The sequence below is a fragment of the Streptomyces sp. NPDC056835 genome (assembly GCF_042789485.1).
GTDB lineage: Bacteria > Actinomycetota > Actinomycetes > Streptomycetales > Streptomycetaceae > Streptomyces.
Genome location: NZ_JBHUBB010000018.1, coordinates 1 through 56044 on the forward strand (window position 1 = coordinate 1; position 56044 = coordinate 56044).

Here is a 56044-nt window from a genome sequence, read left to right on the forward strand (position 1 = left end):
GAGCGGGGCGAGGGGCAAGCCCGGCAAGGCGGAGGAGGAAGGCAACGCGGAGCGTCGGCGCCCGACGACAACGCCGCCGGGCGCCGCCCATCGGCACGCGACGCCGCCCCACCAATCCGCGCGGCCTCTAAGCCGGAACGGGCCCCGGTGGTAAGCCGGGGCCCGTCCGGTGGGACCGCTCGGGCGGTCCCCGCGTGGGATATCAGCCGGTCACGGCGTCAGCGCACGCGGCGTGCGTCGAACTGGCCCACCCAGTACTTCGTACGGTCGAGATAGACGGTCTCCGCCTCGGCCCCGGTCTTCCCGTACGCGCCGGAGAAGGTCTCGTAGCCGAAACCGGCGGGCGGGTTGGCTGCGGCGGGCTCGATCGAACTGCCCTCGTGCCACTCGTTGAAGGAGGTGACGGAGACCCAGGTGGGCGATCCGCCGATGGCCGGGTCGAGTGCGTTGTTCCACTCCTTGTCGTAGGTGGCGCCGTTGTCCCGGCCGAGTGTGGGTGTGGTGTTGCCCGGCACCGCGCGGTCGTCGATATAGCCGGGTGCCACCGAGGGCGCCCAGATCAGACCGTTGGCCTTGGCGTAGTCGCCGGCCTGCTTCCAGCCGGGGGCGGTGGCGCCCGCGATGCCGTCGTAGGTGTAGAGCCCCGAGAAGTGCGCGATCTTGGAGGTGTCGGTGGTCTGAGCCAGGACCGTGTTGTTCTGGGTGACCTGGTCGAGGGCGGCCCAGTCCGTGATCCTCAGGCTCTCGAAGATGTAGAAGGCCGGGCGGTTGTTGTGTTCGGCGTCGCGGTAGTAGGCGGGGTGGCTGCCGTAGGTGGAGTTGAGGTACTGGATGTCGGAGACGACGGAGGCCGCGGTGCGCCCCGCGTACGGCTCGATGTGCCAGGCCACCTTGACGCCCTGCTGCTGGGCGGCGTCCAGCACGCCCTTGGCGAGGGTGTCCTCGTAACCGCCCCTCCCCCACCAGCTGTAGACGATGACACCGGCGCCCGACTGCTTGACCCACCGCATGTGCTGGGCGACGGCTCCGGCGAAGTCACCGGAGTCGTAGGCCCCCAGCTTCGGGTAGAGGTCGGCGCCGATGTCCTGCGGCGGGGTGCGGCCGCCCTGCTGCCAGTGGCGGTAGCTGCCGTTCTTCACCGGACTGCCGTACCACGGGTAGTAGAAGAGATGCACATTGGACGACAGGGCGGCGGTCACCGCCTGCTTCTCCAGGGTGAAGGTGTCGATGTCGAAGAGGGAGCCGGCCCCGCCGGTGAAGGTGAGGAAGACCGGGCCTGTCGGGGTGCCGGTCAGCGCGGTGGAGACGGTACGGAAGTTCTCCCAGCCTCCGGTGTTCGGTACGGCCAGTGAGCCGAGCACTGGTCCGGTGGCTGATCCGGAGCGTACCTGGATGGTGCCGCCCGAACCGCCCGAGGAGACCTTCGCGGTGAACGTCCTGGTCCCGGCGAGCGAGGCCTGTGAGTAGCCGGCCCAGTCGCCGTTCTCGATATAGCCGAGGGTCCTGCCGCCGCTGGCGGAGGCATGGTCGGCGGGCTGCACCCCGGAGGACGAGGTGTACGACTCGCCCTCGAAGGTCGACGGTGTCGTGCCGGTGCCGCCGAGTTCCTTGATCCGGATGTTGCGGAAGGACACGTCGTCGCCGGTGCCGTGGTTCTGGATGCCGATGTAGCCCTGTGCCAGCGACCGGGCGGGGTCGGTGTTGGTGAAGTCATTGATCTTCACACCGTTGAGGAAGACCTGGAGCCGCTCCCCCTCCACCCGGATCTCGTATCCGTTCCACTCCCCCGGCGGGTTGAGCGCGGCGTCCCGGGCGGCGATGTCGGCCGACTTGAAGCCGTAGACCGCGCCCGTGGTCTTGTCGGCGGCGTCGGTGGCGTCGATCTGGATCTCGTACCCCTGGTTCACCGCCGAGTTGGGGTCGTCGGAGGCGGGGAAGCCCACGAAGACACCAGAGTTGTCGTCTCCCTGCATCTTCCAGTCGAGCTTGAGGGAGTACCCGTTGTACTCCTTCGCGCGGTACCAGAAGAGCCCCATGCCGCCCTGCGAGGTGAGGGTGGCGTCGGTGTTGGTGAAGCTGCCGGGGCCGGCCTGCGACCAGCCGGTGGTCGAGCCGTTGTAGATCGGGGTGTAGCCGCTCTCCGCCCGGCAGTCGGCCTTGGCGAAGCCCGCCGCGTACCGGATTCCGCCGAGGAGCAGGGAGCGGAAGGCCGGGTCGGTGTACGACTCGGCGGTGTGGCCGAGACCGGTGTAGAACGACCGGCCGCTGCCCTGGGCGTGGCACCAGGTGATGGGGTGGTCGCCGCTCATCTCCCCGCCGCTGTAGCTGCTTTCGTCGAGACTCTGCAGCACGCGCACGTTGGACCGCGGATTGGTCCGGTAGTTGTACCACTCGTCGGTCCTGGACCAGGTCTGGCCGAGGTGGGCCGTGGCCGGGTTGGCCCGGTCCTCGGTCTTCAGCGTGGCCTGCTGGATCGCCGGGTGGCTCTTGAACCAGGCGCCGACGAGCTGTTCGTACTGGGGCCAGTCGTACTCGGTGTCGGCCGCCGCGTGGATGCCGAAGTAGCCGCCGCCTCCGTCGACATACGCCTGGAGGGCGGACTGCTGGGTGGCGTTGAGTACGTCGCCGGTGGTGGAGAGGAACACCACCGCCTTGAAGCCGGCCAGATTGGCCGGGGTGAAGGCGGCGCCGTCCTCGGTGGCCGTGACCGTGAAGTTGTTGGCCGCGCCGATATCACGGATGGCCTGGGTACCGGCCGGGATGGAGTCATGGCGGAAGCCCGCCGTCTTGGAGAAGACGAGCACCTTGTAGGCGGGGTCGGCGGCCTGCGCGGTGACGGCCGGTGTCAGGAACGCCCCGATGAGGGCGAGGGCGGCCACGAGGGCCGAGGCCAGAGCCGACGGTATTCGGCGTCGGCCGGCGGACGGTCGGTGTGGGGGCTGATGGAACATCACGGTCCCTTTCCCGCTCTTCACTTGGTGAGGGTGAGGGTGTCGATGTCGAACAGGGAGCCCGCGCCGCCGGTGAAGGAGAGGAACAGCGCTCCGGAGGCGGCGGTGCCGGTCAGGGCGGTGGAGACGGTGGTGAAGGTCTCCCAGCCGCCCGTGGGCTGGACGGCGACGGAGCCGAGCAGTGCGCCGGTCGCCGATCCTGAGCGGATCTGGATGGTGCCGCCCGCGCCGGCCGAGGAGACCTTCGCGCTGAAGGTCTTGGTCCCGGCCGTGGGCACGGACGCGTATCCCGCCCAGTCGCCGTTCTCGATGAAGCCGAGCGTCTTGCCGCCGCTGGCCGAGGCGTGGTCGGCGATCTGGACACCCTGGGACGAGGTGTACGACTCCCCTTCCACCGTCTGGCCGGTGGCACCGCTGCCGGTGGTGAAGGTGAAGGCGTCCACGTCGAAGAGGTTGCCCTGTCCCGTGACGCCCTTGAAGACGAGGAACAACTCCGTCGAGGCGGCGGGTGCGTTGGTGAGGTTGGCGGAGACGTCGGTGAAGGTCTCCCAGCCGCCGGTCGTCGGTACGGTCATCGTGCCGAGCAGGGTGCCGGTGGCCGATCCCGTACGCACCTCGATCGTGCCGCCGGGGCCGCCGGAGGAGACCCGGGCCGTGATCTTGTTGGCGTTGCCCACCGCGTAGGGCTTGAAGGAGATCCAGTCGCCGTTGTCGGTGAAGCCGACCGTGTTGCCGCCCTCGGCGGAGCCGTGAGCGGCCACCTGGATGCCGGACTGGGCCGAGAAGTGTTCGGCCTGCCGGTGGCGGGGCTGGAGAATACGGATGCTGTGCGAGGTCAGTCCGGCGCCGTCGGTGTACTCGGCGTCGAAGACACCGTAGAGGTTGGCGGCGCTGTCGTGCTCACCGTCGGTGGGCACGGCGATCGTGCCGGTGCAGCCGTTCTTCGAGGTGATCGCGTGACGGTGCTCGTCATGGCCCAGGAGATAGGTGACCTTCACCTTGGCGCAGTCGATGGCCCCGTCCTCGGGGTCGCTGACGGTGACCGAGAAGGGCACGGTGTCACCGAAGGAGAACAGCTCACCGTCCTTGGGGGCGGTGAGATTGACGGTCGGCGCCGTGTTGCCCGCCGTCACCACCAGGCTCGCTGTGCCGGTGAGCCCCTCCGGGTCCCTGACCGTCAGGGTCGGGCGGAAGGTCCCCGTGGTGGTGTAGGTGTGCGAGGGGTTGGCCGCGGTGGACGTGGAGCCGTCGCCGAAGTCCCAGGAGTAGGTGAGGGCTTTGCCCTCGGGGTCGGCGCTGCCCGCCGAGGAGAACGCGACGGTGAGCGGGGTCGGTCCCGAGGTCTTGTCCGCCGCCGCGACGGCGACCGGATTGCGGTTGCTGCCGCCCAGGTACTCGACGCGGTAGAGGGCCTGGTTATTGGCACCGGTGCCGTAGTCGAGGACGTACAGCGCGCCGTCCGGGCCGAACGCCTGGTCCATGACCTGGGTGCCGGTCCATGGGAAGGCCTCGATGACGCCGGGGGTGCCGTCGGCCTTCACCTCGATGGCCTTGATCCACTTCCGGCCGTACTCACCGGCGAAGAAGCGGCCGTCGAGGGACTGCGGGAACTTCACATTCGAGTTCAGGTTCGCGTCGTAGCGGTAGACGGGTCCGCCCATGGGCGATTCGGAGCCGCCGCCGAACTCGGGCGGGGATCCGGCGTCGCCGCCGTACCTGATCCAGCTCGGCTTGGCCGGGGGCAGCGTGGCCTGACCGGTGTTGCGGAAGGAGTTGTTGGCCGGGCCGCCGGCGCAGTTGTACTTCGCCCCGGTTGGCCCGCTCGGGAAGGTGTACTCGCCGTAGGTCTCGGCAGCGGTGTTCGTGCCGGTGCAGTACGGCCAGCCGTAGTTGCCGGGTCCGGTGATGCGGTTGAACTCGACCTGGCCTGCGGGTCCGCGCCCGCCCCCGTCGGTGCCCCCGGCGTCGGGTCCGTAGTCGCCGAGGTAGACGATGCCGGTGGCCTTGTCGACCGACATCCGGAAGGGGTTGCGGAAGCCCATCGCGTAGATCTCGGGGCGGGTCTGCGCCGTACCGGGGGCGAAGAGGTTCCCGGCCGGGACGGTGTAGCCGCCGGCGGCCGTGGGCTTGATCCTGAGGACCTTGCCGCGCAGGTCGTTGGTGTTGCCGGAGGAGCGCTGGGCGTCGAACTGCGGGTTGCGGTCGGTCCGTTCGTCGATCGGCGAGTAGCCGCTCGACTCGAACGGGTTGGTGTCGTCACCGGTGGTCAGATAGAGGTTCCCGGCGGCGTCGAAGTCGATGTCCCCGCCGACGTGGCAGCACTGGCCTCGGTCGTTGGGCACTTCGAGGACGACCTTCTCGCTGGCCATGTCGAGGGTGCCATCGGTCTTCAGGGTGAACCGGGAGAGATTGAGATGGCCCTTCCACGGCTCGAAGGAGGCGGCGGAGCCGGTGACCGGGGCGTCGCCCCCCGGGGTGTTCAGCTTGGGTGAGTAGTACAGGTAGAGATAGCGGTTGGAGGCGAAGCCGGGGTCGGCCGCTATGCCCTGGAGCCCTTCCTCGTCATGGGTGTAGACGTCGAGCTTCCCGGCCGTCTTGGTGTTGCCCGCGGCGTCGGTGAAACGGACCGTGCCGTCGCGGGCGGTATGTACGACCGCGCGGTCCGGCAGCACCGCGAGCGACATCGCCTCGCCCAACTCGGATGCCCCGAGGGCCAGTTGTACCTGCTGGTAGTCGGCAGCCGGAATGGCCGCGGGGGCGGCGGGCGCGGCGGGCGCCACCGCGGCGGATTCGGGGGCGGGGGCACCTGCCGCGGGGCCGGTGACGGCACCGCCCGCGACGATCAGCGCGAGAACGGAGAGCCATCTCGACCATGTCCGCCTCCGTTTCGGCGGCCCTGACAGTGCTGACGGTCCAGACATCGAGCTTCCTTCCTGACCTGGTGGGGGGCGTGAGCCAGGCATGCGGGCACGCGAAAGCACGCTGCCGTCTCACTGGTGGCGAAGCCTGCGTACACGGGTGATGTCCCGTCACCCGTGGCGCAGTGGAACCGTTTTGGCGGAGTGTTTCGATGCGGCATCAACGGATTGCGAAATCTCGCGAGAGTTTTGCATGCTGGCAACGGCGCCATAATTTGTCAAGGCCGTGTCAAAATTCCGGTCGCGCCCCTCGGCGCCCGTTCGGGCACGCCCCCGGGCGCCCCCCGTCGGCGCACGGCGTGAAGTGGCTGATCCACTCATCCTTTGGGAGGAAGCACCTGGTGTCCCCACTCCCCCCGGCGTCCGGACACCGGCGGCTGCGCTTGTATGAGATGAATGGACCACATCACTTTTCTTGTGACAGTGGTGATCTTGACCGCCCTGGCGTTCGACTTCACCAACGGATTCCATGACACCGCGAACGCGATGGCGACCTCGATCGCCACCGGGGCGCTGCGTCCCAAGATCGCCGTACTGATCAGCGGTGTACTGAATCTCGCGGGCGCGTTTCTCTCCACCGAGGTCGCCAGAACGATCTCCGGCGGCATCGTGAACGACGCTCTGGTCACCCCGGGCATGGTCTTCGCCGGGCTGATCGGTGCCATTCTGTGGAATCTGACGACCTGGCTGCTCGGTCTGCCCTCCAGCTCCTCGCACGCGCTGTTCGGGGGCCTGATCGGCGCCGTGTGGGTGGGCGCGGGGCGGCATGGCGTGCATTTCGACCAGGTGCTCGAAAAGATCATTATTCCGGCGATCGCCTCACCGCTGGTGGCCGGGATCGCCTCGCTGGGGGCCACCTATTTCGCCTACCGGCTGACCGTGCGGGGCCGGGGCGCCTCGGTCGACCGGGGGTTCCGGCTGGGGCAGGTCGTCTCCGCCTCGATGGTCTCCCTGGCGCACGGCACCAATGACGCCCAGAAGACCATGGGCGTCATCACCCTCACCCTGATCTCCGTGGGCACGCTGGCGCCGGGCTCGGGACCGCCGTTCTGGGTGATCGGCTCGGCCGGGCTGGCCATCGCCCTCGGTACCTATATCGGCGGCTGGCGGATCATCAGGACCATGGGCCGGGGCCTCACCGATATCCGCGCTCCCCAGGGGTTCGCCGCCGAGTCGTCCGCCACGACCGTGATCCTCACCTCCGCCCATCTGGGCTTCGCCCTCTCCACCACCCAGGTCTGCTCCGGCGCGATCCTCGGCGCGGGGCTGGGCCGGCGGCTGGCGGAGGTCCGCTGGGGAATCGCGGGGCGGATACTCATCGCCTGGTGCGTCACCCTGCCGGCCGCGGCGGCCGTCGGCGCGCTCGCCGCCGTGATGGTCGTCCACGGCGGAACCATCGGCACCATCGTCATCTCTCTGGCCGCCGCGGCCGTGGCCACCTTCATCGTGATCGTCTCCCGGCGGCATCCCGTCACACCGGGCAACGTCAATGAGGAGCGCACCGTGACCGTCCGCTCGGGAACCGCCAAGGCGAAGGCCTGAAGGGAGCAGACCGCATGGCTCTGAACTGGAACGACTTCGGGGAGGTGGCCCTCGTCAGCATCGGCGCCACCGTGGGGGTCGTGATCGTCTTCTCGCTGGGCGTACGTGCCCTGGCACCGCGGGACGTGAACGGCGTACGGCGCAGGGACGGAGCCCGGGTCCGTCCGGCGACCGCGGGGGCCAAGGCCGTCGCCGCGCTCTGTTTCCTCGCCTGCGCGGCGGCGGTCGCGTACGGCCTCTATCTGATCGTCCCGCAGTTTCACTGAGCGGCCCCGCCCGAGTCCTAGGCCCTGTCCGGTCCCAGGCGGTGCCACCGGCGCACAGGCGCTGCCCCTTCGGCGAGGAGCACGGCAGATGGCCATGCCGTATCGCGTCGCCGACCTGACCCCCGGTGAGCAGGACGAGCAGTTTGAAGTGCTGGCCGCGGTTGAGCGGCACCCGGGGCAGATAGACGCTGTCGCTCCGCGCCGCTCACCGGGGTGTCCAGCTGGACCCGGTAGCCGATGCGGGTGCGCCGTGGTACGCGCCGCTCGTACCAGAGCACCCCCAGTGAAGCGGCGATACCGAGGACCGCGGTACCGACAGCGATGATGTTCTCCGCGCTGAGCCATTCCATGGCCGTGCGCCCCCCGAAAACCCGGACTCGAACAAGCGACCGATGGCGAAATCGTCCGGTCACCGTACGGTCGCCATGGGCGACGGGCCGCCCACTTCGCTGCTCCGTGCGCCCCTGTTCACCGAAGGTTCAGCGGGGCGAGGAGGGGCCCGGTCTCCTCGTCGGCGCACCCGTCGACGGGTTCATAGGACCATCCCGCACTTACCTGAATCCCCCCGTCGCGGTTATCCATGGAGGGAGGCTCGTGGGAGAGGCGCGCCAGTCGTGTGCGCACCCCTCTCTGAAGCCTCACGCCGATTCCCGCGAGGAGGGGATGATGGATACCGCCACACCGGTCACCGAGGGCGGCGCGACGCCCGGCGGAGAGAATGAGGCAGAAGACCCGACGGTCCATATTCTCTGGATCAACGCGGGTCTGAGCTGCGACGGGGACTCCGTATCACTCACCGCGGCCACCCAGCCGAGTATCGAGGAAATAGCGCTCGGCGCCCTTCCCGGACTGCCCAAAGTGGCCGTGCACTGGCCCCTGATCGATTTCGAATGCGGCCCCGTGCAGGGCGCCGACAATTTCGTCGAATGGTTCTTCAAGGCGGACCGCGGGGAGATCGAACCCTTCGTGCTCGTCATCGAGGGATCCATTCCGAATGAATCGATCAAGCGCGAGGGCTATTGGTGCGGATTCGGCGACGATCCCGAGACCGGGCAGCCGATCACCACCAGCGAGTGGATCGACCGCCTCGCCCCCAAGGCGCTGGCCGTCGTCGCCATCGGCACCTGCGCGGCCTACGGCGGGATCCACGCCATGGAGGGCAACCCCACCGGTGCGATGGGTGTGCCCGACTATCTGGGCTGGGACTGGAAGTCCGGGGCGGGCATCCCGATCGTCTGCATCCCCGGCTGTCCGGTCCACCCGGACAACGCGTCGGAGACGCTGCTGTATCTGCTCTACCAGGCGGCCGGATCCGCGCCGACGATCCCGCTCGACGAACAGCTGCGCCCCACCTGGCTGTTCGGCGCCACCGTCCATGAGGGATGCGACCGGGCCGGCTACTACGAGCAGGGCCAGTTCGCGACCGAGTACGGCTCACCGCAGTGTCTGGTGAAACTGGGCTGCTGGGGCCCTGTCGTCAAGTGCAATGTCCCCAAGCGCGGCTGGATCAACGGCGTCGGCGGCTGCCCCAATGTCGGCGGCATCTGTATCGCCTGCACGATGCCCGGCTTCCCGGACAAGTTCATGCCCTTCATGGACGAGCCACCCGGCGGCCATGTGTCGGCGGCGGCCAGCGGGGCCTACGGCAAGGTCATCCGCAAGCTGCGCGGTGTCACGGCCAGGACCGTCGACAAGGAACCGAAGTGGCGGCGCAAGGGCGACAAGGTCCTGACCGGCTACCAGCCCCCGTGGTGAACCGCCCCGTGCGGTGATCCAGCCCCGCGGCCCAGCCCCGCGGCCCAGCCCCGCGAGCCAGCCTCGCGGCCCAGCCCCGCGAGCCAGCCTCGCAAGCCAACCCCGCGAGCCAGCCCCGTGGTCCCACCCACCCTGTGGTCCGACCCCGTGGTCCCACCCCGTGGTGATCCAGTCCCCCCACCGTTGAGGAAAGGTGCGCACCCCATGGCGCCGACGACGAAGCGAGCCGAGGACAGCAAGGGCCTGATGGAGATGTCCTGGGATCCGATCACCCGGATCGTGGGCAGCCTCGGTATCCACACGAAGATCGACTTCAAGCAGAAGCGGGTGGCCGAGTGCTACAGCACGTCGTCCGTCTTCCGTGGCTACAGCGTCTTCATGCGGGGCAAGGACCCCCGGGACGCGCACTTCATCACCAGCCGAATCTGCGGCATCTGCGGTGACAACCACGCGACCTGTTCGGTGTACACGCAGAACATGGCGTACGGCGTGAAGCCCCCGCACCTCGGCGAGTGGATCATCAACCTCGGCGAGGCCGCGGAGTACATGTTCGACCACAACATCTTCCAGGAGAACCTGGTCGGGGTGGACTACTGCGAGAAGATGGTCCGCGAGACGAACCCCGGCGTCCTGGAGCTGGCCGAGCGTACCGAGGCCCCCCACGCGGGCGACCACGGCTACCGCACCATCGCGGACATCATGCGCTCGCTCAACCCGCTGGAGGGCGAGTTCTACCGTGAGGCGCTTCAGGTCAGCCGGGAGACCCGGGAGATGTTCTGTCTGATGGAGGGACGGCATGTCCACCCCTCCACGCTCTACCCCGGCGGCGTCGGAACCGTGGCCACCATCCAGCTGTTCACGGACTATCTGACCCGGCTGACGCGCTACGTGGAGTTCATGAAGCGGGTCGTCCCGCTCCACGACGATCTGTTCGACTTCTTCTACGAGGCGCTGCCCGGGTACGAGGAGGTCGGCCGGCGCCGGGTGCTGCTGGGCTGCTGGGGCGCCTTCAACGACCCGGAGCACTGCGACTTCACGTACCGGAACATGTCCGACTGGGGACGGCGCATGTTCGTCACGCCGGGCATCATCGTCGACGGCAAGCTCATCACCAACGATCTCGTCGACATCAACCTCGGCATCCGGATCCTGCTCGGCAGCTCGTACTACGACGACTGGGAGGGCCAGGAGAAGTTCGTCGAGCGCGACCCGCTGGGCAACCCGGTGGACGGGCGCCATCCGTGGAACCAGCACACCATCCCCGCCCCGCAGAAGCGGGACTTCGCGGACAAGTACAGCTGGGTGATGTCCCCGCGCTGGTTCGACGGTACGGACCATCTCGCGCTGGACACCGGCGGCGGCCCCCTCGCCCGGCTCTGGTCCACCGCGCTGTCGGGACTGGTCGACTTCGGCTATGTGCGCTCCACCGGGCACAGCGTCGAGATCAATCTGCCGCGCACCATGACCAAGCCGGAGACCACCTTCGAGTGGCGGATCCCCCAGTGGAGCAACGCGCTGGAGCGCAACCGCGCGCGCACCTACTTCCAGGCCTACGCCGCCGCCTGTGCGCTGCACTTCGCGGAGCGGGCGATGGACGAGGTCCGCTCCGGTCACACCCAGACCTGGGAGAGCTTCGAGGTGCCGGACGAGTCGATCGGCGTCGGCTTCACCGAGGCGGTACGCGGTGTGCTCTCCCACCACATGGTGATCAGGGACGGCAAGATCGCCAACTACCATCCGTACCCGCCCACCCCGTGGAACGCCAGTGTGCGTGACTCCTACGGCACACCGGGCCCGTACGAGGACGCGGTGCAGAACACCCCGATCTTCGAGGAGAACCCCCCGGACTCCTTCAAGGGCATCGACATCATGCGGGCGGTGCGCAGCTTCGACCCGTGTCTGCCGTGCGGCGTCCATATGTACGTCGGCGGCGGCAGGACCGTCCAGGAGACCCATATGCCCACCGGGCTCAGCGGGTTCGCGGGCTGAGCCACGCGGGTCTCCCCGGAAGGAGCCGTCCCCAGCGGAGGAAAGGCACCGTGACATGGCAGCAACGGCCAAGGAGCGGCAGGCGGGTGAGCATATCGCCGCCCTGCTCGATGATCTCGGGAGATCGATGGGGCCCGCGGGGCGCGATCTCGCGGACGAACTCGTGCACAGCATCGTCGAGTTCTACGGGAGCGGGCTGGCCCGTGTGGTCGAGCTGCTGCGCGACGCACCGGAGGGCACCGACCCGCTGACCCTGCTCGGCGGCGACGAACTCGTCGGCGGACTGCTGGTGCTGCACGACCTCCACCCCGAGGACACCCTGACCCGGGTGGGGCGGGCGCTGGACGAGGTCCGCCCGTATCTGGGGTCGCACGCGGGCGATGTGGACATCGCCGGGATCGACCCGGAGGGCGAGGAGGGAGCGGACGGACTCACACTCCGGCTGCGGCTGCGGGGCAGCTGCGACGGCTGTCCGTCCTCCGCGCAGACCGTGCGCTGGACGATCGAGGAGGCCGTGGCCCGGCGCGTCCCCGAGATCTCGAAGGTGGAGGTCGAGGGCGTGACGGAGGAGGAGCCGCAGCCGAAGCTTCTCCACATCATGTCCCGGCCCCCGGACGCGCCGGGCGGTGACGTCCCCGCCGGTGACGTCCCCGCGAGTGACGGCATCCGGTCGGCGGGCGGCGCGGCCGAGTGGCAGCCGCTGACGGGGCTGCGGGCTCTGGCCGACGGCGAGTCCACCGTGTACGAGAGCGCCGGCACCCCGCTGCTGCTGATCCGGCTGCCCGGCAATCTGTACGCGTACCGCGACCACTGTCCGGGCTGTGCCGGCCGGCTGGGCGGCGCGACGGTGGACGGCGAGCGGCTGCGATGTCCGTCCTGCGCGGCGCAGTACGACATCCGCCGGGCCGGGCAGGGCGAGCGCGGCCATCTGGAGCCCGTCCCCCTGCTGGAGGAGAACGGTGCCGTACGGGTGGCGCTGCCGGGCGTCCTGCTGGCGGCGGGGCCATGACGGCCCGGCCCGCCCCGGCACGGGGCGCCCCCGGCACAGCGGAGCACTCCCCGGCCGGACCGGCCGCCGTATCGGGCCCGGCCGGGCTGCGCGGCTTCACCCGCCGCCCGCCGCCCGCGCGGGAGCGGTGCGAGCTGTGCGCCGAGCCGCTGTCCGGTGAGCACCGGCATCTGGTCGACATCCGTAACCGGTCGCTGATGTGCGCCTGCACCGGCTGCTATCTGCTGTTCACCCGGCCGGGCGCGGGCGCGGGCCACTTCCGCGCGGTGCCCGACCGGTATCTGACGGACCCGCACTTCACCCTCGACGAGGAGAGCTGGAACCGGCTCCAGATCCCCGTCGGTCTCGCCTTCTTCTTCCGCAACTCCGAGCTGGACCGGCTGGCCGCGTTCTACCCCAGCCCCGCGGGCGCCACGGAGAGCGAGCTGGATCCGGAGACCTGGCGCGATGTCCTCGGCCACAGCCGGCTGGCGGCGCTGCTGCGGCCCGACGTCGAGGCGCTGCTGATCCGGCGCGAGCGTGAGGCGGAGGGACTGGGCACGGGCGAGTGCTATCTCGTGCCGGTCGACGCCTGTTACGAGCTGGTGGGCCGGATGCGGCTGCACTGGCAGGGGTTCGACGGCGGCGCCGAGGCGCGCGCGGATCTGGCGGAGTTCTTCGCCCGGGTCCGGGCCAAGGCCCGCCCGCCGGCCGAGCCGGCCGAGCCGACGGAGCCGGCCGAGGAGGACGGCCCATGACCGAGCTGGAGTTCTCCTGTCTCGATGTACGGCCGGAGCCGTACGGCACCGGCCCGACCCTGCTGTTCCGGCTGCGGATCGAGGCGGCCGGGGGTGCGCGGGTGCATGCCGTGGCGCTGCGCTGCCAGCTCCGGATCGAGCCCGTCCAACGGCGTTACACCCCGGCCGAGATGGAGATGCTGGGCGATCTCTTCGGCGAGCCCGACCGGTGGAGCAGCACGCTCAAACCGCTCCAGTTCGCCCATGCCTCGGTGACTGTGCCCGGCTTCACGGGCGCCACCGAGATCGAACTGCCGGTGGCCTGCACGTACGACATGGAGGTGGCGTCCGCCAAGTACTTCCGCGCCCTCGCCGGCGGTGAGGTCCCGCTCCTGCTGCTCTTCTCCGGCACGGTCTTCACCGGTGAGCGCGGGTTCACGGCGGAGCCGGTCCCCTGGCACAAGGAGGCCGGCTTCCGGATGCCGGTCAAGGTCTGGCAGAACATGATCGAGCAGTACTTCCCCGGCTCCGGCTGGCTGCGGGTACGCGACGACTGTCTGGAATCCCTGCGCCGCTACCGCTCGGAGCGGGCCCTGCCCTCCTGGGAACGGGTCTTCGAGGAGCTGCTGCGCACCGCCGAAAGAGGAAGGCAGCCATGACCGGGAACACCGTGGACCGGGTGACGGCGGGCTTCACCGAGGCCCGCCGGGTCGCGGACGCGCTGCTGTTCGAGGGGTATGTGCTGTATCCGTACCGTGCCTCCGCGCGGAAGAACCAACTGCGCTGGCAGTTCGGCGTGCTGGTGCCGCCGGCCTGGCAGGACGCGGGCGGCGAGCACAGCCGGCAGCGTACGGAATGCCTCCTGGAACCCCGCGGCGCCGACCGGCTCCTCGTGGAGCTGCGGTTCCTCCACGTACGCCGCCGCTCGGTGGAGCGCCTGTCACCGGACGGCGAGAGCTGGACCGAGGTGGCCGAACTCGACCTGCCCGACCGGGTGCTGGTGCCCTGGGACGAGGGCGAGGAGGAGCGCGTCGAACTCGACGTGCCGCTCGGCCAACTCGCCGGGGAGGGGCACACTCTGCGGTTCGAGCTGCCCGGCGGGGTGGAGCACGAGCCGGTGCACGACGGCGGGGCCGGGGTCGTCGGACGTCTGGTACGCCACAGCCGGCCGCTGGCGGGCGAGATCCTGCTGGCCACCGAGCCGCTGCCCGGTCCGTACAAGGCGCTGCGGCTGACCGCGACCGTACGCAATGTGTCGGCCTGGGAGCCCGGCCCGCGTGAGCGCGGCGACCGCGAATCCGCTCTGCCGTACAGCCTGATCGGGGCACATCTGCTGCTGGGCCTGCCCGGCGGGCGGTTCCTGTCGATGGCGGACCCGCCGGAGTGGGCCCGGCCGGCGGCGCGTACCTGCCGTAATGAACACACCTGGCCGGCGCTGGCCCGCGGAGAGGGCCGGGACGAGGTCATGCTGTCCTCTCCGATCATCCTCGACGACCATCCCGAGGTCGCGGCGGAGAGTCCGGGTCCGCTCTACGACGCCACCGAGATCGACGAGATCCTCTCGCTGCGTACGGCCGCGCTCACCGAACGGGAGAAGCGCGAGGCGCGCGGGACGGACGCCCGTGCCGCCGAGGTGATCGATCTGGTGGACGGTATGCCGGCCGAGGTGTGGGAGCGGCTGCACGGCGCGATCCGCGGGCTGCGCGAGGTGACGGGCGAGGTGACGGGCGAGGTGACGGGCGAGGTGACGAGCGGTCCGGCCCGCCGTACGACCGCCGGGGCCGTCCCCGGCGCCGTGCCGCCCTCGGACGACCCCGGTATCGACCTGACCTTCATGCCGCCGTCCGCCCTGCCCCCCGCCGCCGGGCCGCGGCTGCCCACCGGCCCCGGACTGCCCTGGTGGGACCCCGCCCAGGACGCGACATCGGCGCCGGGCCGGGACACGGTCACCGTTGACGGGCAGGTGCTCGGCATCGGAAGCAGAGTGCTGCTCCAGCCGGGATCGCGCAGGTCCGACGCCCAGGACATCTTCCTCGCGGGCCGTGAGGCGACGGTCGAGGCGGTGCTGGAGGACTTCGACGGCGAGACCCATATCGCGGTCACCGTGGACGGGGATCCCGGCGCCGATGTACGGCGCGAGCAGGGCCGGTTCCTCTACTTCCGCCCCGACGAGGTGAATCCCGTGCGGGAGCCCGCGCGGGCTCCCGCGCCGGACGGCGAAGGAGGGGGCTGACATGGCCGCCACGGACTCCGTCTCCGTACCGCTGCCGGACAGTTCGCACGGCAGGACCCTGATCGCGGGCATCGGCAATATCTTCCTCGGCGACGACGGGTTCGGCGTCGAGGCCGTCCGCAGGCTGACCGGCCGGCCGCTGCCGCCCGGTGTCGATCTGATGGACGCGGGTATCCGGGGTGTCCATCTCGCCTACCGGCTGCTGGACGGCTACCGCAGGCTCATCCTGGTCGACACCGTCGACCGCGGCGCTCCCCCGGGAACGGTCTATGTGATCGAGGTGGACCCGGCGGGCACCACGCCGGAGGGAACACCGCCCACCCGGCTGGACGGGCACGGGATGGACCCGGCGGCGGTGCTCCGGCTGGTCGGGGATCTGCACGCCGGAGCGGGCGGCACCCTCCCCCAACACGTCCAAGTGGTCGGCTGCCAGCCGCTCTCCGCCGAGGAGGGCATCGGGCTGAGCGAGCCGGTGGCCGCCGCCGTCGGACCGGCGGCGGACCTTGTACTCGACCTCGTACGGCGGCCGCCGGGCGCGGTCGCCGGCACGGCACACCGAAGGAGATGAGTTCCATGCACACGACGCGTCCGATGAAGGGGATGGACCACGCCAGGGACGCCGATCTGACCTGGTTGTGGGTCTGCGCCGGGGTGGTCATGGCCGGAGTGGCGTACGAGACGGCGAAGTCCGTACCCGACCTGCGCCGGTATCTGCGTATGCGGCGCATGTGAGGCGTGGGAGAGGCGGGAGACGCGGGAGGATCAGGTGGCGGGCGGGTCAGTTGGTGGGCGGGTCAGTTGGTGGGCGGGTGCCCGAGCAGCGGCCGCGCGCCGGCGTCACGCCCGGCGAGGTCCGGGCCGTTCAGCTGGACGTAGCGCTCCAGGAACAGGTGGAGCGTGCTGTGCAGTTCCCCCAGCCGGACGAACCACAGCGCCAGGGTCATCGACCCGGCCGCGGTGATCTCGTACTCCCTCCGGGCCGGCCCGGAGGCGGACGCCCGCCACTGGGAGGAGATCTGCCCGCACCTCTCCATGCCGCGCAGCAGCCGGTACACATGCGCGGACTCGGCCTCGGCCCAGCCGAACGCGCCGAGCCGCTGGGTCAGTTCGTATCCGTGGCCGCGCCGTTCGGAGAGCAGCAGCAGGATGACGGGGGTCATCAGCGCCCGGCGTTCGGTGTCGTGCGTCGTCATGGCGGCGATCTCCTGCGGGTGGCCGTGCGACGGTGCGGTGAGTGGCCCTTTCCCACGCTAACCAGCCCGGTTCCGCCGGGCCAGCCGTCGCCGTCGGTGCGACCGGGGCCCGCCGGACCTGACGGGACTCCTTGACGAGGTGAGAGCCGTGCATGAACTGTCCATCGCCACCGCCGTGGTCGCCCAGGTGGAGGAAGCCGTCCGTACCAACGGCGGCGGTCGCGTCACCTCGCTGCGGTTGAGGATCGGCGAGCTGGCGGGTGTGGTGCCGGAGGCGCTCCGGTTCTCCTTCGGGCTGGCGAGCGAGGGGACCGTGCTCGACGGGGCCCGGCTGGAGGTGGACACCGTCCCCGGCCGCGCCCGCTGTGGAGGCTGCGGCCGGGAGAGTGACACCGGCGTGCCGCCGATGCTGTGGTGCGCCCCGTGCGCGCGCCCGCTCGGCGAACTGCTGTCGGGACGGGAGCTGGAGATCGCCGAGGTCGTCCTCACGGATCCCTCGGATGCGCCGAGCCCGGTCAGCGGTGACGATCGGGATACGCCCGAGGAGGCAACCCATGTGCCGAGTGGTTGATCTGCGTCAAGCCGTGCTGGCCAAGAACGATGCCGGCGCCGCGGAGTTGCGTGAGCATCTCGCCGCCCGTGGAACGGCGGAGGTGAATCTGCTGTCGAGTCCGGGCAGCGGCAAGACGGCCCTGCTGGAGCTGCTGCTCGCCCGCGCCGTCGCCGGAGGTGTCACCGTCGCCGCGGTAACCGCGGATCTGGCCACCGAGAACGACGCGCGGCGGCTCGCCCGCGCCGGGGCGCCGGTCAAGCAGGTACTCACGGACGGACTGTGCCATCTGGAGGCCGGGATGCTCCGGGAGCGTCTGGACGGCTGGCTGCCGCGGGACACCCGGGTGCTCTTCGTGGAGAACGTCGGCAACCTGGTCTGTCCTGCCTCCTACGACCTCGGGGAGAGCCTGCGGATCGTGCTGGGCTCCGTCACCGAGGGCGAGGACAAGCCGCTCAAGTACCCGACGGCGTTCGGCCTGGCCCATCTCGTGGTCATCACCAAGACGGATATCGCCGAGGCCGTCGAATTCGACGCGGCGGCGTTCCACCGCAATGTGCGGCAGGTGAACCCGGGCGTGCCGGTGCTGGAGACCTCCGCGCGTACCGGCGCGGGGGTGGACGAACTGCTGGCCCTGATCCTCGGGGTCGCCGACGGGGCCCCCGTACACCAGCCGGTGCTCGCGCATCAGCACGAGCGGTATCTGCACCACCATCACGGTGACGAGGACGGCCATACCCACGACGGGCACGGGGACGGGCACGGGGATGGGCGCGGGGACGGGGACGGCCCTTCCCACGGACACCCCGCCGCGGACTCAGTCCACGTCCCTGTCCGCGTCCCCGGAGCGGCAGACACGCCATGAGCCGACCCGTCACGGACACCGGCACGGATGCGGGAACCGACAGTGCCGCCGCTCCCCCGGGGTCACACCGCGCCCCCCTCGAACGCCGGCGTGCCGTCGTACGCGGTGTCGTCCAGGGCGTCGGCTTCCGGCCGTTCGTGTACGCGCTCGCCAGTGAACTGGGCCTGACGGGCTGGGTCACGAACAACGCGGACGGTGTGGAGACGGAGGTGGAGGGGGCGAGCCGCGCCGTCACCGCGTTCTGTCAGCGGCTCGCCTCCGACGCTCCCCCGACGGCCGTCGTCGAATCCGTCCAGCTCCGGACCGTACCGACCGCGGGGGGCAGCGGGTTCACCATCCGTCCCTCGGCGGGCGGCAGCGGCCGGACCCTCGTCTCCCCCGACATGGCGACCTGTGACGCCTGTCTGTCCGAACTGGCCGACCCGGGCGACCGCCGCTACCGTCATCCGTTCATCAGCTGCACCCACTGCGGCCCCCGGTTCACCGTGGTGACCGGGCTGCCGTACGACCGGGCGCTGACCACCATGGCCGGCTTCCCGCTCTGCGCCGACTGCGCGCGCGAATACGCGGACCCCGCCGACCGGCGCTTCCATGCCCAGCCCGTCGCCTGCCACGCCTGCGGTCCCCGGCTCACCCTGATCACCCGGGGGTCCACCGGCGCGGCGCCGACCGGTGAGGACGCCCTGGCCGGGGCGCGCCGGCTGCTGGCCGCGGGAGCGGTCGTGGCGGTGAAGGGGCTCGGCGGCTACCACCTCGCCTGCGACGCCTCCGATCCGTCCGCCGTACAGACGCTGCGCACGCGCAAGAACCGTGGCGCGAAGCCGTTCGCCGTGATGGCGGGCTCGCTGGAGACGGTGGAGCGCCTTGTCTTCACCAGCCCGCTGGAGCGTGATCTGCTGCTCGGCCGGAGCAGACCCGTCGTCCTGCTGCGGCGCCGTGACGGGTCAGGGCCCGGGGCCCGCGGTACGGCCGGAGCGGGGTCACGGTCCTGGTCGCTCGTCACGGACGGTGTCGCGCCCGGCAGTCCCGACCTCGGGGTGCTGATGCCCTACACGCCCGTGCACCATCTGCTGCTGGGCCTGCCCGGCGATCCGGCGGGCCCGCCCGTACTCGTGATGACCAGCGGAAACCGCTCAGGCGAACCCATCGTCACCGATGACGAGGAGGCGCTGATCCGGCTGGACGGTCTCGCGGACGCCTGGCTGACGCACGACCGGCCGGTGCGGGTGCCGTGCGACGACTCGGTGGTACGGGTCTGCGCGCGCCAGGAGCTTCCCGTACGGCGCTCCCGCGGCTACGCCCCGCTGCCGGTCGCCCTGCCCGTCCCGGTGGAAGCGGCACTCGCGGTCGGCGGGGACCTGAAGAACACCTTCTGCGTCGCGGAGGGCCGGTACGCGTGGCTGTCCGCCCATGTCGGTGACATGGACGACCTGGCGACACTGACCGCGTACGAGAGCGCGGTGGACCAGCTCTCGGAGCTGGCGTCGGTCACCCCGCGGGTGCTCGTCGCGGACAAGCATCCCGGCTACCGCTCGGGCCAGTGGGCGGACCGCCACGCGGAGGGCCGCCCGGTGCGCCGCGTCCAGCACCATCACGCGCATGTGGCGTCCACGATGGCCGAACACGGCCTGGACGGCTCGGCGCCGGTGATCGGTGTGGCCTTCGACGGCACCGGCTACGGCGACGACGGCGCCGTGTGGGGCGGTGAGGTGCTGCTCGCGGACTACGACGGCTTCCGGCGGTTCGCGCATCTGGCGTATGTGCCGCTGCCCGGCGGCGACGCGGCCGTACGCAACCCGTACCGCATGGCGCTCTCCCATCTGCGGGCGGCGGGGCTGCCCTGGTCCGAGGATCTGCCGTGTGTCGCCGCGTGCCCGCCCGCCGAACGGCGGCTGCTGGAGCGTCAGCTCGACCGGGGTATCAGCTGCGTGCCCACCTCCAGCATGGGGCGGCTGTTCGACGCGGTCGCGTCGCTCGCCGGGGTGTGCCATCGCGTGGAGTACGAGGCCCAGGCGGCCATGGAGCTGGAGCACGCGGCGCTGACGGCGGCCGGGGACATACGGTCCTTCGGCTACCGGTTCGGGCTGCCCGCCGCTCCGAGGTCCGGGGACGCCCCGCTGATGGCCGACCCCGCGCCCGTACTGGCCGCCGCTGTCGAGGACCTGCGGGCGGGCGCGGACGCGAGCACGGTGGCCGCGCGGTTCCATGGCGCGGTCGTCTCGCTGGTGCACGAGGTGTGCCGGGCGGCCCGTGACCGTACGGGCCTGGCCACCGTCGCGCTGACCGGCGGGGTGTTCTGCAACGCCCTGCTGACCAGCGGCTGTGCGCAGCGGCTGGAGCGCGACGGATTCACCGTACTGCGGCACCGCACGGTGCCCCCGAACGACGGCGGGCTGGCGCTGGGCCAGTTGATGATCGCCGCCCGGACGACGACGAGCTGAGCCACCACCGGCCGGGGTTCCGGCCGGACCACCGGTTGACGTGAAGGAGGAGCGATGTGCCTTGCCGTGCCCGGCAGAGTGCTGGAGATCGAGGAGCGTGACGGAACCCGGATGGCCCAGGTCGACTTCGGCGGCGTCATCAAGGACGTCTGTCTGGAGTACGTGCCCGAGATGAAGGTCGGTGACTACGCGATCGTCCATGTCGGCTTCGCGCTCCAGCGGCTCGACGAGGAGTCCGCGAAGCAGACACTGCGGCTCTTCGAGAATCTGGGCGTTCTGGAGGAGGAGTTCGGCGACGCGTGGGGGCGGGCCGCGCGGGAGGCGGGGGCCGAGCGTCCGGCCGACACGCCGCCGCCGGTCCTGAGTCCTGAGCCCTGACAGTCCTGCGAGTCCTGCGAGTCCTGCGAGTCCTGCGAGTCCTGCGAGTCCTGCGAGTCCTGCGAGTCCTGCGAGTCCTGAAGGAGGAGACCATTCGATGAAGTATCTCGACGAGTTCAGCGATCCCGAGCTGGCCCGGCGCCTTTTCGACGACATCCGCGCCACCGTCACCCGGCCCTGGGCCCTGATGGAGGTCTGCGGCGGCCAGACCCACTCGATCATCCGCCATGGCATCGACCAGTTGCTCCCCGAGGGCATCGAACTCATCCATGGCCCCGGCTGCCCGGTCTGTGTGACCCCGCTGGACACCATCGACAAGGCGCTGGAGATCGCCTCCCGTCCCGACGTGATCTTCTGTTCGTTCGGCGACATGCTGAGGGTGCCGGGCAGCGGGCGTGATCTGTTCAAGGTCAAGAGCGAAGGCGGGGACGTACGGGTCGTGTACTCGCCGCTCGACGCGCTCACGATCGCCCAGCGGAATCCGGACCGTCAGGTGGTCTTCTTCGGGATCGGGTTCGAGACCACGGCCCCGCCCAACGCCATGACCGTCTACCAGGCCAAGAAGCTCGGCATCGCGAACTTCAGCCTGCTGGTCTCGCACGTCCGCGTACCCCCGGCGATCGACGCCATCATGAACTCGCCCGACTGCCGGGTGCAGGCCTTTCTCGCCGCCGGGCACGTCTGCACGGTGATGGGGATCGGTGAGTACCCCGAACTCGCCGAGCGCCACCGCGTCCCCATCGTCGTCACCGGCTTCGAACCGCTGGACATCCTGGAGGGCATCCGGCGCGCCGTACGGCAGTTGGAAGCCGGCGAACACACCGTCGAGAACGCCTACCCGCGCGCGGTCCAGGCGGAGGGCAGCCCGGCCGCGCAGGCCATGCTGGCCGATGTCTTCGAGGTCACCGACCGGGCCTGGCGCGGTATCGGGATGATCCCGGCCAGCGGCTGGCGGCTGTCCCCCGCGTACCGGCAGTACGACGCGGAGTACCGCTTCTCGGTGACGGGGATGCATACGGAGGAGTCCACGGAGTGCCGCAGCGGTGAGGTGCTTCAGGGGCTGATCAAACCGCATGAGTGCGAGGCGTTCGGTACGACCTGTACCCCGCGCAATCCGCTCGGCGCCACGATGGTGTCGAGTGAGGGCGCCTGCGCCGCGTACTTCCTGTACCGCAGGCTGGCGACACCGGGCGCGGCGGGCTCCGCCGGTACGCGCGAAGAGGTGACTTCCCTTGGCTGAGACGACCGGGGTCCGGGTGGGCGAGGCGGACGCCGTCCTGCCGGAAGCGCCGCCCGCCACCGCCGACTTCTCCGGGTGGACCTGTCCCGCCCCGCTGCGTGACCACGCGAAGGTTGTCATGGGACACGGCGGCGGCGGGCAGCTCTCCGCCGAGCTCGTCGAGCATCTTTTCGCGCCGGCGTTCGGCGGCGACGTCCTCGGGGAGCTGGGCGATTCCGCGATCGTCACCCTCGGCGGGGCGCGGCTCGCCTTCTCCACCGACTCGTATGTCGTGCGCCCGCTGTTCTTCCCCGGCGGCAGCATCGGCGATCTCGCGGTCAACGGGACGGTCAACGATCTGGCCATGATGGGCGCCACGCCCGCCTATCTGTCCTGCGGGTTCATTCTGGAGGAGGGCGTCGAACTCGCCACGGTCGGCCGGGTGGCCGAGGCTCTGGGAGCCGCCGCCAGGGCCGCGGGGGTGGTCGTCGCCACGGGCGACACCAAGGTCGTGGACGCGGGACACGGCGACGGCATCTTCATCAACACGGCGGGCATCGGGCTGATCCCCGACGGGATCGACATCCGTCCACGGCGTGCCGCGCCCGGCGACGTGGTCATCGTCAGCGGTCCGCTCGGCGAGCACGGCGTGGCGATCATGAGCGTCCGGGAGGGCCTGGAGTTCGGGGTGGAGATCGTGAGCGACACGGCCCCGCTCGCCTCGCTCGTCCGGGCCATGCTGAACGTCTGCCGCGATCTGCATGTGCTGCGGGATCCGACCCGCGGTGGGCTCGCGACCTCGCTCAACGAGATCGCGTCGGCGGCGGGGGTGGGCATCACCCTGCGGGAACGGGCGCTTCCGGTGCCGGACTCCGTCGCCAACGCGTGTGCCTTCCTGGGCCTCGATCCTTTGTATGTCGCCAACGAGGGCAAGCTCGTGGCGTTCGTACCGCCGGCCCACGCCGACGAGGTGCTGGCGGCGATGCGGGCGCATCCGCGGGGCCGTGGGGCGGTGGCGATCGGCACGTGCACGACGGACCACCCCGGCATGGTCGTGGCGAGCACCGGTCTGGGCGGCACCCGGGTGGTGGACACGCCGTTGGGTGAGCAACTTCCCCGTATCTGCTGACGCGCACACCACGGCCGCCCGGACACGGCGGGACCGGTCATCGCGCGTGCGCCACCGGACTCCGCGCGTGCGCCGCCGGTCAGAACTCCTCGTGGTGCCGGGGCCGGCCGGGTAGGGCGGGGCGGGTCCCACGGCGGAGGAGTCCGCTCACGCGGCCGCCGCGAACGCGTTGACTCCGGTCAGCTCGGCCGAGAGCCGCCACAGGCGCTTCGCCTGCTCGGGGTCGGTCGCGTAGGCGCGTACGCCACCGGGCACCGAGACGTCCTCCGCCGCGGGCTCGGCGATGTCGCAGTCCTCGCAGTACACCCCGCCCGCGCCCGCCAGCCGCGGTGAGGTCGCCGCCCACACCTGGGTGGCCGCACCCTGCTCCACCGTCTTGAACACGGGGTTCACCGCGTTTCCCGCTTCGTCGATCCAGCCGGCGGCGACCATTTCCTCCTTGGGGAGGTGGCGCTGCAACGGGGTGAGGATGCCGCCGGGGTGCACCGAGAACGCCCGTACACCGGAGTCCCGGCCGAGCGCGTCGAGTTCCAGGGCGAACAGCGCGTTGGCGGTCTTCGCCTGGCCGTAGGCCTGCCACTTGTCGTAGTCGTGCGCGAACCACATGTCGTCCCAGCGGATGGGCGAGTTGCGGTGGGCGGACGAGGAGAGGGAGATGACCCGCGCGCCACCGGGCACGAGCGCCGGCCAGAGCCTGTTCACGAGCGCGAAGTGGCCGAGGTGGTTGGTCGCGAACTGCGCCTCCCAGCCGGGGCCGACCCGGGTCTCCGGGCAGGCCATGACCGCCGCGTTGTTGATGACGATGTCGATGGCGCGGTCCGAGGCGAGAAAGCGCTCGGCGAACCGGCGGACACTGTCGAGATCGGCGAGGTCGAGTTCGTCGACCTCCACGCCGTCGATCCCGTCGAGCGCCTTCTCCGCGGTCTCGCGTCGGCGCGCGGGCACCACGACGTGGGCACCGGCCCCGGTGAGGGCGCGTGTGGTCTCCAGGCCGAGGCCGGAGTATCCGCCGGTGACGACGGCGAGTTCGCCGCTGAGGTCGATGCCGCGCAGCACGTCCTGTGTGGTGCTGTGGGCTCCGAAACCGGATCCGATGGTGTGCTGTGGGGTTGTCATGCCCGAAAGGCTACGAATTGGAGCGCACTCGAAGTCAAGGGCATCGGCCGGACTCCGTAAGGTTCACCCCAGTGACGGGTTTGTCCGGGAAGTCGGCGATGCCCGGACGCCTCGGCGGACCGTACGCGCACGCCCGAGGCACCGATCCGCCGCGCTGCTGAGCGACAGTCGAATCCACCAGCGGGGCGCGGGGCGCGAACCGCCCACGATCGGGTCAGCGATGCGTGGACGGGCCGGGTCAACTGCTAGGCAGGGACGTTCTTGTCCGTTCCGTAACCCTGGAGTGACCCATGCCCACCGATGCCGTTCTCACCGAGGAGCAGGACTCTCCCACGGTCCCTCCGCTGATTCCGGAGCAGCCGGCCGAGGAGGGCGGTCCTGACGGCCCGGTCGAGGAACGCGACCTGACGGTCGAGGAACGCGACCTGACGTTCGACGGCTTCCGCTACACCTGCCGCATCGTCGATCACGGCACCGCGCTGACCGAGCCCGTTCTCGTGCTGGGCGGCTCGTCCCAGGACCGCAACTCCTGGGTACGGCACGAGAAGTGGCTCGCTCCGCTGGGGCAGGTGATCACCGTGGATCTGCCGGGGTACGGTACGGCCGATTTCCTGCCCGCGCACTACGGCGTCGACTTCCTCGCCGCGACCGTCCGGCATCTGCTCACCGAACTCGACGTACCGCGCGTCAATCTGGTCGCCGCCTGCTACGGCGGCGCGGTCGGTCTGCGCTTCGCCCAGCACTACCCGGGGATGCTCGCCCGGCTGCTGCTGGTCGGGATGACCACCCGGATCCCGGCGGACTACGCGGCGGCGATGGAGCGCTGGTCCGTGATGATCGACCGCGGTGAGACGGAGACCATCGCCCGTGAGCTGGCCGACCGTTTCATGTCACCGCCCGGCACGGGCCGGGTACGCAAGCACGCCGCCGTGTCCCGGCTGGTCTACCAGCAGATCGCCGGGCAGGACCCCGAGCAGCTGAGGAAGTCCGCCGAGCACAACACCCGGCTGATGCGGCACGAGTGGTACCGGCCGGAACCGGTACCCGCCGTGCCGAGCCTGGTGGTGACCGGTGAGCACGACACGCTGTGCACGCCCGCCATGGGACGTGAGGTGGCCGCGCAGCTCCCCGAGGCGCGGTTCCTGACCATCGACGAGACCGACCATCTGGCTCCGGTGGAGCGGATCGCGGACTTCGCCGATCTCATGGCGCGGTTCTGCACCGACCTGCCGCTCGATGAACTCCCGTACGCCAGCGGGACGGAGACACTGGGCACGGCCGTCGGAGCCGCCGGTCGCGGTGAGGGCGCCACGTCCTGAGCGCGAATCCGCCGGCCCAGGGGAGCGGCCAACGGCGGCGGTACGGCGGCGCGGCTGGATCCGCCCCTCAGCGGGAGAGGGGCCGCAGGTCCGTCGCGTCGGCGATGCCCACTTCGAGGAGCGCGACCTTGTTCGTACCGAGATAGGTCAGCCGGTCCTTGTCGAAGACCCAGACGACGCTGTCGCCGTCCGTGTGGAAGGCGAGACCGACGCCGTACCGTCCCGCGGCGTCGATGGCGCCCTGCCTGACGACGACTCCGGGGATCTTGGCGGTCGCCCGGTACAGCGCCGCGTTCAGCTCGGGCCGCAGGGTCGACTGCGGCAGCATCTCGGCGATGGCCTCGAAGACCGCCTCGTCGTGAGTCGGGCCCTGGCCCTCGGTGTCCTTCTCGATCTTCTTCAGCAGGGTGTCGGGGTCGGTGGGAAGGGCCTCCAGCTCACGGTACGTGGTCATGTTGGGGTCCTTGTCGAGCACCATCTCCCCTTCAAGGCGCTGGGAGTCCGGCGAAGGGCTTCCCGGCTCGAACGCCTGCCGGGCGAGTCCGTTCCGCTCGCCGTCCACCGCGACCCAGTCCTCGCGGACGAAGACGTCCGTGCCCTCCCCGAGCGCCGACCACGAGCCCTTGATCTTCGTGTAGACGTACTGCTCGTCACGTACGGTCGTGGCCGGGCGCTCGGCGGCCACCACGGCGATACGGTCCAGCAGGCGCACCGCCTCGTGGTTGTCGGCCGCGGTGAGCGCGTAGTCGCGGAACACGCCCGTGAGGATCATCACCGTAACCGCGGCGGCCACGAGAGCGGTTCGTCGCCGCCGGCCGGGACGGGCCCGCGGCACGAGTGAGGGCGCGGGCTCGGATTCCCGGGTGATGCGGTGCATAAAGCGCTGTTTGAGGAAACTCTGCCGGTCGGAGGAGAGGTCCTGGCATTGCGGCGCCGGGGGAACCGGAAACGATTCCTCATGTCCGGCGCGGGACTGCCGTCGCGAGAAGAAGCTCATCGGTTTCCTTCCTGTACCGACGCGACCGCCGAAGCGCGGCTGTCCATGAACTGTCCGCGGGAGGCGAAGCGTTGCGTGTGTCTTTCACCTCCGCTGTTGTTGGCGCCGCTCTTCTTGGCTCTGCTGCGGCGCAGTTCCGCTTCGGTGAGTTTCCGGAGCCGCCCGCGGGCGCGGGACAGTCGGGAGCGTACGGTGCCGACGGCCACACCAAGGGCCTCGGCGACGGCCGTGTGGTCGAGGCCTTCCCAGACACACAGGGTGAAAACCTCCCGTTCCGCGCGCCGGAGCCCACCCAGCGCCACCCTGGCAGCGGCCAGTTCCTCGGTGTCGGCCAGCCGGGCGGCCAGACCTTCCGCGAAGTCCGGTACAGCTTCCGGTTCCGGGAGCCGAGCGAGCGCGAGGTCGTGGCGTCTGGCCGTGCGCACGATATTACGCATGACGTTCGTGGCGATTCCGAGCAGCCAGGGACGCAGACTCTCCCCCTCCGCGTGCACCCTTTCGCGGAGCCTCCACGCCTCCAGAAAGGTCAGCGACACGACGTCCTCGGCGGTGGCCCAATTACCGGTGACACGTATGGCATAGCGATAGACGATTCGGGCGTAATCCTCGAATAGCCGCCCAAATTCTGCCGGGTCGCCATCGCGTATGCGGGCGCGGGGCGAATTGTTCACATCTAGCCCTGTCCGGTTCCGGTCCTGCGTTGCCATGATTCATGCCATACGCGCATACGGTCGTTTTCGCGCAGACCGGGTGTCGAACGGCTGAACAGTGAACGTCAAAGGCGTGACGTCCCGCGAGTGCCGGAAAAGAAGACAGATCTCCGCGCTCCGGCCGCCCACGGGAACCGCCCCGGGAAATCGGCACCGCCATGGGCGGCCGGACGGCGTCAGGCCCCCGGGTGCGGCGGAAGCGGCACGGGCGTGGCGAACGCCCCGTTGTGGTGCACCAGCGCGGGCCCCTCGCCATGGCCGCCGCCCGACTCGACCTCACCGACCACGAGCACATGGTCGCCCACGCGCTGACGCAGCGTCACCCGGGCGCTGAGCCAGGCCGGTACGCCCTCCAGCAGCGGCAGCCCGTCGTGGTCCGCCGTCCAGCGGACCCCGGCGAACCGGTCGATGCCACTGCGCGCGAACTGCCGGGCGAGCGTGGTGTTCTGGGTGCCGAGCACATGGACGGCGAAGCGGTCGGCGCTCTGTACGGCGGCGAGCGTGGAGGCCGTGAGGCCGAGGCAGAAGGAGACCAGCGCGGGTTCCAGCGAGACCGAGGTGAACGAGGTCGCGGTGAAGCCGGCCGGTCCCGGCACCGTGATCACGGTGACCCCGGCCGCGTGCCGCCGCAGGGTGCGGCGCAGTATCTCGTCACCGGCAACGAGCCCGCCGGCCGGAGGAGTTGGATTCACCGAGGCGGTGGAGGCGTGGGGCTCGGTGGCTGCGGTGCGTTCTGCGGACACGGTCATGCCGCTTCCCTTCATCCGTATGGTCACAGGTCACCCGTCTCGACGGTGAGGATCGGGCGCCGCTCCGGGCCGGCGCGCAGTCGCTCCAGCCACAGCACGACGGCCGCCGCCGTGGTCCGGTGCGAGGCGTCGTTGAGGACGTCGTGCAGCCCTTCGCGCAGCACGCCGAGGGTGGCGCCCGGCAGCCCGGCGGCCAGCTCGCGGGCCCGGTCCGGCGGGGTGACCGGGTCGGACCCGCCGTGCAGGATCAGGGCGGGGGTGTCCGGCCACGCTTCGGTGAGCAGATGGGCGGGGACGGGGGCGGTGAGCTGTCCCCGTACGAAGCCCTGGTCCTCGCTGAGGCGCTTCCGGTGGGTCGGGCACGCGGTACGCGCCGCCAGTTCGGCGTCCCAGGCGCTCTCCTGGGCCGCACCGGTCGGTGGCCCGGCCACTTCCCCGGTCGGTGGCCCGGCCACTTCCCCGGTCGGGGCCGCCCCGGCGATGACGATCCCCTCGACCGGAAGCCTCGGGTCGGCCGCCGCCGCGTGGAGGGCCTGGAGCGCTCCCGTATCGCTGCCGACCAGCACCACGGGCACGGCGAGATCGGGACCCGCCGCCTCGGCCGCGCGTGCCAGTACGGCGTCCGTGCGGTCCTCCGGGGCGGTGTCGAGCGCGTGGACGACATATCCGTCGGCGGACAGCCTCCGGCCGAACCGCTCGTAGACGAGCGGGTGTTCCCCGCGGCCCGGCAGGATGAGGAGGGTGCCGCGCGGGGCGATACCGGCAGGCGGCCGCCAGTCGGCCGTGGTGGACCGGGCGGCGACGGCGGGGCTGAACAGATCGGTCATCGGTGGCTTCCGAGCGGGTCGGGGTCGGGGGCGGGGGCGGGTGCGGGGGCGGGTGCGGTGGATGCGAGGGGCCGGGCGGACGATGCGACCGGCGTGGCAGCGGCGGTGGCCCTGCGATGGGCGAGTTCCTGACGGACGAGCGGGATCAGCTCGCGCCCGTACTCGACGGCGTCGTCCAGCGGGTCGTACCCACGGATGAGCAGCGTGGTCGCACCGATGTCGACGTAGTCGAGCAGCGCACGCGCGACGGTCTCCGGGGTGCCGACAAGGGCGGTGGTGTTGCCGCCCGCTCCGGTGGCGGTGGCCGTCGGCGTCCACAGCGCGCGGTCGTGGAGGTCACCCTTGGCCGCGGCGGCGAGCAGCCGCTGCGAACCGACATTGGCCGGGCCGACGTCGGCCACGCCGTTCTGCCCCTGGTGGTGGCGCGCCTGGTCGAAGAAGGGCCGTCCGGCTCCTGACTTGATGGTGTCCAGGATGCGGTGTGCCCGCTCCCAGGCCAGTTCCTCGGTAGCGCCGAGAATCGGACGGAAGGACACACTGATACCCGGTGGTGTGGTGCGCCCGGCGGCGACGGCCGCCGCGCGCACGGACGCGATCTGCTCGGCGGTCTCGGCCAGCGGCTCGCCCCACAGCGCGAAGGTGTCGGCGTGCCTGCCGCCCACCCGGTAGGCGGCCTCGGAAGAGCCGCCGAAGTAGAGCGGGATGCCGGACGCGTGGACGGGCAGGACCTCGGAGCCGTATTCCTCGAAGCGGTAGTGGCGGCCCTCGTGGCTGAAGGGTTCGGCGGACGACCAGGCCCGGCGCAGGATGGACAGGTACTCGTCGGTGCGGTCGTAACGCTCCTCCTTGTCCAGGTAGTCGCCGTCCCTGCGCTGCTCGGTGTCGTTGCCGCCAGTGATGGTGTGTACGGCGACGCGTCCGCCGCTGAACCGGTCGAGCGTGGCGAAGGAACGGGCCGCGAGCGTCGGCGCGATGAAGCCGGGGCGGTGGGCGACGAGCAGGCCGAGTCGTTCGGTCCTGGCGGCGACATACGCGGCGACCTGCGCGCCGTCGGGCCTGCTGGAGCTGTAGCCGATGAGGATCCGGTCGAAGCCGGCGTCCTCGTGGGCACGGGCGAACCGGGCCGTGTAGTCGGGGTCGATGACGGGCCCGCTGGGCGGCCTGGTCTCGGAGGCGTCCTGGGTCCCGATCATGCCGATGAACTCGACGCGTGGGGTTCCAGGGGCGTTGGGACCGTTCGGGCCGCTCTGGTCGTTCTGGGTGTTCTGGGTGTTCTGGGCTGCGGAGTCCTCAGGAGCGGACGGTGCGGTCGGATCCGGCATGGGTTCAGTCGCCTTTCGGTGTGGACCGGCGGTCGAGCGCGCGGGCGAGCGCCGCGCGGCCGGTGGTGAGCAGTACGGAGTCGTCCTGCGGTGTGTGCACCCGCGCGCACAGCACGTCGCGGTAGTACCGCTGGAGCGGGTTGGCGCGGGTGAGGCCGTGGTTGCCGGTGAGGGCGACGGCCTGTTCGACGGCCGTGATGGCGGCGCGGGTGCCGAGCACCTTGATGGCGCCGGCCTGCTCCGCGGCCTCCGGGTCGCCGTCGTCGATCCGATCGGCCACCGCGTCGACCAGTGTGTTCGCCCCCAGGAGAGCTGCCTCGATCTCACCGACGGCGCTCTGGAACCGGGGCAGTGCGGCCAGTGGCGCGCCGAGCGCCGTCGGGACCCGGTCGTGCAGAAAGCCGGTGAGCCAGTCCCTGGCCGCGCCCGCGACCCCCAGATAGAGGGCGGTCAGCCCGAAGGCGTTCCAGGCGCCGGTCTCCGGGTCGGGCCGGGCGCCGGGGGTGTCGCCGGGTTCGTCGAGCGCGATGACGTCGTCGGCGGGTACGGGTGTGGAGTTGAGCACGACATCGTCACTGCGGCTGGCGCGCAGTCCGACATGGTCCCATGTGGGTTCGACGGTCAGCCCCGGGCTGCCGGCGCGGACGATGAAGGTGCCGACGCGTACGGGGTCCTCGTCCGTTCGCGCGAAGACCAGCATCCGGCTGAGCCCGACGGCACCGGTGGAGTAGATCTTCCGTCCCGTCAGCAGCCAGTCACCGCCCTCACGACGGGCGGTGGTGGCGGGCAGTCCGCCACGCACCGGGCTGCCCAACTCCGGCTCCACCCGCAGGGAGTTGACCAGGGCCGGTCCGGTGGCCGCCTCGTCGAGAAGCGCGGCGTACGCGGCGGGCGGCCAGCCCGGGGTACGGGCCTGCGCGGCATGCGTGAACAGCGTCATGGCGGTGACCAGCGCGACGGCCGGGTCCCCGGCGCCGAGCGCGCGCAGGATACGGACGGTGTCGGCGAGTCCGGCCCCGGGGCCGCCGTGCCGGGCCGCCACGGTGGCGGTGAGCAGCCCGGCCTCCTGGGCGAGGACGAATCCCTCGGACGGGAAGGAGGCGTCGCGGTCGTGCTCGGCCGCGCGGGCGGCGAGTGCGGTGGTGAGGGCGGGGAGTTGGCCGAGGTCCAGGGGCGGCAGCGCGCGGACTCCGGGGACTCCGGGAACTCCGGGAACTCCGGGAACTCCGGGAACTCCGGGAACTCCGGGGCTTTGGGGGCGCGTCCGCCGGGCGGGGCGTCGGTACGGGTGCGGATGCGGGCGTGGGTCACAGTGTCTCCGGCCGGTCGTCGGGTGGGGGTCGCGTTCGAGCAGGGGCGGTGGGCTCCGTACGGTCACCGGGGGCCCGTGTATTTCTCGGCCTGGACCGGCGCGTGCCGGCGCGGTGGCTCTCCCGCGTTCGCTCAGCCGAGCCGGTCGCGCCAGCCGGCGGCGTGGTGGCAGGCGACGGAGTGGGGCCGCCCGGCCTCCGTGACGGCGGCGGGGCGCGGCTCGTCCCGGCATTCCGCTCCCGCGAAGCGGCAGCGTGGTGCGAAGACACAGCCCTCGTCGTCCGGCCACGGCTCGCGGTCCGGCGCGGGCCTCAACTCGGCGGGCAGCAGCCGGTGTTCACGGCGTACGCTCGGCGCGGAGGCGGTGAGCAGCGCGGTATACGGATGCCGGGGGTGCTCAAGTACCTCACTGATGGGGCCCTGTTCCACGAGTCGTCCGCGATAGAGGACGGCGACCCGGTCCGCGATCCCGGCCAGCGAGCTGAGGTCGTGGGAGATGACGACGACGGCGAGGCCCAGTTCACGGCGGAGTCGGTCGAGCAGGCTCAGTACGAGATTGCGGTTGGAGGCGTCCAGCGCGCTGACCGGCTCGTCGCTGAGCAGCAGGCGCGGCCGGGTGACGATGGCGCGGGCGAGCGAGACCCGTTGCCGCTGACCGCCGGAGAGCTGCCCGGGGATCCGCGATCCGAGAGCCTGAGCGTCCAGGCCCACCAGGGCCAGCGCCTCGTCGGTCCGCTCGGCGCGTTCCCGGCGGGTGAGCGCGCCGACGGCGGCGAGTGGCTCAGCCACTGTCCGGCGTACCGTCAGCTCCGGGTCCTGGGAGCGGAGCGGGTCCTGGAACATGAACTGCACCCGCCCGGTGCGCCGGAACTCCCGCAGTTCGCGGCGGGTGAGCCGGACCAGATCTGTCCCCTCGAAGCTGATGCCGCCCGCTTCGGGCCGTACCAGACCGACCGTGGCACGGGCCAGGGTGGTCTTGCCCGAGCCGGTCTCACCGATGATCCCGAGGATCTCGCCCGTACGTACGGTGAGATCGACGCCGGACAGGACCCGGGTGCTACCGGCGCGCCGCAGCGAGGTGGCCCGGCGGCCGTACGACACGGACAGTCCGCTGATCTCCAGCAGCGGGGCCCGGTCCCGCGGTGACGCGGCCGGCGGTGACGCGTCCGGGTCTCCCTTCCGGGTGGTGAGATCCCGGCCCAGGACGGTGGTCATGAGGAGGCTCCTTCCGACACGGGTTCGGGTGTGGACGCGGAGGCGGCGGTGGGAGACGCGACGGGTGAGGCGACGGATGCGGCGGGCGCGGCGACGCCGGAGCGCGTGGGCGGCGCTTCGTCCAGCAGTCCGGCGGGGCGCAGGCAACGCGCCCTGCGTCCGTCGTCCAGCGCGTACAGGGCGACGGGCTCCTCGGTGCACCGGGCGACGGCGTGGGCGCAGCGGTCGGCGAACCGGCAGCCGGGCAGTACGGCGCCGGTCTCCGGCGGCCGGCCGGGGATGATGTCCAGCTCACGGCGTCCCCACGCACCGATCGACGCGACCCGCAGCAGCGCCTCGGTGTACGGATGCGCCGGCGCGGCGAGCACGTCGGCGGTCGGACCGTCCTCGACGATCTCGCCCGCGTACATCACGAGGACGCGGTCGCAGCTCTCGGCGACCACGGCCAGGTCATGGGTGACAAGGAGCAGGGCGAGGCCCTGTTCGGCCCGCAGGCGCTGGAGTAGTTCGAGTATTTCCGCCTGGATGACCACATCGAGGGCGGTGGTGGCCTCGTCCGCGATGAGGAGTTCGGGGCCGCAGGACACGGCGACGGCGATCAGGACGCGCTGGAGCATCCCACCGGACAGCTCGTGCGGGTACTGGTGGAAGACCTCCTCGGGGCGGTGCAGTCCGACGGCCGCGAACAGCTCGACGGCGCGGGTGCGCGCGTCCGTACGGGAGAGCGCGCCTCCCACCCGCAGCTGCTCGGCGAGCTGGCGCCCCACGGTGAGGGAGGGGTTGAGATACGAGGCGGGGTCCTGAAACACGGCGCCGATCCGGCTGCCGCGTACCGCGTTCCACTGCTTACGGGTGAACGCGGTGAGATCGGCGGCCGGTTCGGTGCCGGTGGCGCCAAGGGTGATACGGCCGTCCGATACCGCGCATCCGGCGGGCAGCACACCGAGGGCGGAGCGGCAGGTCAGGCTCTTCCCGCTGCCGGACTCCCCCACCAGCCCGACGGCTTCGCCGCGCCCGAGCGTGAAGGACACGTCCCGGACGGCGTGCGCTCCGCCGGAGACAGTGACATCGAGTCCGTCGACGGTCAGTACGGGGTCGGCCGGTGCTGACACCGTGGCGGGCGGGGTGTCGTGGTCAGCCAGTGGTGACACGCTGCTCGACCTCCTCTGTGTGGCCGTGGGCGGTACGCGGAGCGCGGCCGGGCGGGGAGGCGACGGCGACCGGGGCCGCAGCCGGGGTCCCCACCGGCGGGGCCGGGGCCGTCACCCGTGGATCGCCTGCCGCCGTGCCGCTGTCGCGCACCGCGTCCGCGAGGATGTTGAGGGCGCCGACCGTGATCATGATCGCGGCGCCCGGGATCAGCGGCGCCCAGGGCTGCTGCGCCAGATAGCCCAGATCCGAGGCGAGCATCCCGCCCCAGGTCGGCGCGGGCGGCTGGACGCCCAGCCCCAGGAAGGTCAGGGACGCGACCACCAGCAGCGCCTGCCCGACGGCCTGGGCTGTCGTGACCGCCACCGTGGGCAGGATCTTGCCCCACACGTGGGTACGCAGGATCCACCAGCGGGACGCACCCATCAGCTCCGCCGCCTCGACGTACTGAGCCTGCTTCAGGCCCAGCGCCGCCGCGCGCGTCACCCGGAAGTACAGCGGGGCGAAGAGCACGCCCAGCGCCAGCATCGCCTGGTGCATACCGTTGCCCAGCGCGCCCACCACCGCGATCGCGAAGACCGTGAACGGCATGATCATCAAGGTGTCCGCGGCCCGCTGCGCCGTCCATTCGACGGTCCTGCCGAGCCATACGGAGGCGATCCCCGGCACGATACCGAGCAGCATCGCCGCCCCGACGGCCTCCAGGGCGCCCACGATCGAGCTTCCCGTGCCCGCCAGCAGCCTGCTGAGGACATCGCGCCCCAGATAGTCGGTCCCGAGCGGATGCGTGGCGCTGGGTCCGTGCAGCATGTCCACCGGGTGCTGGGCCAGCGGATCGTAGGGCGCGAGGGCGCCGCCCGCGACGGCCAGCAGCGCGACAAGAGCCAGCACGGCCAGCGAGATCCGGGCCGAGGGGAGCCGCCAGGTGCGGCGAAGGGTCCTCATGACGCCCCGCCTTCCCCGGCGCCGCGGTCGCGGCCGGACCCGCCGGACCCACCGCGGGCCGCCGGATTGAGCGCGGTGAGCGCGGCGTTGACACCGATGTTGGCGACGAGCACGACGGCGACGGTCACCAGCAGCGTCCCCTGGATGACGGGGATGTCGTGCTGCTCCGCGGACTGGAGCGACAGCTGGGCGATCCCCGGCAGATTGAAGATCTTCTCGGTGACCACCGCGCCGCCCAGGATGACCGGCACACTCACCCCGAGGACGGAGAGCGCGGGTCCCGCCGCGTTGCGCAGCACATGGCCGAACAGCACGCGCCGCGCCGAGAAACCACGCATCTCGGCGCCGGTCACATAGTTCTCGCGCAGGGCTCCGACGAGCGAGGTCCGCAGCTGCCGGGCGATGGACGCGGCGGCGTCCAGGCTGAGGGCGAACGCGGGCAGGACCGCGTACCGCAGCCACTCCCCCGGGCTCTGCCCGAGCGGTACGTACCCGCCGGTGGGCAACGCGCCGAGCTGTACCGCGAAGACGACGATCAGCACGATGCCGATGAGGAAGGGCGGCAGTGTGGCGAGGACCGAGCAGACGAGCGTGACGGCCCGGTCGATCCGTCCGCCGCTGTTCAGCGCGGCGGCGATACCGGCCCCGCCACCGGTCAGTACGGCGAGCAGCAGGGCCAGCCCCGCGATGGACAGATCCACCGGCAGCGCCTGCGCGACGCTGTCCGCGACGGGCACGCCGGTGAACCAGGAGACACCGAGATCGCCGGTGAGCGCGTGGCCGAGCCAGCTCAGATACTGCGCGTACAGCGGCCGGTCCAGGCCGAACTGCGCCTCCATCCGGGCGATGTCGGCCGGGGTCGCCTGGTCGCCGAGCACGGCCGCGGCCGGGTTGGCGTCGGACAGGGCGCCGAGGGCGAAGGTGAGGAGCGAGGCCAGCACGAAGACCGTGGCGGTGGTGACGAGCAGCCGGCCGAGCGGCCGGGGCGCCCCGGCGAGCCGCCGGCGTACGGAACCGCCTGGGCGCCCGGTGCGCGACGCCCCCGCCAGTACGGGCGCGGTCATGAGACGGTGACCCCCTCGAACCGCTGGACGACGGTGTACGCGGGGATCTCGGAGACCTTGGGGTTGCGCGCCAGGATGCGCGGGGTGGTGTAGAGGAAGACGTTCGGCATGGTCCGTACGGCGATCCCGGTGGCCTTCCGCAGAACGGCCGGGTAGTCGGGCGCGTCCAGCGGCGTGCGGCGTACCTCATCGAGTGCCTTCTCCAGCTCGGGCGAGGTGGTGCGGCCCGGGTTCATCAGGCCCTCCTTGCCGAAGAGCACCTGGAAGCCCTGGGTGGCGGACTCGCGCCCGGCGAACTGGTCGACATAGAGCGCCTTGCTCCGCTGGACGTAGACGAGCTGGGTGGCGCGGCCCGCCGGGATGGTCTCGATCGTGGCCGTGATGCCGACCTTCTTCAGCTGAGCCTGGATCAGTTCCGGCACTCCCTCGGCGTTCTGGGCGGAGAGCGTGATCTTGAGCCCGTCGGCGTGGCCGGCCTTCGCGAGCAGTTCCCTCGCCTTCCCGGGGTCGTACGGGAAGAGCTTGTCCAGGGCGTCGTCATGGCCCGCGTAGCCCTTGGGGAAGGGCTGACGGGTGACGTCGCCGTGCCCGAAGGAAGCGGTCTTGACCAGTTCCTCGCGGTCGATGGCGTACTTCAGCGCGAGGGCCACATCGGGGTTGGTATAGGGCTCCTTGCCGATATGGACATCGAGAACGGCCACCACCATGGACGGGATGACCTGGACCTCCAGGCCCGCGGCCTTGGCCGCCTCCACCTGACTGCCGGGGATCTGGGCCACGTTGTACTGCCCCGAGGTGAGAGCGGCGACCACCGTGGAGGGCTCGGGGAGCGGATAGAGCTCAAAGTTCTCGATCCTGACGCGGCCGGCGTCCCAGTAGTCCGGGTTGCGGCGCAGCACGGCCTTCGAGTTCTGTACGTACGAGACCAGGGTGTACGGTCCCGAGCCGGCCGGATTGGTGGCGAGGCTCGCGGCGTCGCTCTCGAAGACCTTGGGGTTGACGATCATCCCGGTCTTCCCGGCGAGGAGCAGCGGTATCTGGAAGTCGGGCTCGGCGAGCCGCAGTTCGACGGTGCGGGCGTCGACGGCCGTGACCTGCTCGACGCCGACGAGCTGCGAGGCGACCAGCGACTTCTCGTCGTCTCGGCCGCGTTCGAGGCTCTTCTTCACGGCGGTGGCGTCGATGGGTGTGCCGTCGCTGAACTTCTGTCCCTGGCGGAGGGTGAAGGTGACGACGGTGCCCTCCGCGTTGTACTTCCACGAGGTGGCCAGGGCGGGAACGGCGTTTCCGGCCTGGTCGAGTGTGGTGAGCCCCGAGTAGACGAGGGACAGGGAGTGCACGTCCCAGCCGGCGGAGGAAGTGACGGGATCCCAGGAAGTCGTCAGGTTCCAGCCCCATTTGAGGGTGGAACCTCGACCGCCGGCCGACGAGGCGGTCCCGCCTCCGCAGGCGGTGAGGGCCAGTGCGGCACCCGCGCCGAGCGAGAGCCCGAGGAACGAGCGCCGTCCGAGGCCCGGGCCGAGGCCGGAACCGGACAGCGGAGTGGACGGCGGTGCGGTGGCCGGGCGGTCCGCGCCGGCGGTGGTGGATGGGGTGCGGAGGATCGGCATGGGTGCGCCACCTTTCTGGGCCGTACCGGTGCACTCGGGTACGCGGGCGGGCCCGTGGGACGCCCGGGCGGGCGCCCCGGCGGAAACGGGAGAGGAACGGGCAGGACCGGAAGCGGACAGGGATGTGCCGCGAAAACCGACGGTCGGGCAACGGGCCGCTGAATCAAGGAGGTTGAGCGGCGCGGGCGGGAGTCGGGGTGGCGAACGAGAGGCGACGCCGACGCCACCGCGACATCGGGGCGGGTACGGCGACTGAGGAGAGTCCGTAGTCGGAGCGACATGCTTGCCGCCCGCCAAGTGCGGGACGAGAGAATCCCGGACGGGAGAATCCCGGACGGGAGAATCCCGGACGGGGGAATCCGGCGGGCCCGGCGGAGGAAACCGGCGTACGTCCCCGGCTCATCGGGCGATCGCGTCGTCGGGGGTTACCCGGGAGGCCGCCGGAGACCGAGGCAGGGCCGGAGTGCCGAGGGCCTCAGTGGGCCGTCTCGGCGGGTCGGATCAGCGACAGAGGGCGCTGGAGGTACGCAGGTAATCCACGTAGCGGCAGACCACGGCGGGGTGCATCGAACGCATGCCCCGTATCCTCACGGTCCCGCGACACGGTGTCAATGGACACCTCTTGGTGTCTCATTGTCCGAGACCCCGGCGACCTGCGCTTTCACCGCGAACGACGACTGAGCACGGGCGCGCGCCTCGTCGGGATGCAGCCACAGCGGACCATGCCCGGTGTCGACGCGTACGGCCTCGGCGGGGGCCGCCGACTCCTCGGTGAGCAGGACGAGTTCGGGACCCGTCAGACTGCGCCAGCGCTCCAGCGCGGCCGCCGCGGGGAGGCGTACGGGGGTGAGGGGCAGCCGGTCCCCGGCCGCCGTACGGGCGGCTTCGAGATAGGCCTCCGGGGGCCGCCATCCGGGTACGCACACCCGGCCGCCCGGACCGTCGAACAGCAGCGTCGGCAGCGCGTAACGGCGGTGGTCCCCAACCTCCTTGGCCCGGCCGGGATGCGGCCCCGGTCCGTCGAGGCCGAGCACCTCGGGGATCGGCCGCCGGGTCTCGGTCCAGTCGGCGCGTACCGCGTCCCGGGTCTCCCGGGTGGCCAGTTCGCGCAGCAACCGGTCACCGTCCAGGCCCGGGACTCCCCGTACGACACCGCGGATTCCGTCCGGGGTGTCGGCGGGCGCGCCCAGGACGAACGTGCTCTCCCGCAGCCGGCGCAGCACCCGCTCGGCGACCTCGGGGCCCTGGGAGCGGGCCGCCTTGGCGGCGAGCGAGGCGGGCAGGCTGGACCGGGTCAGCCAGCGCAGCCGCGGCGCGTAGGGCGCGTCCGTATGGGCCGTGACCTCGCGGATGAACCGCTCGTACCAGCGGGCCTCGGCGGCCGGATCGGGAGCCGGGTCGTCGTCCTCGTCAAAGAGGATGCCGAAGACCGGCCGCCAGTGGGCGCGCGATCCGAGCGTGAGTTTCAGCAGCCGGAACACGGGCTCGGAACCCCAGGCCCAGGGGCAGGCCGGGTCCGTGAACTCGGTGACCGAGAGGAGCGTCCTGTCCGCACCGGGAGTCGTACGGATCTCATCAGGGGCCACGCGGACCGCCTCCGGCGTCTCGCGAATCACATCCGGGGTCATGCGGACGCGGATACGGCCGGGGAGACGTCACGCGCCGGACCGGCTTCAGTCCTCGGCGCCCGGCCCGCGCCGTCCGCCCGCGCGCCCTTCGCGGCGAGTTCGGCGATGGTCGTACGCCCGAGCACCGCCTGCGCGGCGGCCTCGACGGCGCGCCACAAGTCCGGCAGCCCCTGGGCCGCGCCGGGGTACTTCAGCGTGTCGGGACGCGCGCCGCGCAGGGTGAGGAAATCCCCGTCCACCGCCGTCATGACCTCGGCGACGCTGATCGCGGCCGGGTCGCGGCCGATCCAGTAGCCCCCTTCACAGCCCCGCTGACTACGGACCAGACCGGCCTGCCGCAGATCGCGGAAGACCGATTTGAGGAAGCGGAACGGGATGTCCTGGGAGGACGCGATGCCCTCACAGGTGAGGGGCCGTCCACTGTCGGCGGCGAGTTCGACGAGCGACCTCACCGCGTAGTCCGCCTTCGCCGAAATCTGCATGTGCACCTTCTCCCGAGGGTTCCTTGTCTGCCCGAATACCTGCTGACGCACCGACCGGAAACCGGGAACGGCCAGCTCGGCGGTAATGGACACATCTTGACATCCATTTGCCGCGCTCTCTACGGTCGGCGCCGGGACCCGGCGCCCCGACCCCGACCCCGCGCCCGTAGACCGCAGACCGCAGACCGCAGACCGCAGCACCGAAGAGCAGGATCTCCATGGCCTCGCACACCGAGCACGACGCGTTCCATCCCGACCTTCCGGACCAGGACCAGGACGATGACCACGGTACGGCGCGGAGCGCGCCACCGCTGCGCGCGCGGCTGCGTCACATCCGTGCCGACGCGCTCGACGGCGATACCGCGCAGACCGGTGGCATGCGGCGCTTCGCCGCGATCAGCGGAACCACGGTCGGCGCGGAGCGCATCTGGATGGGACAGACGCATGTGGCGCCCGGCACCGCGTCCTCCAACCACCACCATGGCGCGTCCGAGACGGCGATCCATGTGGTGAAGGGGCACCCGGAGTTCGTGTTCCTGGACGACTCCAGCGGTACGCCGGAGGAGATCCGGATCCGTACCTCGCCCGGTGACTACATCTTCGTACCGCCGTACGTCCCGCACCGCGAGGAGAACCCCAGCCCGGACGACGAGGCCGTGGTGGTGATCGCCCGCAGCACGCAGGAGGCGATCGTGGTCAATCTGCCCGAGCTCTACGTCCTGGGCCGCGACCCGGACGCGGGCTGACGCACGACCCGGGAACGGCCCACGCCCCGGAAACGGGCGGCCGGTCCGCGCCCCGGTCTCCCGCCACTCCTACAAGGTGAGTTCGCGAACGGTCGCCATGTCGCTGAACGGCAGCAGTTGGTCACCGACGATCTGGTACGGCTCGCTGCCCTTTCCCGCGATCAGGACGATGTCGTCGGGACCCGCGTCCGCCAGGGCGAAGGCGATGGCACGGCGCCGGTCGGCGAGCCGCTCGAACCGGGTGCCGGTGGCCAGGAGGCCCGGGGTGATCTGGTCCATGATCGTCCCGGGGTCCTCGTAGCGCGGATTGTCCGACGTGAGAACGCACAGATCGGAGTGGGTTCCGGCGATCTCCCCCATCGGCGCGCGCTTGGTGATGTCGCGGTCGCCGCCGCAGCCGAAGACGGTGACGATCCGGCCGAGGGCGAAGTCGCGAATGGTGGTGAGCACCTTCTCCAGCGAGTCGGGCGAGTGCGCGTAGTCGACGATGACCGACGTGCCCGACGGGGCCTCGAAGCGCTCGAACCGTCCGGGGATCGGCGGCATCCGGTCGAGCGCGCCGACCAGGCCGTCCAGATCGTGTCCCAGCAATTGGCAGGCGGCCACGGCGGCAAGGGCGTTGGCCACCGAGAAGCGGCCCGGTACGGGGATCGCCACCGGGTACTTGCGCCCCTCGTGATGCAGCGTGAACCGCGTACCGAACGCGTTCACGGTGAGATCGGTCGCCCGGAAGTCCGCCTCGGAATCGAGCGCGTAGGTCGTGACGGCCCCGGGCATCAGCGCACTGACCGCGGCGCCCGTCGGATCGTCCACGTTGACCACGGCACGTCGGCAAAGCCCCTGGAACAGCCGGAGTTTGGCGTCCCGGTAGTTCTCCATGGTGCCGTGGTCGTCCAGATGATCCTGCGTCAGATTGGTGAAAATCCCCACGTCGGTGTGGGCGTGGTCCACCCGGTGGGTCAACAGGCCCATGGATGTGGCCTCCAGGACCACGGTGCCGACCCCGCGGTCGCGCATGCGCCCCAGCAGATACTGCAAGTCCGGCGCCTCGGGGGTGGTGAGCACCGACCTCGGCATGGGGATCGGTTCGTCGCCGATCCGGCTGCCCGCCGTCCCGATGACCCCGACCGTCGCGCCCTCGGCGAGCCGCAGCACGGACTCGACCATGTACGACACCGAGGTCTTGCCGTTGGTACCGGTGACGGACACCACGTCCATGGCCCGTCCGGGCTCCCCGTAGTAGCGGGAGGCGACGAAGGACGCGGTGCTCCGGGTGTCCCGCACCCGCACCACACACACCTCCGTGTCCGCCCACACCGATGCCGGCGGCTCCGGTGCCCCCGCGTCGAGCAGGACCGCCGCGGCGCCGCGCGCGAGGGCCGGGCCGACGGACTCCGGGCCGCCCTCGCGGTGACCGGGAACCGCGATGAACAGCGAACCCGGCGAGACCCGGTGCGCGTCGAAACATGTGCCCTCGGTGATCGCCGTCTCCGGATCGCCCCGCAGAATCTCGTGGTCGTGCCCGGCGAGCAGTGCGCTCAACTTCACAGGGGTCCTCTCGAAAATGCGACGTGACAGGTCTCCGGCGGTCGCCGAGTGGGCGCCGACGGCACGCCGTGGCGTCGCGGAAGGGGGTGCGTACGGAATGTGCGCGCTCTCACGAGCAGGGAGGAACGGCCCCGGAGGAACGGGCCGAGTGGAAGCGGCCTACCGGAGAACCGGAACGAGCAGGACCGCGAGAACAGTCCGCGGAAAGAAGTGGTCCGCGGAAAGGAGAAAAGTTTGCTAGCCGTGGCCGTGCAGGGCGCGGCAGCCGGCTTCCGGCGCGGACAGCGGGCCCGGCCCCGCGATCACCGCGGCGGCCGAGCACAGCGCGCAGGGAGCCTGTCGCAGGCACTCCCTTACGGCACGTGTACAACCCATGTGTGGAGTGTACGGCCGAAGGAACCCTCCCGCCTCTGCCCTGCCGCCGGACAGCGCTCGGGCGGGCCGCTCGAAGCGGCCCGCCCGGGAAGTGCGGATGTCCTGCGCCCTCAGACTCCCTGGCCGCTGCCTCCGGAGCCGGTGCCCGCCGCCGCCTTGATCCCCTTGGTGATCTCGTCCATGACGGTCAGCTTCGGTGCCTTGTCGTTCACATCGAATCCGGAGCGTACGAGGACCATCAGCTCAGGTGATGTCGGCGAGGAGAAGGCGATCGACTGCACATAGCCGTCGTCCCCCTTGCTCGTGACGACCTTCCACCGCACCAGATAGCCCTTCTGTCCGGCGACGGTGACCTCTTCCGACTTCAGCTGCTGGTGCGAGGAGATGTCTCCGTAGATCGTGCCGCCGTAGGACTCCTCGGCATTGGCCTCGATGTCCTTCTCGGCCGCCGCCTTGGCCGTGGTGGCGTCGACCTTCAGGGCGGCGGCGGGAGCGGAGAACACCCCGCCCCGCACACAGCTCTGCGAGGTGTCCCCGGGGCACTCGTACTTCCCGGTCGTCACCCCGGCGCCGATGGTTCCCGATTCGCCGGTCCAGCCGTCCGGTACCGGAATGCTGATCCCGCTGGCCGCGTCGGTGGCGTAGCCGTCCTCCGTCTGCGGCTGCTGCTGGGGCGCGCCACTCTCGCCGCCGCCGGGGCCGCCGCCGCGCGGGAGGTCGGGCGCCGGGCTCTGCTGGCCGGGCCGCGAGGGGGCGACGGAAGGGCCGGAGTCCGGCCGGCTCGCCTCGTTGTCGCCACCGCTGTCGCGCCCGAGCAGATAGAAGCCTCCCGCGATGGCCACCGCGACGACCGCGGCGATGGCGCCGATCGCGATCCGACGCCCGCCGCGCCGCGTGCCGGGCGGCGGTGTCGCGGGGTACGGCGGTATCGAGAACGGCGATACGGGAGAGGGCTGGTCGTCCGAGGACGTCGCGGGAGCGTGCGTCACGGAAGAGGGCGTCACGGGAGGGGGCGTCGCGGGAGGGGGCACCGCGGGAGGGGGCACCGCGGCGGGCGGATCCCACTCGGCGGGCGGGGCGGCGCGGACTTCGTCGGTCCACGCGGAACCGTCCCACCAGCGTTCCTGGCGTGGTCCTTCACCTGTGTGCCCCGGGTCGGGATGCCAGCCGGGCGGAGTTGTGTACGTCACGACTCTCACCCTAAGCACATTGTCTGAAAAGCTTGTGAGAGGGCCATGAGAATCCAGCGTCGAGGGCCGTACCGTAGCGTCGCCTCACACCTCTCCCGGCCCTGTCCCCGGACCCGGACCCGGCACGATCCCTCGTACCACACCCAGGGACACCAGGTCCTGTGGGCGCAAACGGAGCTGGTCGGCGGTCACCCGGGCCTCCTCCGGGGCGCGTTTGAGGATCGCCGCCGCCAGTTCCGGCGCGATGACGGAGAAGTAACTGTCCGGCGTGGCCCAGGTGTTGTCCGGCGCCGACAGGGCCAGCGCCCCACCCGAGCCGCCCTCACCGACCAGCAGCGTGGTGACGGGGACCCGGGCGGTGGCCACGGCGGCGAACAGATCCGCGATGGCGCTGCCCGCCCCCGTGCGGTCCGCCGCGGCGTCATTGGCCGCGCCGGGGGTGTCCACCAGGGTCAGTACGGGGATGCCCAGCCGGCCGGCGAGCCGTACCAGCCGGGCGGCCGTGCGATATCCGGCCGGGAGCGTGGCGGTGCCGCACTGCGCCGCGTACGCGATCGTCCGCCCTTCGCGCCGGCCGAAACCGCACAGCATCCCGGCGTCGGTACCACCGCAGCGGTCTCCGCCGATCGCCTCGCGGTGGGTGAAGTACGCGTCCAAGTACGCGGCGGCCCGGGGCCGTTGAGGGACACGGGCCTGGAGAACGGCCTCCCATCCGGTGACGGGAAGCCCGGCGCGGCCCAGTCCCTCCGGAGGGGGTGCGGCGGCCGGCACGGCGTCCCGTACGCCTCCCGTGAGCAGTGTCAGCCAGTGGCCGACGGTGGCGCGCAGCTCGTGCCGGCCCACCACCGCGTCGATATGGCCCGCGGCGAGCTGCGCCTCCGCCGTGTAGGCGGACGGATCGGCGTCCGCCGGGCGCACGCGCGAGCCCGCGAAGCCGATCTGGGCGCCCGGCAGCGCCAGTACGACATCGGCGCCCGCCCCGAGCGTGGCCCAGCCACCACCGGTCGTCGGGTCGCGCACCACCGCCAGCTGGGGCAGTCCGGCCGCCCGGGTCAGGGCGGACTGCCGTGCCACGCGCTGGAGTTGGAGCAGCGCGCGCATGCCCTCCTGCATCCGGCTGCCACCGGTCGCGATGAGCGAGACCACCGGTAGCCCCCGTTCGCGCGCGAGGGTGTACGCGGCTTCGAGCAGATCACCGGTGCGCTCCCCCAGGGAGCCGCCGAGGAAGCCGAACTCGAAGGAGATCAGCACCACTTCGACCGAGCCGATCCGTGCGGAGCCGCAGACGACGGACTCCTTCTCCCCGGTACGTTCCTCGGCGCGGGCGCGCGAGGCGTCGTACCCCTCCCAGCCCAGCGGCCCGTCCGGCGCGGACAGGCCCTGGGGCGCGGGCAGTTCGGTGAAGGCGCCCTCGTCGACGACGGCGGCGATGGCCTCGCGCGCGTTCGGCCGCTCAGCCATGGAGCGCGCGCTTCATGATCTTGCCCATGTCATTGCGTGGCAGGGCGTCCAGATAGCGTACGGTGCGCGGCCGCTTGTGCGCGGCGAGCTGCGCCGCCACATGGTCCGCCAACTCCTGTGCGGACGGCGGCGCTTCGGCGTGGGCCGGGACGATCCAGGCGACGATCCGCTCACCGAGGTCCGCGTCGGGCTCGCCGGTCACCGCGGCTTCCCGTACCCCGGGATGCTCCAGCAGAACGTTCTCGATCTCCCCCGCGCCGATCTTGTACCCACCGCTCTTGATCAGGTCGGTGGCCTTGCGGCCGACGATACGGACATAGCCGTCGGGGTCGCGGATCGCCATGTCCCCGGTGTGGAACCAGCCGTCGGTGAAGGCGGCTTCGGTGGCGTCGGGCCGGTTCAGATACTCGGTGAAGAGGTTCGGGCCGCGTACCTGGATCTCGCCGACCGTCTCACCGTCGTACACCTCGAAAGCGACGCCCGACTCGTCGACGAGCCGCAGCTCGACGCCCCCCAGCGGTACCCCGACGGTCCCGGCGCGCGGCTCGCCGTCCGCCCGCACACTGGTGTTCATCAGGGTCTCCGTCATGCCGTACCGTTCGATGACCCGACGGCCGGTCGCCGCGGCGATCCGCTCGTGGTCGTGCACGGGCAGCGCGGCGGATCCCGATACCAGCAGGCGCGCCCCGGCCAGCGCCTTCGCGAGCGCCGGGTCGGCGGAGAGCGCCTCGGCGATGCGGTGGTACATCGTCGGTACGCCGAAGAGCATCGTGGCGCCCGACGACAGTTCGCGCGTGACGCCCTCGGTGTCGAACCTGCCCAGATGGCGGACGGCTCCGCCGCGGCGCAGCGGGCCGAGAATGCCGAGGATCAGCCCATGGACATGGAAGAGCGGCAGGGCGTGAACGAGTACGTCGTCGGCGGTCCACTGCCAGGCGTCCTCCAGCGCGTCCAGGGTCGCGGCGATGGCGCGGCGCGGTACGACAGCGCCCTTGGGCGGCCCGGTGGTGCCGGAGGTGTACACGATCAGGGCGGGGGCCTCCGGGGAGAGCGCCGGGAAGGCGTCGGCCCCCGGGTGTTCCGTGGCCGCGTCGTCCGCGCCGCCGGCTCCGGCGTCCACGCGTGCCAGCCCGGCCAGCGCGGACGGAAGGATGACGTCCGGTTCGGCGATGACCAGGGAGGGCGCGCTGTCCGCGACGATGTGCGCCAGCTCGCGTTCGCCGCTCTTGGGGTTGACGGGGACGGCAGGGACCCCGGCCAGCAGCGCGGCCACCACCCCCACGGCCGTGCCGAGTGTGGGGGTGGCCCACACCGCGATCCGTCGTTCACCGGCGATACGAACGGCCAGGGAACCGGCCGCGTCCGCCAGTTCGGCATAGGTGAGAGCGTGGTCGCCGAACCGGAGTGCGGGGCGTTCCGAACGCGCGGCGAGGGCCGGGAAGAGAGGGGACACGCGTCGTTCTCCTTGCTGTTGACGAGTCTGGCCGATCATCGCGGTCCAGGGCGTGTGACGAAAGTCCCGCCTGGCCCGCGACGCCTGGCACGGCACGCCGCCCTTCGGGCGGACGGCGCTGCTTTCGCAACACGCCCTGGCGGCTATCCGAAGCCTGGCACCACCAGTACCAGCCAGACCGCGGCGGGTACCACCGCCACCACGATCCCTCCGTACACCATGAGCTGTCGGAAGAAACGCTCACGGTCCACATCGGGCGCGGCGGCCAGCACCAGCGCGCCGTTGGTGGAGAACGGGCTGACGTCGACGACCGTCGCCGAGATCGCGAGCGCCGTGATCATGCCGATCGCCCCGATCTCGCCCTGGGCGAGGAACGGCACGGCGAGCGGGATGAGCGCGCCCATGATGCCGACGGACGAGGCGAAGGCGGAGATGATCGCGCCGATGTAGCAGAGCAGTACGGCGGCGAGGAGCGGGATGCCGATGTCCCCGACGGCGTTTCCGGCGTAGTCGATCGTGCCCATCTCCTCCATGACGCCGACATAGGTGAGGACACCGCAGATGAGCAGCACCGTCGGCCAGGCGATCTCGCCCACGGCCTTCCGGCTGGTGTCCGGCCAGATGGCACTGAGCAGTACGGCGAGGGTGATCGCGCAGAGCCCGGCGTCGAGGTCGAAGCCGAGGACAGCGACGACGAGCGCGACCAGTGCGGCGAGGGTGGTACTGATGGCGGGGGTGAGCCGGGAAGCGCTCCGCTGCCCCTCCGGTTCGTGCTTGTCCTTCTTCTCCTGCTCCGTCCGGCGGGAATCACCGCGCCCGCCGGAGAGCTTGAGTCCGCCGAAGAGTACGAACACGACCCCGGCGATGACGAGGTTGGCCACGAGCGAGCCGAGGAAGAGGGTGAGTTCGCTGCCCGGCAGGTTTTCCCGCTCCACGATGCCGTTGACGATCGAACCGTAGATGCTGATGGGCGAGAAACCGCCGCCCTGGGCTCCGTGCACGACCATCGCGCCCATCAGCAGCGGGCTGATCCCGTACCGCGCGGCGAAGCTGAGCGCGATCGGCGCGACGATCGCGACGGCCGCCGGGGAGACGGCCCCAATGGCGGTCAGGGCGCCGGTGATCGCGAACATCACCCAGGGGATCAGCGCGATCCGGCCGCGGACCAGCCGTATCGCCGCATGGACCAGCCAGTCGGTGGTGCCGTTGGCTCGGGCGATCGCGAAGAGATACGTGACGCCGACGAGCACCACGAACAGATCGCCGGGGAAGCCGGCGAAGATGCCGTCGGCGTCGAGACCGGCGACCAGTCCGCCGACGCCGAACGCGGCGGCGAAGGCGAGCGCGCCCATATTGATCGAGCGGGTGGTGGCGATCACGAAGACGACCGCGAGTACGAGGATCGAGATGAGTTCGGCGGACATGACGCGGGCTCCCGTCCCTGGGTCCCTTGAAACAGAGGGGAATTGGCCGACTGGCTGACTGGACGACTGGCCAAGTGGCTGGACCACATTGACGGCCGACCGGGGCGAGCGTCAAGGGATCGGGCAGGAATTGGCTCAGCCACTTGACCGCCCGGTGTTAGGCTGGGCGGGCACAGGATCGGGAGACAGTGGGCAGGGATGGGGGGTCCGGATGTCCGACGCACTGCGGCCGATGGCCCGGCCGCGTTTGTACGAGCAGGTCCTCGACCGACTGCGCAGCTATGTCAGCGAGGGCAACCTCGGCACGGGTGACCGGCTGCCCCCCGAGCGGGAGTTGGCCCAGCGGCTGGGGGTGAGCCGCGCCTCGGTCAAGCAGGCGATCGTCGTCCTGGAGGTCCAGGGTCTGGTCGAGGTACGACACGGCGGCGGCACCTATCTGACCCGGGCCGGCCTCGATCCCGAGCCCGTCGAGCGACTGGTGGAGCGCAAGCGGCGACTGCCCGATGTGCTGGAGGCGCGTGAGGCGCTGGAGACCAAGCTCGCCGAACTCGCCGCCGAGCGGCGCACCGAACTGGACCTGGCGGCGCTGCACGACGCGCTGCACCAGATGTCCGACGAGATCGAGGCGGGCGGCTATGGCGTGGAGGGCGACCGGCTCTTCCACACGGCGGTGACCGCCGCCGCGCACAGTGGTCTGCTCGCCGAATTCATGCGCTCCATCACGGAGCAGATCGCCGAGAGCCGCAACGAGTCCCTGCGCCAGCCGGGCCGCCCCAAGCGGTCGCTGGCACAGCACCGCGCGATCCTCGACGCGATCGAGAGCGGCCGGGGCAAGGCGGCCGCGGCCGCGATGCGTCGGCACGTACAGACCGTGGCCAAGGTGCGCCTGCTGGAGTGGAATCCGGACGAGAGCGACTGACACCCCCGAACAGATCTCGGACAGACCCCGGAACAGACCGGAACCGACCGGGTCCGACCGGGTACCGGAACCGGCCCTCCGCCCGACCGGGAAGAACCGGCCACGCTCACACGACGATCGCCGCCCGGGGCCCCGCGACAACGGGCGTACGACGACCGCTCCGGCACATCCGCGGCCCAGCAGCCCGGCCACTGGTCCATACCAAAGCCTTGACACGGCGTTGGTTCACTTCTTAAATCGACCAGCAAGCGCTTCCCGTATTCCATCTGCTGTCATGTGCGCGACATCCCCCACATCCCATGCGCCTCCGTTCACCGAACGGGCGCGGGAAGGATCGTCACAATGACCATGCTCAAGTCCCGTACGGCACGCGGCCCGTTCCGCCTGCTCGTGCTGCTCGCCCTCCTGCTCGGACTGGCCGCGGTGCCCGGCGTCGGACGCGCGCAGTCACCCGCCGCTCCCGCGTTCAAGGTGCTCGCCTTCTACAACGGCACCTGGGACGCCGCCCACATCAGCTTCGTCCATGAAGCGAACGAGTGGTTCCCCAGGACCGCCGCCGCCAACAACTTCTCCTACGAGTCGACCAACAACTGGAATCGCCTGACCAGCACCACCCCGCAGGACTACCAAGTGGTGCTGTTCCTGGACGACTTGCCGCAGACGGCGGCTCAACGTACCGGGTTCGAGCAGTACATGCGGGCCGGTGGCGCCTGGATGGGCTTCCATGTCTCCGCGTTCACCACCGAGGCCCAGAAGTGGCCCTGGTATCACAACGAGTTCCTGGGCAGCGGTGGGTTCAAGTCCAACACCTGGGGCCCGACCACCGCCGTGCTGCGGACCGAGAACCGTACCCATCCGTCGACCACCCGGCTGCCCGCGACGTTCACCTCGGCCGTGAGCGAGTGGTACAGCTGGACGAACGACCTCAGGAAGAACCCTGTCATCGACATCCTGGCCTCGGTCGACCCGGTGAGCTTCCCGCTGGGCACCGACCCCAACCAGTCCTGGTACAGCGGGTATTACCCGATCGTGTGGACCAACAAGAACTACCGGATGCTGTATACCAACTTCGGCCACAACGCCATGGACTACGGGTCGGGCACCACACTCTCGTGGACGTTCGGCAGCGAGGTCCAGAACCGGTTCATCATCGACGGACTGAAGTGGCTGGGCGGTGTGACGGCCGGGGCTCCCGCGCGTCCGGCCGCCACGGGCGCGGCGGCCGGACGGTAGCGCGGGCGGTGGCGCGGGCGGTGGCGCGGGCGGTGGCGCGGGCGCCGTACGGGCGTCCGGCGCGGGCCCCGGTCAGTTGAGGGTGTCGGGGTCCGGGCCGGTACGCAGACCGCGGTCGAGCGTGGCGAGCGCGGCCATGTCGCCGGCCGAGAGCTCGAAGTCGAAGACGTCGATGTTCTCGCGGATCCGCGCGGGGGTCACCGACTTGGGGATGACGATGTTCCCGAGCTGAAGGTGCCAGCGCAGCACCACCTGGGCGGGCGTCTTCTCGTGCCGCCCCGCGATCTCGGTGACCGCCTCCTCCTGGAGCAGGGCGCCCTGTGCCAGCGGGCTCCACGCCTCGGTCACGATGCCGTGCTGGGCGTGGAAGTCCCGCAGTTCCTCCTGCTGGAGGCCGGGGTGCAGCTCGATCTGGTTGACGGCGGGAACGATCCCGGTCTCGTCCAGCAGACGCTGGAGATGGGCGGGCTGGAAGTTGGACACACCGATGGCGCGGGTCCTGCCGTCGGCGAGCAGTTTCTCCATCGCGCGCCAGGTGTCGAGGTAGCGGTCGCGCGCCGGGGTGGGCCAGTGGATGAGATACAGATCCACCCGTTCGAGGCCGAGCTTGGCGAGGCTCGCGTCGAACGCGGCGAGCGTCGAGTCGTATCCCTGGTCGTCGTTCCAGAGCTTGGTGGTGATGAACAGTTCGTCGCGGGGCACGCCCGAGGAGGCGATGGCGCGGCCGACACCGTTCTCGTTGCGGTACAGGGCGGCGGTGTCGATACTGCGGTAGCCCGCCTCCAGCGCGGTGCGGACCGCGCCGGTGGTCTCCTCGTCACCGACCTGGAAGACACCGAAGCCGAGCTGCGGCATCCTGACGCCGTTGTTGAGTACGACGTTGGGGACGGAATTCATGGTGTTCCTTTTCTTCGTGGGTTCTGCGCGGGTTCTTCGCGGCTCACTGTGGGGCTCGCTGTGGGGCTCGCTGTGGGGAAAGAGGGGCACACCGACTTCCAACGTAACGACGTCGTCGGCGCCGCGCGCTGTGGCCGTCCGCGGCGCCCCCGGACGGGGGGCCCGGCGGTCGGCGGCCCCGGGAGGAAGAGCCCGGTCAGTGCGGCGCGGTGGTGGTGACCCGCTCGGGCCGCCGCGGGGCCGCCGCCCGGGCGACCGTCGCCCCGGCGGTCTGCGTACGGCGCTCCAGGGCGCCGGAGACGATCGCGAGGACGAGGGCGGAACCGGCCAGCGCGGCGCCGACCCAGTTCGGCGCCGTGTATCCGAGCCCCGCGGCGATGACGATGCCGCCGAGCCAGGCGGCCAGCGCGTTACCGAGGTTGAAGGCGCCGATATTGACGGCGGATGCCAGGGTGGGCGCGGCGGACGCCTGGTCGAGGACCCGCTTCTGGAGCGGCGGTACGGTCGCGAAGCCCAGCGCGCCGATCAGTGTGAGGGTGACGGCCGCCGCGATCTTGTTGTGCGCGGTGAAGGTGAAGAGGGCGAGCACCACGGCGAGCGAGCCCAGGGACACATACAGCAGCGGCATCAGCCGGCGGTCGGCGAACCTGCCGCCGATCAGATTGCCGGCGACCATACCGAGGCCGAAGAGCACCAGCAGCCAGGTGACCGAGGAGTCCGCGAAGCCCGCGGTCTCGGTCATCATCGGTGTGATGTAGGTGATCGCGGCGAAGACTCCGCCGAAGCCGAGCACGGTCATCGCCATGGCGAGCAGCACCTGCGCGTTGCGGAAGGCGGCGAGCTCGTGCCGTACCCGTACGCCCTCGGGCCGGGGCTGTTCCGGTACGAGCTTCGCGATGCCCGCGAGGCCCAGGACACCGAGTCCGGCGACCACGAGGAAGGTGGCCCGCCAGCCGGCGCTCTGGCCGAGGTAGGTGCCGAACGGTACGCCGACGACATTGGCGACGGTCAGCCCGGTGAACATCATGGCGATGGCGCCGGCTTTCTTCTCCGGGGCGACGAGACCGGCGGCCACGACGGATCCGATCCCGAAGAAGGCTCCATGGGCGAGTGAGGCGACGACGCGCCCGGTGAGCATGAGTCCGAAGCTCGGGGCGAGCGCGGAGAGCACATTGCCCACGACGAACAGCCCCATGAGCACCATCAGCATCCGCTTGCGGGGGATCCGGGTACCGAGGACGGTCATCAGCGGGGCGCCCAGCACGACTCCGAGGGCATAGCCGGTGACCAGCAGTCCGGCTGTGGGGATGGTGACGCCGTAGTCGGCGGCCACCTCGGGGAGCAGCCCCATGATCACGAATTCGGTGGTGCCGATCCCGAATGCCCCGATGGCCAGGGCGAGGAGCGCGAGTGGCATGGATATGGCCTTCCAAAAGATTGCATGAGCGCCTTACAGGCGAGAACAATACTTGCAGACGCCGATTAATTGCAAACGCGCTATATTGCGAATGTGCCCTATCCTGGGGTACGGGCACGCGTCCCGCCGCCGCCCGCCCCCATCTCCCGCAGGAGGAAGCCATGACCGCCACGGACACCGCGCTCACGGGGCTCGCCCAGGGCTGGTGCGCCCTCTCGCTGCTGCACGGCAGGATCGAGGGGCATATCGAGCGCGCGCTACAGGCCGGGCACGGCCTCAGCGTCCGTGAGTACTCCCTGCTCGATGTCCTCAGCCGTCAGCACGACGGCGAGGGCGGTCATCTCCAGATGAAGCAGGTCGCCGACGCGGTCGTCCTCAGCCAGAGCGCCACCACACGGCTGGTCACCCGGCTGGAGGACCGTGGACTGCTCACCCGCTATCTGTGCCCGACCGACCGCCGCGGGATCTACACCAATGTCAGCGAGGCTGGGCTGCGGCTGCTCGCCGAGGCACGCCCCACCAATGACGCGGCGCTGCGGGAGGCGCTCGACGAGGCGGCGAAGGTCCCGGAGCTGGCCGCCCTGGTCAGGACCGTGAAGTCACCCGGCTCCACCGCCTGACCCGCCACATACACGGAAGAGCCGGACGGAAACCCTGATCAGGGTTTCCGTCCGGCTCTTCTCACACAGGTCGTGCACCCGCGACCCGCGCGGGGATCAGCCGTACGGCGTCAGCTCTTCTTCGTGGCACCCGAGGCGCCGTAGCGGCGCTCGAACCGCTCCACCCGGCCGGCAGTGTCGAACACACGACCGGTTCCGGTGTAGAAGGGGTGGCTCGCGGAGGAGACCTCCACGTCGATGACGGGGTAGGTGTTGCCGTCCTCCCACTCCACACGCCGCGTCGAGTCCGCGGTCGAGCGCGTCAGGAACGCGGTACCCGCCGCGCGGTCCCGGAAGACGACCGGACGGGTGACGGGGTGGATACGAGGCTTCATGGGAACTCCCTCCTCATGATGGATATCGTTTCCATCAAGTGGTACATCCGCTTCAACGCGACGATCCCCCTCGGCATTCCCCGCCATGTCCCGGGCGCCGGAACAGGGGACACTGGGCGTGACGGGCCTCCCGCGGCCCGCCGAGGAATGCGCTCGCGGCCCGCCGAGTTCTCCCCTCGGCACGGGCGGGTGTCCGGGCCGACGATCACCGGGGACGGCCCCGGTGGCGGAGTGCGGAGAACAGGAAAGTGGGCGGCACCCATGGGTGAGTTGATCCTGGTACGGCACGGAGAGACCGCCTGGTCCCTGTCCGGGCAGCACACCAGCTACACCGACCTGCCGATGACCGAGCGCGGCGAGAGCGAGGCCCGTTCCCTGGCTCCCCTTCTCGGCGACCGCCGGATCGGCCTCACACTCGTCAGCCCGATGGCGCGCGCCCGGCGCACCGCCGAGCTGGCCGGTCTCGACGGACTGCGCGCCACACCGGATCTGCGCGAGTGGAACTACGGCGGCTACGAGGGCGTCACCACGGCCGAGATCCACCGCACGCGCCCCGGCTGGGAGTTGTGGACCGACGGCACCGTCCCCGGGCCCGACGGCCGGCCGGGGGAGAGCCCCGCGGACGTCGGGCACCGCGCCGACCGGGTTCTCGTCCAGGCCCTGGAGGGGCTGCGCTCGGGGGACGATGTCGCGCTCGTCTCGCACGGCCATTTCCTGCGGGTGCTCACCGCGCGCTATCTCGGGCTCGCCCCGGCCGCGGGAGCCCTGTTCCATCTCGCCACCGGGACCGTCTCCCGCCTCGGTACGGAGCACGACCGGCCGGTGATCACCGCATGGAATCTCGCCCTCCCCGAGAGCGTGCTGCGCGCCGCCCGGGAGAAGGAGAACGCGGCCTGACCGGGCCAGACCCAGCGGGCCTCAGAGCTGTCCGAGGTCGGCCGAGAGCCAGTGCTCGGGCCGCATCCGGATGATGACCTGTTCGCCGTGCTCGGACCAGGCGGAGTCGACATACGCCTTGACCTTCTCCGCCGCGACATAACGGGCCGCGATCTCATGGAGCGCCTCGCGGGTGGCGGGCTCCGTCGCGGTCACGGAGCCTTCGACCGAGACATATCGGACCGTGGGTTCGACGCGTTCGACCATCAGGGTGAAGCGGCCTGCCGCGGCGATGAGCCGACCCTTGCGGGAGTCCCGTCCGGTCATGATCCAGATGTCGCCGCCCGGCCGGTACTGGTACCAGATCGGCACCGTGAGCGGAGCCCGCCCCTCCGCCGCCTCCACCGCGAGCGCGGCGATACGCGGCTCGGCCAGGAACTGCTCGCGCTCTTCTCGGGTCAGTGCCACCGAAACTCCTCCGTCCCTCGGACCGGCCCCACCGCTTCCGTCGCGCGGCGGTCGTCCGGCACGGTCAAGCCCTCCCCCGTTTCGCGGGCGGGGTAACGGCAAGGGCGCCGGTCCGGCGGAAAGAAGCTCCACCGGGCCGGCGCCCTCTTGCTCCCTGCCGTCTTCGCGGGGCCTTCTCAGACCCCGTGGGACGGCCCCGTATTACGGGGTGGGAAGGATGTTCTCGGCCTGCGGGCCCTTCTGGCCCTGCGTGACGTCGAAGGTGACCTTCTGGCCCTCCTGGAGCTCACGGAAGCCGGACGTGGCGATGTTCGAGTAGTGCGCGAACACGTCGGGGCCACCGCCGTCCTGCGCGATAAAGCCGAAGCCCTTTTCCGAGTTGAACCACTTCACTGTTCCACTGGCCATGCTGAGTCTCCGTTTCAAGGGACGCGAGATTCCCGCACCGTACGGGAACCGGAGGTGATCGCCTTGGTCCGCAGAGACGCTGAACAGCACAAACGCCCGTGACGGCACGTCACGGGCGAGCGGTACTTCGGAACCACGACAGCTGATCAAGACGCTACATGGCGCGAAGCGATACAGCCACAGAAACGACCAACTCTTGCGTCTGTGCCGCGTAATCGGAGCGCGAACGGCCCACGATCACCCGTTCGCCAGCGGGGCCACCGGGAGCGCGGGCGCTACCAGCGGGGATGGATCGAGGCGCGCAGCCGGCGGTCGTACAGCTCCTGGACCGCCTCCAGGGCCGACGGCGACAACGGCGGGAGGGCCGCCGCCCCGCTGTTGGCGCGCGCCTGCTCGACGGAGCGGGCGCCGGGGATGACGCTGCTGACGCCGGGCTGCTGAATGATCCAGCGCAGCGCGGTGGCGGCCGGGGTGGCGCCCTCGGGTGCCAGTCCGGCGAACTCCGCCGCGGCGGCCAGCCCCGTCCCGTACTCGATGCCGGAGAAGGTCTCGCCCTGGTCGAAGGCCTCGCCGTGCCTGTTGTACGTACGGTGGTCATTGGCGGCGAAGACCGTGTCCGCGGTGTACTTCCCGGTCAGCAGGCCGGAGGCGAGGGGTACGCGCGCGATGATGCCGACCCCCGCCGCGTGGGCGGCGGGCAGTACCTCCTCCAGCGGCTTGAGCCGGAAGGGGTTGAGGATGATCTGGACGCTTGCCACACCGGGGCGCGCGAGGGCGGCCAGCGCCTCGGCACAGGTCTCGACGCTCACGCCGTAGGCGGCGATCCGCCCCTCCGCCACCAGGGTGTCGAGCGCGTCGAAGACCGCGTCGGACGTGTAGACGGGCGTGGGCGGGCAGTGCAGTTGTACGAGATCGAGGGTGTCCACGCCGAGATTGGCCCGTGAGCGGTCGTTCCAGGCACGGAAGTTGTCCAGAACGTAGTTCTCCGGGATCTGGTCGGCCCGTCGGCCCATCTTTGTCGCGACGAACACCCCGGC

At 70.9% G+C, this 56044-nt stretch carries 51 protein-coding genes and 1 pseudogene (1 of these 52 cut by a window edge); 22 read left to right on the plus strand and 30 right to left on the minus strand.

What is annotated here, in order from left to right; all coding sequences use genetic code 11:
- Positions 1-218: 218 nt before the first annotated feature.
- Together ACFRMN_RS21195 and ACFRMN_RS21200 are read right to left on the minus strand one after the other, a co-directional pair.
- The gene (locus ACFRMN_RS21195; protein WP_383021748.1) at positions 219-2879 is read right to left on the minus strand and encodes a ThuA domain-containing protein; all 2661 of its coding nucleotides are present in this window, start codon (positions 2877-2879) and stop codon (positions 219-221) included.
- A gap of 92 nt (positions 2880-2971) precedes the next feature.
- Positions 2972-5872: a carbohydrate-binding protein gene (locus ACFRMN_RS21200; protein WP_383021751.1), complete on the minus strand. Its 2901-nt coding sequence runs from the start codon at positions 5870-5872 to the stop codon at positions 2972-2974.
- Between the two features lie 393 nt (positions 5873-6265).
- On the opposite strand from ACFRMN_RS21200, the gene ACFRMN_RS21205 reads away from it, so the two are divergent.
- Both ACFRMN_RS21205 and ACFRMN_RS21210 read left to right on the plus strand, forming a co-directional pair.
- Positions 6266-7411, plus strand: a complete 1146-nt coding sequence (locus ACFRMN_RS21205) for an anion permease (RefSeq protein ID WP_383021753.1) — start codon at positions 6266-6268, stop codon at positions 7409-7411.
- 14 nt (positions 7412-7425) lie between these two features.
- Positions 7426-7677 carry a hypothetical protein gene (locus ACFRMN_RS21210; protein ID WP_383021756.1) on the plus strand — a complete coding sequence of 84 codons (252 nt, stop codon included), beginning with the start codon at positions 7426-7428 and terminating at the stop codon, positions 7675-7677.
- 97 nt (positions 7678-7774) lie between these two features.
- On the opposite strand, the pseudogene ACFRMN_RS21215 reads toward ACFRMN_RS21210, so the two are convergent.
- Positions 7775-8027 (minus strand): annotated as a pseudogene (locus ACFRMN_RS21215) (hypothetical protein); the annotation flags it as partial.
- A gap of 316 nt (positions 8028-8343) precedes the next feature.
- Between ACFRMN_RS21215 and ACFRMN_RS21220 the strand changes: the two are divergent.
- The 8 genes from ACFRMN_RS21220 to ACFRMN_RS21255 all read left to right on the plus strand — a co-directional run bounded on the left by ACFRMN_RS21220 (position 8344) and on the right by ACFRMN_RS21255 (position 16111).
- On the plus strand, positions 8344-9432 hold the full coding sequence (locus ACFRMN_RS21220; RefSeq protein ID WP_383021758.1) for a hydrogenase expression protein HypE: 1089 nt from the start codon (positions 8344-8346) through the stop codon (positions 9430-9432).
- Positions 9433-9636: 204 nt separating this feature from the next.
- Positions 9637-11421, plus strand: coding sequence for a nickel-dependent hydrogenase large subunit (locus ACFRMN_RS21225; RefSeq protein WP_383021761.1), 1785 nt, complete (start codon positions 9637-9639; stop codon positions 11419-11421).
- 55 nt (positions 11422-11476) lie between these two features.
- A complete protein-coding gene (locus ACFRMN_RS21230) occupies positions 11477-12430 on the plus strand; it encodes a NifU family protein (protein ID WP_383021764.1) in 954 nt (317 codons plus the stop codon).
- A complete protein-coding gene (locus ACFRMN_RS21235) occupies positions 12427-13167 on the plus strand; it encodes a DUF5947 family protein (protein WP_383021766.1) in 741 nt (246 codons plus the stop codon). Before ACFRMN_RS21230 ends, ACFRMN_RS21235 begins: the two co-directional genes overlap by 4 nt.
- On the plus strand, positions 13164-13805 hold the full coding sequence (locus ACFRMN_RS21240; protein WP_383021769.1) for a DUF6084 family protein: 642 nt from the start codon (positions 13164-13166) through the stop codon (positions 13803-13805). Before ACFRMN_RS21235 ends, ACFRMN_RS21240 begins: the two co-directional genes overlap by 4 nt.
- Entirely contained in the window at positions 13802-15379 is a 1578-nt protein-coding gene (locus tag ACFRMN_RS21245; protein ID WP_383021772.1) for a hypothetical protein, read from the plus strand. Before ACFRMN_RS21240 ends, ACFRMN_RS21245 begins: the two co-directional genes overlap by 4 nt.
- A 1-nt stretch (position 15380) precedes the next feature.
- A complete protein-coding gene (locus tag ACFRMN_RS21250) occupies positions 15381-15947 on the plus strand; it encodes a hydrogenase maturation protease (protein ID WP_383021774.1) in 567 nt (188 codons plus the stop codon).
- 5 nt (positions 15948-15952) lie between these two features.
- The gene (locus tag ACFRMN_RS21255) at positions 15953-16111 is read left to right on the plus strand and encodes a DUF6893 family small protein (protein WP_326614118.1); all 159 of its coding nucleotides are present in this window, start codon (positions 15953-15955) and stop codon (positions 16109-16111) included.
- A 62-nt stretch (positions 16112-16173) separates the two neighbouring features.
- Here the strand turns inward: ACFRMN_RS21255 and ACFRMN_RS21260 are convergent, their stop codons facing one another.
- Complete coding sequence (locus tag ACFRMN_RS21260) at positions 16174-16572, minus strand: helix-turn-helix transcriptional regulator (protein ID WP_383021779.1); 399 nt, start codon at positions 16570-16572, stop codon at positions 16174-16176.
- A 148-nt stretch (positions 16573-16720) separates the two neighbouring features.
- Between ACFRMN_RS21260 and ACFRMN_RS21265 the strand changes: the two genes are divergently transcribed.
- From ACFRMN_RS21265 to hypE, 6 genes are all read left to right on the plus strand, one after another.
- Positions 16721-17143, plus strand: a complete 423-nt coding sequence (locus ACFRMN_RS21265; protein WP_383021781.1) for a hydrogenase maturation nickel metallochaperone HypA — start codon at positions 16721-16723, stop codon at positions 17141-17143.
- A complete protein-coding gene (hypB, locus tag ACFRMN_RS21270; protein WP_383021784.1) occupies positions 17127-17987 on the plus strand; it encodes a hydrogenase nickel incorporation protein HypB in 861 nt (286 codons plus the stop codon). Before ACFRMN_RS21265 ends, hypB begins: the two co-directional genes overlap by 17 nt.
- Positions 17984-20428, plus strand: coding sequence for a carbamoyltransferase HypF (gene hypF / locus ACFRMN_RS21275; RefSeq protein ID WP_383021786.1), 2445 nt, complete (start codon positions 17984-17986; stop codon positions 20426-20428). The genes hypB and hypF overlap by 4 nt, the downstream gene beginning before the upstream one ends.
- A gap of 54 nt (positions 20429-20482) precedes the next feature.
- Positions 20483-20806, plus strand: a complete 324-nt coding sequence (locus ACFRMN_RS21280) for a HypC/HybG/HupF family hydrogenase formation chaperone (protein WP_383021789.1) — start codon at positions 20483-20485, stop codon at positions 20804-20806.
- 97 nt (positions 20807-20903) lie between these two features.
- Positions 20904-22046: a hydrogenase formation protein HypD gene (hypD, locus tag ACFRMN_RS21285; protein WP_383021792.1), complete on the plus strand. Its 1143-nt coding sequence runs from the start codon at positions 20904-20906 to the stop codon at positions 22044-22046.
- A 118-nt stretch (positions 22047-22164) separates the two neighbouring features.
- Positions 22165-23154: a hydrogenase expression/formation protein HypE gene (gene hypE, locus ACFRMN_RS21290; RefSeq protein WP_383022104.1), complete on the plus strand. Its 990-nt coding sequence runs from the start codon at positions 22165-22167 to the stop codon at positions 23152-23154.
- A 147-nt stretch (positions 23155-23301) separates the two neighbouring features.
- Here the strand turns inward: hypE and ACFRMN_RS21295 are convergent, their stop codons facing one another.
- Complete coding sequence (locus ACFRMN_RS21295) at positions 23302-24270, minus strand: SDR family NAD(P)-dependent oxidoreductase (RefSeq protein ID WP_383021795.1); 969 nt, start codon at positions 24268-24270, stop codon at positions 23302-23304.
- A gap of 290 nt (positions 24271-24560) precedes the next feature.
- Here ACFRMN_RS21295 and ACFRMN_RS21300 point away from each other — a divergent pair, with 290 nt between their 5' ends.
- Positions 24561-25589 (plus strand): alpha/beta fold hydrolase, encoded by a 1029-nt coding sequence (locus tag ACFRMN_RS21300; RefSeq protein WP_383021797.1) that lies wholly within the window; start codon positions 24561-24563, stop codon positions 25587-25589.
- Positions 25590-25656: 67 nt separating this feature from the next.
- On the opposite strand, the gene ACFRMN_RS21305 is transcribed toward ACFRMN_RS21300, so the two are convergent.
- The 13 genes from ACFRMN_RS21305 to ACFRMN_RS21365 all read right to left on the minus strand — a co-directional run bounded on the left by ACFRMN_RS21305 (position 25657) and on the right by ACFRMN_RS21365 (position 39598).
- Positions 25657-26586: a CU044_5270 family protein gene (locus ACFRMN_RS21305; RefSeq protein ID WP_383021800.1), complete on the minus strand. Its 930-nt coding sequence runs from the start codon at positions 26584-26586 to the stop codon at positions 25657-25659.
- Positions 26583-27293, minus strand: coding sequence for an RNA polymerase sigma factor (locus ACFRMN_RS21310; RefSeq protein ID WP_383021803.1), 711 nt, complete (start codon positions 27291-27293; stop codon positions 26583-26585). The genes ACFRMN_RS21305 and ACFRMN_RS21310 overlap by 4 nt, the downstream gene beginning before the upstream one ends.
- A 179-nt stretch (positions 27294-27472) precedes the next feature.
- Positions 27473-28045: a flavin reductase family protein gene (locus ACFRMN_RS21315; RefSeq protein WP_383021806.1), complete on the minus strand. Its 573-nt coding sequence runs from the start codon at positions 28043-28045 to the stop codon at positions 27473-27475.
- 23 nt (positions 28046-28068) lie between these two features.
- Positions 28069-28872 (minus strand): alpha/beta hydrolase, encoded by an 804-nt coding sequence (locus ACFRMN_RS21320; protein WP_383021808.1) that lies wholly within the window; start codon positions 28870-28872, stop codon positions 28069-28071.
- The gene (locus ACFRMN_RS21325; protein ID WP_383022106.1) at positions 28869-30065 is read right to left on the minus strand and encodes an LLM class flavin-dependent oxidoreductase; all 1197 of its coding nucleotides are present in this window, start codon (positions 30063-30065) and stop codon (positions 28869-28871) included. Before ACFRMN_RS21325 ends, ACFRMN_RS21320 begins: the two co-directional genes overlap by 4 nt.
- Positions 30066-30198: 133 nt before the next feature.
- Positions 30199-31572 carry an acyl-CoA dehydrogenase family protein gene (locus ACFRMN_RS21330; RefSeq protein WP_383021811.1) on the minus strand — a complete coding sequence of 458 codons (1374 nt, stop codon included), beginning with the start codon at positions 31570-31572 and terminating at the stop codon, positions 30199-30201.
- Between the two features lie 65 nt (positions 31573-31637).
- A complete protein-coding gene (locus ACFRMN_RS21335; RefSeq protein WP_383021813.1) occupies positions 31638-32720 on the minus strand; it encodes an ABC transporter ATP-binding protein in 1083 nt (360 codons plus the stop codon).
- Positions 32717-33871: an ABC transporter ATP-binding protein gene (locus ACFRMN_RS21340; protein WP_383021816.1), complete on the minus strand. Its 1155-nt coding sequence runs from the start codon at positions 33869-33871 to the stop codon at positions 32717-32719. The genes ACFRMN_RS21335 and ACFRMN_RS21340 overlap by 4 nt, the downstream gene beginning before the upstream one ends.
- Complete coding sequence (locus tag ACFRMN_RS21345) at positions 33855-34814, minus strand: ABC transporter permease (protein ID WP_383021819.1); 960 nt, start codon at positions 34812-34814, stop codon at positions 33855-33857. The genes ACFRMN_RS21340 and ACFRMN_RS21345 overlap by 17 nt, the downstream gene beginning before the upstream one ends.
- Complete coding sequence (locus ACFRMN_RS21350) at positions 34811-35878, minus strand: ABC transporter permease (protein WP_383021821.1); 1068 nt, start codon at positions 35876-35878, stop codon at positions 34811-34813. The genes ACFRMN_RS21345 and ACFRMN_RS21350 overlap by 4 nt, the downstream gene beginning before the upstream one ends.
- Entirely contained in the window at positions 35875-37488 is a 1614-nt protein-coding gene (locus ACFRMN_RS21355) for an ABC transporter substrate-binding protein (RefSeq protein ID WP_383021824.1), read from the minus strand. The genes ACFRMN_RS21350 and ACFRMN_RS21355 overlap by 4 nt, the downstream gene beginning before the upstream one ends.
- A 608-nt stretch (positions 37489-38096) precedes the next feature.
- Positions 38097-39116, minus strand: coding sequence for a DsbA family protein (locus tag ACFRMN_RS21360; RefSeq protein ID WP_383021826.1), 1020 nt, complete (start codon positions 39114-39116; stop codon positions 38097-38099).
- Positions 39113-39598, minus strand: a complete 486-nt coding sequence (locus ACFRMN_RS21365) for an RrF2 family transcriptional regulator (RefSeq protein ID WP_383022107.1) — start codon at positions 39596-39598, stop codon at positions 39113-39115. The genes ACFRMN_RS21360 and ACFRMN_RS21365 overlap by 4 nt, the downstream gene beginning before the upstream one ends.
- 218 nt (positions 39599-39816) lie before the next feature.
- Here ACFRMN_RS21365 and ACFRMN_RS21370 point away from each other — a divergent pair, with 218 nt between their 5' ends.
- Positions 39817-40344: a cupin domain-containing protein gene (locus ACFRMN_RS21370; protein ID WP_383021829.1), complete on the plus strand. Its 528-nt coding sequence runs from the start codon at positions 39817-39819 to the stop codon at positions 40342-40344.
- Positions 40345-40413: 69 nt separating this feature from the next.
- Here the strand turns inward: ACFRMN_RS21370 and ACFRMN_RS21375 are convergent, their stop codons facing one another.
- The 6 genes from ACFRMN_RS21375 to ACFRMN_RS21400 form a co-directional block, all read right to left on the minus strand.
- Positions 40414-41892, minus strand: a complete 1479-nt coding sequence (locus tag ACFRMN_RS21375) for a UDP-N-acetylmuramoyl-L-alanyl-D-glutamate--2,6-diaminopimelate ligase (RefSeq protein ID WP_383021831.1) — start codon at positions 41890-41892, stop codon at positions 40414-40416.
- Between the two features lie 237 nt (positions 41893-42129).
- Positions 42130-42267 (minus strand): hypothetical protein, encoded by a 138-nt coding sequence (locus ACFRMN_RS21380; RefSeq protein ID WP_365743258.1) that lies wholly within the window; start codon positions 42265-42267, stop codon positions 42130-42132.
- A 110-nt stretch (positions 42268-42377) separates the two neighbouring features.
- Complete coding sequence (locus ACFRMN_RS21385; protein WP_383021833.1) at positions 42378-43457, minus strand: DUF2510 domain-containing protein; 1080 nt, start codon at positions 43455-43457, stop codon at positions 42378-42380.
- A gap of 84 nt (positions 43458-43541) precedes the next feature.
- Positions 43542-44918, minus strand: coding sequence for a carboxyl transferase domain-containing protein (locus tag ACFRMN_RS21390; protein WP_383021836.1), 1377 nt, complete (start codon positions 44916-44918; stop codon positions 43542-43544).
- Entirely contained in the window at positions 44911-46371 is a 1461-nt protein-coding gene (locus tag ACFRMN_RS21395; RefSeq protein ID WP_383021839.1) for an acyl-CoA synthetase, read from the minus strand. The genes ACFRMN_RS21390 and ACFRMN_RS21395 overlap by 8 nt, the downstream gene beginning before the upstream one ends.
- Before the next feature lie 143 nt (positions 46372-46514).
- Positions 46515-47795, minus strand: coding sequence for an SLC13 family permease (locus ACFRMN_RS21400; RefSeq protein ID WP_383021841.1), 1281 nt, complete (start codon positions 47793-47795; stop codon positions 46515-46517).
- A gap of 211 nt (positions 47796-48006) precedes the next feature.
- On the opposite strand from ACFRMN_RS21400, the gene ACFRMN_RS21405 reads away from it, so the two are divergent.
- Positions 48007-48714 (plus strand): FadR/GntR family transcriptional regulator, encoded by a 708-nt coding sequence (locus tag ACFRMN_RS21405; RefSeq protein WP_383021844.1) that lies wholly within the window; start codon positions 48007-48009, stop codon positions 48712-48714.
- Between the two features lie 342 nt (positions 48715-49056).
- A complete protein-coding gene (locus ACFRMN_RS21410; protein WP_383021846.1) occupies positions 49057-49947 on the plus strand; it encodes a ThuA domain-containing protein in 891 nt (296 codons plus the stop codon).
- Positions 49948-50019: 72 nt separating this feature from the next.
- Here the strand turns inward: ACFRMN_RS21410 and ACFRMN_RS21415 are convergent, their stop codons facing one another.
- The gene (locus ACFRMN_RS21415) at positions 50020-50844 is read right to left on the minus strand and encodes an aldo/keto reductase (protein ID WP_383021849.1); all 825 of its coding nucleotides are present in this window, start codon (positions 50842-50844) and stop codon (positions 50020-50022) included.
- A 196-nt stretch (positions 50845-51040) separates the two neighbouring features.
- Positions 51041-52261: an MFS transporter gene (locus ACFRMN_RS21420; protein ID WP_383021851.1), complete on the minus strand. Its 1221-nt coding sequence runs from the start codon at positions 52259-52261 to the stop codon at positions 51041-51043.
- Between the two features lie 161 nt (positions 52262-52422).
- On the opposite strand from ACFRMN_RS21420, the gene ACFRMN_RS21425 reads away from it, so the two are divergent.
- Entirely contained in the window at positions 52423-52881 is a 459-nt protein-coding gene (locus ACFRMN_RS21425; RefSeq protein ID WP_383021853.1) for a MarR family winged helix-turn-helix transcriptional regulator, read from the plus strand.
- A gap of 110 nt (positions 52882-52991) precedes the next feature.
- Here the strand turns inward: ACFRMN_RS21425 and ACFRMN_RS21430 are convergent, their stop codons facing one another.
- Entirely contained in the window at positions 52992-53255 is a 264-nt protein-coding gene (locus ACFRMN_RS21430; protein WP_383021856.1) for a type B 50S ribosomal protein L31, read from the minus strand.
- A 261-nt stretch (positions 53256-53516) separates the two neighbouring features.
- Between ACFRMN_RS21430 and ACFRMN_RS21435 the strand changes: the two genes are divergently transcribed.
- A complete protein-coding gene (locus tag ACFRMN_RS21435) occupies positions 53517-54152 on the plus strand; it encodes a histidine phosphatase family protein (protein WP_383021859.1) in 636 nt (211 codons plus the stop codon).
- A 21-nt stretch (positions 54153-54173) separates the two neighbouring features.
- Here ACFRMN_RS21435 and ACFRMN_RS21440 read toward each other — a convergent pair whose 3' ends face one another.
- From ACFRMN_RS21440 to ACFRMN_RS21450, 3 genes are all read right to left on the minus strand, one after another.
- On the minus strand, positions 54174-54599 hold the full coding sequence (locus tag ACFRMN_RS21440; RefSeq protein WP_383021861.1) for a pyridoxamine 5'-phosphate oxidase family protein: 426 nt from the start codon (positions 54597-54599) through the stop codon (positions 54174-54176).
- Positions 54600-54800: 201 nt separating this feature from the next.
- A complete protein-coding gene (locus tag ACFRMN_RS21445; protein WP_383021864.1) occupies positions 54801-55007 on the minus strand; it encodes a cold-shock protein in 207 nt (68 codons plus the stop codon).
- Between the two features lie 275 nt (positions 55008-55282).
- Positions 55283-56044: the 3' portion of an aldo/keto reductase gene (locus ACFRMN_RS21450; protein WP_383021866.1), read on the minus strand. The gene runs 231 nt beyond the window's last position; 762 of the gene's 993 nt are visible here — the last part of the coding sequence; its start codon lies beyond the right edge, outside the window; its stop codon occupies positions 55283-55285.

Coding starts and splice junctions, on each gene's coding strand:
- ACFRMN_RS21300 (WP_383021797.1), top strand. CDS start 24,561: ATGCCCACCGATGCCGTTCTCACCGAGGAGCAGGACTCTCCCACGGTC.
- ACFRMN_RS21245 (WP_383021772.1), top strand. CDS start 13,802: ATGACCGGGAACACCGTGGACCGGGTGACGGCGGGCTTCACCGAGGCC.
- ACFRMN_RS21260 (WP_383021779.1), bottom strand. CDS start 16,572: ATGACGACGCACGACACCGAACGCCGGGCGCTGATGACCCCCGTCATC.
- hypF (WP_383021786.1), top strand. CDS start 17,984: ATGAGCCGACCCGTCACGGACACCGGCACGGATGCGGGAACCGACAGT.
- ACFRMN_RS21425 (WP_383021853.1), top strand. CDS start 52,423: ATGACCGCCACGGACACCGCGCTCACGGGGCTCGCCCAGGGCTGGTGC.
- hypB (WP_383021784.1), top strand. CDS start 17,127: ATGTGCCGAGTGGTTGATCTGCGTCAAGCCGTGCTGGCCAAGAACGAT.
- ACFRMN_RS21335 (WP_383021813.1), bottom strand. CDS start 32,720: ATGACCACCGTCCTGGGCCGGGATCTCACCACCCGGAAGGGAGACCCG.
- ACFRMN_RS21445 (WP_383021864.1), bottom strand. CDS start 55,007: ATGGCCAGTGGAACAGTGAAGTGGTTCAACTCGGAAAAGGGCTTCGGC.
- ACFRMN_RS21415 (WP_383021849.1), bottom strand. CDS start 50,844: ATGAATTCCGTCCCCAACGTCGTACTCAACAACGGCGTCAGGATGCCG.
- ACFRMN_RS21235 (WP_383021766.1), top strand. CDS start 12,427: ATGACGGCCCGGCCCGCCCCGGCACGGGGCGCCCCCGGCACAGCGGAG.
- ACFRMN_RS21250 (WP_383021774.1), top strand. CDS start 15,381: ATGGCCGCCACGGACTCCGTCTCCGTACCGCTGCCGGACAGTTCGCAC.
- ACFRMN_RS21350 (WP_383021821.1), bottom strand. CDS start 35,878: ATGACCGCGCCCGTACTGGCGGGGGCGTCGCGCACCGGGCGCCCAGGC.
- ACFRMN_RS21410 (WP_383021846.1), top strand. CDS start 49,057: ATGACCATGCTCAAGTCCCGTACGGCACGCGGCCCGTTCCGCCTGCTC.
- ACFRMN_RS21295 (WP_383021795.1), bottom strand. CDS start 24,270: ATGACAACCCCACAGCACACCATCGGATCCGGTTTCGGAGCCCACAGC.
- ACFRMN_RS21405 (WP_383021844.1), top strand. CDS start 48,007: ATGTCCGACGCACTGCGGCCGATGGCCCGGCCGCGTTTGTACGAGCAG.
- ACFRMN_RS21435 (WP_383021859.1), top strand. CDS start 53,517: ATGGGTGAGTTGATCCTGGTACGGCACGGAGAGACCGCCTGGTCCCTG.
- ACFRMN_RS21240 (WP_383021769.1), top strand. CDS start 13,164: ATGACCGAGCTGGAGTTCTCCTGTCTCGATGTACGGCCGGAGCCGTAC.
- ACFRMN_RS21390 (WP_383021836.1), bottom strand. CDS start 44,918: ATGGCTGAGCGGCCGAACGCGCGCGAGGCCATCGCCGCCGTCGTCGAC.
- ACFRMN_RS21420 (WP_383021851.1), bottom strand. CDS start 52,261: ATGCCACTCGCGCTCCTCGCCCTGGCCATCGGGGCATTCGGGATCGGC.
- ACFRMN_RS21220 (WP_383021758.1), top strand. CDS start 8,344: ATGGATACCGCCACACCGGTCACCGAGGGCGGCGCGACGCCCGGCGGA.
- hypD (WP_383021792.1), top strand. CDS start 20,904: ATGAAGTATCTCGACGAGTTCAGCGATCCCGAGCTGGCCCGGCGCCTT.
- ACFRMN_RS21320 (WP_383021808.1), bottom strand. CDS start 28,872: ATGACCGATCTGTTCAGCCCCGCCGTCGCCGCCCGGTCCACCACGGCC.
- ACFRMN_RS21380 (WP_365743258.1), bottom strand. CDS start 42,267: ATGGGTTGTACACGTGCCGTAAGGGAGTGCCTGCGACAGGCTCCCTGC.
- ACFRMN_RS21365 (WP_383022107.1), bottom strand. CDS start 39,598: ATGCAGATTTCGGCGAAGGCGGACTACGCGGTGAGGTCGCTCGTCGAA.
- ACFRMN_RS21360 (WP_383021826.1), bottom strand. CDS start 39,116: ATGACCCCGGATGTGATTCGCGAGACGCCGGAGGCGGTCCGCGTGGCC.
- ACFRMN_RS21255 (WP_326614118.1), top strand. CDS start 15,953: ATGCACACGACGCGTCCGATGAAGGGGATGGACCACGCCAGGGACGCC.
- hypE (WP_383022104.1), top strand. CDS start 22,165: ATGGGACACGGCGGCGGCGGGCAGCTCTCCGCCGAGCTCGTCGAGCAT.
- ACFRMN_RS21230 (WP_383021764.1), top strand. CDS start 11,477: ATGGCAGCAACGGCCAAGGAGCGGCAGGCGGGTGAGCATATCGCCGCC.
- ACFRMN_RS21225 (WP_383021761.1), top strand. CDS start 9,637: ATGGCGCCGACGACGAAGCGAGCCGAGGACAGCAAGGGCCTGATGGAG.
- ACFRMN_RS21325 (WP_383022106.1), bottom strand. CDS start 30,065: ATGATCGGGACCCAGGACGCCTCCGAGACCAGGCCGCCCAGCGGGCCC.
- ACFRMN_RS21315 (WP_383021806.1), bottom strand. CDS start 28,045: ATGACCGTGTCCGCAGAACGCACCGCAGCCACCGAGCCCCACGCCTCC.
- ACFRMN_RS21210 (WP_383021756.1), top strand. CDS start 7,426: ATGGCTCTGAACTGGAACGACTTCGGGGAGGTGGCCCTCGTCAGCATC.
- ACFRMN_RS21310 (WP_383021803.1), bottom strand. CDS start 27,293: ATGGCAACGCAGGACCGGAACCGGACAGGGCTAGATGTGAACAATTCG.
- ACFRMN_RS21345 (WP_383021819.1), bottom strand. CDS start 34,814: ATGAGGACCCTTCGCCGCACCTGGCGGCTCCCCTCGGCCCGGATCTCG.
- ACFRMN_RS21305 (WP_383021800.1), bottom strand. CDS start 26,586: ATGAGCTTCTTCTCGCGACGGCAGTCCCGCGCCGGACATGAGGAATCG.
- ACFRMN_RS21370 (WP_383021829.1), top strand. CDS start 39,817: ATGGCCTCGCACACCGAGCACGACGCGTTCCATCCCGACCTTCCGGAC.
- ACFRMN_RS21200 (WP_383021751.1), bottom strand. CDS start 5,872: ATGTCTGGACCGTCAGCACTGTCAGGGCCGCCGAAACGGAGGCGGACA.
- ACFRMN_RS21355 (WP_383021824.1), bottom strand. CDS start 37,488: ATGCCGATCCTCCGCACCCCATCCACCACCGCCGGCGCGGACCGCCCG.
- ACFRMN_RS21430 (WP_383021856.1), bottom strand. CDS start 53,255: ATGAAGCCTCGTATCCACCCCGTCACCCGTCCGGTCGTCTTCCGGGAC.
- ACFRMN_RS21205 (WP_383021753.1), top strand. CDS start 6,266: ATGGACCACATCACTTTTCTTGTGACAGTGGTGATCTTGACCGCCCTG.
- ACFRMN_RS21280 (WP_383021789.1), top strand. CDS start 20,483: ATGTGCCTTGCCGTGCCCGGCAGAGTGCTGGAGATCGAGGAGCGTGAC.
- ACFRMN_RS21400 (WP_383021841.1), bottom strand. CDS start 47,795: ATGTCCGCCGAACTCATCTCGATCCTCGTACTCGCGGTCGTCTTCGTG.